Here is a 40,720-nt window from a genome sequence, read left to right as displayed (position 1 = left end):
GATGGACGAAGCCCATACCGGTCTGGAGAGCGGTTCTGAGGACTTCGCCCCAGATATTACCGTTGCCTCCCATGCCACCTCCCTGATGGCCCCGGACATTGTAACCGGAATCATCGTCGTTGGCGGTGGCTGCCATGTCGGCAGGCGAGGAATGTGAGGCACAGGCTGAAAGCAGAACGAAAACGGCCGCGGCGCAGGTTTTTTTCACGGGGACCGGTTCCTCCTGTTTCCCTGCCGGAAAGAATGCGTCCTGTCCTCGTGACTGTCATGTCAGGAACCGTAAGGAAGCGTAATCGTGCCGCCTGCGGGATAGCATGAAGACGGATCCGTTCGCTTGCGGTGCGCCGTGCCGTGCTGTAAGGGGCTCCCGGAGCAGATATCGGGGAGGCGCGTGGACATGAACTCTCTGGGGCTGTTTGCTCTGCTGCTGGCTGTGGCGACCCTGCTCGGGATTATCAATTACCGGACCCTGAAACTGCCGCTGACCATCGGGGTCCTGCTGATCTCGATGCTGATTTCCCTGATTGTTATCATCCTGAATCCTCTGTTTCCGGACTATGACCTGCAACAGGTCCCGCAGTCCCTGCTGGGAACGATCAATCTGCCCCGGACGCTGCTTGATGGGGCTTTGTCTTTCCTGCTGTTTGCTGGAGCGATGCAGGTTGATCCGGGCCTGCTGCTGTCGCGCGGGAAGTCGGTTGCGGCGCTGGCCATTCTGGGGACGTCACTGGCGGTAGGACTGCTCGCGGTTCCGGCATGGCTCATCTTTCCCGTGTTCGGGCTGGCGGTTCCCTTCAGCTGGTGCGTGCTGCTGGGAGCGATGCTTGCGCCGACCGATCCGGTTTCGGTCGTGGGCATGTTGCGCAGGCTGGGGCTGCCACCGGCTTTGCAGGCGATATTCGCGGGCGAAAGCCTGTTCAATGATGGCGTGGGAGTGGTCATTTTCGGGATCATGATCGGGCTGGCGACCGGAGAGACGAGTTCCGTCTCGATCGGCGATTTCGTGTTGCGGTTTCTGGTCGAGGCCGTGGGCGGCGGTCTGCTGGGTGCCTTCGCGAGCTGGCTGACCCTGCGGCTGCTGCGGGGAGTGGAAGACACGCAGATCGATCTTCTGGGCTCCCTGGCGCTGGCGACGGGGACGTATAGCCTCGCGAACGGGCTGCACATGTCCGGGCCGATTGCGGTCGTGGTGGCAGGCATGAGTTTTGCGGGCAAGGCGGGTCATCGCGCCATTGCCCGGAAATCCCGCGAGGACATGGTGGTGTTCTGGAACCTGATCGATGAGATCCTGAACGCGCTGCTGTTCCTGCTGATCGGGTTCGAGCTTCTGGAAATCCGGCTTCACCTGGCGCCGCTCCTGACGATGCTGGTGGTCATCCCGCTTTCGGTTCTGGTGCGGGGTGCGAGCGTTTTCCTCTCCACCATGCCTGTTCATCTGCAACCCGGACAGCGGGGGCGTGCTCTGGGTGTTCTGACCTGGGGCGGGCTGAGGGGAGGTATTTCCGTCGCGCTGGCGCTGGGGCTTCCGTCCGGGGATCTGCGCGATACGCTGCTCCCGGTCTGCTATGGGGTCGTGGTGTTCACGATCATCGTGCAGGGTCTGACGATGGAGCGGGTGGTGCGCTGGCTTTATCCCGAGATGTCTCCGCCGTCCTGAAGGGTCATTTCCGCAAAAGGTGTTCGGCTGCCTCTGTGGGTTCCGTCGCCGGACTGTGATAGATTCGGAAAACAGACGGTTCTGTTGGAGTATTTTGCAGATGGTATGTTTGAAGCATTTCAGGGGTTTCACGATGATGGCGGTGGTGGGGGCAGGGCTGGTCGTGCCTCAGTTCGCATCCGCCACGCCATTTGCAGGTCAGAAGGCATGCTGGGATTCAAACGTGGGCGAGGACCCGCGTCCTGAAATCAGTTGTCAGAGCCTGTCCCCCGAATTCCTGCGCAAGCTGGAACATGCGACCCCGGCTCAGGTGAGCAAACTGTTTGCCGTTCCAGGAAAAGATGGAAAACCGACCTATTTCGAAGGCGTGGGCAAGATTCCAGGCTTTCACAACGGGTATGTCGACCTGATCTACAGCAAGGGCCATGTGACGAATGTGAGCGCGGTGACGACCGAGTTCCAGAACAACGGTATGGCAGGCCCGGAAATGGATTTCCGCTGGGATGCCGTGAAAGGTGAATGTTCGGATTTCCCCGGCTCGACCCGGCGCTGCAATGCGGTGGAATAAGGCCGGACCACTTTAAGGCACGCGGCCATCACGGGACGGATCGGATGTCCGCGCTGATCCGTCGTCCGGGATCTGGCGGCATTGCCTGCTCCGGCCGTCACCAGAAGAAGGCGTCTTTCTTCAAGAATGGTGCCTACACCCATCGTCAGGGCATGTGATGGAACCCGTCCCGAAACGACACGGTCGCGCAGTACGATCCTGCCTTCAAGCTGCATCCTCATCGCTCCTGATCCAGCGGCAGGAGGCCGGTCTGACCATAACGTCGTGCATAGATCAGAATGGCAAGATAGGATGGCAGAACAAGCAGTGCGAACATCGTCTGAAGCCCGATCACGGGTTTCAGCGCGACATAAATCTGCGGAATGACGGCTCCGCCGCTATACGCCATGACAAGCAGTGCGGATGCCAGCGGCGTCCATGAACCTGCGCCACGGATCGCAATCGGGAAGATTGTGGGCATCAGCATGGCGTTGGCAGCCCCGAGAAGGGCCACGCAGAGTACGGAAACATAGCCATGCGTCAGGAAGGCTATGACTGTGAGCATCCCTCCCAGAATACAGGCCAGTTCCATGAGCCGTTCCTGTGTCAGGACGCGTGGAACAATCACAAAGCCGGCCACGTATCCCCCCAGCATTGCGGTGAGGGTCAGGGAGGTGAAGAAGCGGGTCTGGCTGAGCGGCAAACCGAAGCCCTGCCCATAAGTGCCGATGGCGTCTCCTGCCATGACTTCAACGCCGACATAGAGGAACATGGCAGCAATTCCGAAGACCAGATGGGGCCGGAAAATATGTCCGGTACTGTCTCGCAGGCCTGGCAGGGCCGGCGCCTGAAGATCGGGCAGGGGACAGATCGCCACACCGATTGCTGTTACAAGCAGAATGGCGGCCATCGTCATGTAAGGGCCATAAATGGCGTGAACAAAACCTGTAAGGATCGCGTTGCGCGCCATGGGGTCGGTTGCGTCCTGGACACGTTGGGAAATGCTGCCGATATCCCCCATAACCAGCGTCGCCAGAACAATCGGCGCAAGGATTCCGGCGCATTTGTTGCATACGCCCATGATGGCGATGCGCTGTGCGGCCCGCTCCGGCGGCCCGAGCAGGCTGACGAGAGGATTGATGACCACCTGCATCAGCGAGAGGCCGGCCCCCATGACCAGAAGGCCGCTCAGTGCTCCTCCATAAAGGCGTATCGCAATGAACTGTCCAAACAGCGCCACGCCAGCGGCACAGAGCAGAAGTGATGTCGAAAGCCCTCCGCGCAAACCCAGTTTCCGGGCCAGAAAAGACGCAGGCAGGGAAAACAGGAAATATGAGAAATAGAACACCATCGGGACAAGAAAGGCGGTTGTATCACTGAGATCGAACACCACACGCACAAACGAAATCAGTGGCCCGTTCATCCAGGTCACGAAACCCATGATGAAGAAGATTGCCGCAGCAACAGCCAGAGGCACCAGTCCGTAACGGCCGGTAAGGCCCCTGTCAGTTGGTGTGCTCCCGATCACGATGTCAGCCCTGCGACATGGAGTGTCCGGGAGGTCCGGTCGATCCAGTCGTCATCCGGGTCCCAGCCTGCCAGACGTGCGGCATTGAGCAGCCCCCCTCCGACCGGAGGAAGACGGGGCTCGACGGGCGCGCCATGCCGGGCCGTGATGACGTCGCGGAGGAACTGGCTCTGGAAGGTTCCGCCAGCATAACTCCACGGGAGCGGAGTCCCGGAAAACTGGCGCTGTGCGGCATCGATATGGGCACCCAGATGATCCGCGGCGTCACGCATCAGCCGTCTGGCCGGTTCAAGTCCCTGCTCGGCCAGATCCGATACATGCCGGGCAAGGGCCGCGACACAGGCCCGTGGGTGTTCGAGTGCTCCATACCATGCCAGCAGTGCCGTCCCACAGGCCTCTCTCTCGATTGGCAGCCCCATGGCGCCTGCAAAGGGTTCGAGAAAGGCCTGATCCTCCTGATTGCGACCGTCCAGGAGCATGGTCAGAAGAGACAGCGCCTGACGACCGATCCAGAAAGCACTTCCTTCGTCACCGAACAGGCCGCCCCAGCCGCCGACCCTGATCTGGTTGCCTCTGCCATCTGTCGCCCATGCAACGGAGCCCGTGCCGGACAGGAGAAGAACACCTGCGCGTCCACCGAAAGCGCCTGTACACGCCATTTCCACATCACCGGTAAAACTGAAAGGTCGCGCAAAAGCGTTCCTGACGACTTCCTCCTGTTTGCGGCCCAGAACGCGGGGTTCACCATATCCCGCAATCCCCAGCGAGAGGGCCTCCGTTGTGGCCGGGATCCGTGCGATCAGGGACTGTAGAACGGTTTGCCAGTCGCTTTGGTCGAAAGGATTGGAACCCGCTTCCCGCATCACCGGTCCCAGTGTTCCGTCCCTGCCAAGCACCACCAGAAGTGTCTTGGTCCCCCCGCCATCTATCGCCGCGATGCTGGACGCAGGGGGGAACGCGGATAACTGCGAAACCGGGGGGGTGGATTGCATGATCGTGTGGGTGGCTGTCATATCGGGGTGTTTCGTTTGGAGCGGCGGGAGCGGACAGGGAAGTCAATACGGAACAGACGCTATGATTCACACTGCATGGAAATTGGCTTGGACAGTAGCTGTCCGGCAAAGCACCGGGGCTCTCATCCATCATCCGGTCTCTGGCCAGCATTTTGCCTATAACTTCCACGGAACTCAGTCAATTATGGGGGCAATTATGGGGCGGCCACAACTCTGGAGGCACATTGGAAGATGGGAAAATCTGTCTGAAAGTCTGTCATCGGGGCGGTCGCGAGAGGGCGCAGGTAACGCGCTCTCCCATGCCCATCCTTCACGAACCCGGACAGCGCTGGAGCCTGGATTTTGTATCCGAGGCCCTTGTCATTCCTTCAATCCCAGAAACATAAAAACCGGTGATATTGTCCACTGAGTGGAAAGAAGCCTTATGGGACAGGTATCTCATGGCGGTGTCACGGCCACGCAGGCCGCGCGGGCAGCAGGCAATACAGCGATCGCAGGCTTCGTTCGTGGCGCTGGGCAAGGAGAAGTTCGGGATCAACCCGAAAAGCGTTGCAAAGTGGCGGAAGTCCAGACTGCTAAAGGGAACTGTACCTCTTCGTTGCCATAGCTGTTCAGGACGGCTGAGGCGCGGACGGATCGTTGATGAGCGGCGGCACGAGCGCCGCCGTATTCAGCGTTCCATCAAATCCCTGACGCAGAACCCGTGACCAGCCGATCATCCATCGGTCCAGTGCATCAATGAACTGGGCGGCGTCGGGGTTCTTGTGAACCGAGGCCTTGTTCCAGTATTGCGGCGGAGCGAGCAACTGGCGCGATCCATGTTCGATCGGGGCGACGAGCGTCTCGACCGTTTCGATATGAGCGGTGCCCTTACCTGCTGCTGCTGCATAATACCAGCCGACATTGATCATCAGGCTCGGGATTGGAAAGCCCAGTGTGCGCATCCGTGAAAAAGCTGCCGTGATGAACGGGTCCGTGCTGACGCTCTGGTTCTCAAGCACGGCATTGCTGGTATAGCTGCATTCCTGCGAGATGCCGGGCCTGTCTGAAATATGCGCGGCGTAATCGCGGTCGTCATGACATGGCGTTTCGAGCTGCTCCGCCAGATCGGCCGGGACAGGCTGCTGCGTGGCGCGTACGACGATGACGCCCGAGACGACACCGCGATCGGTCCGGGCCAGAACCTGCTGGGAGAGTTCGCCATGCGCGCCACTCCGGGCCGTCAGGATCGGATGCCAGTCACCGGCCGGAAGCGGGAGCGTGCGTCCGGCGATGGTGATGCTGCCATGCTGGGCAATGCCGGGATCGGGCACGCCGATCTGGTCTCCAAGACCCGGAGCGCCGCCGGGCTGGGTGCTCTGCTGTCCATCCGGCTGTGATGTTCCGGCCCCGGCATTATACGGTGTCGCCCCGGGCGGGTGCCCCGGAAGCCACGGCATGGCCTTCTTGAGCGCCGGGGTGGGATAGAAAGCGGCCATGCCGAGCGCGCCTACCGTTACGATCACGCTCGTGCGCCAGAGGGGAGCGCGTCGCCAGAGCCGTCCGAATGCCGTCATGGATCAGTGGCTCACCCGGCCGAGCTGGGTTTCGGTATCGCTGGCGATCTCGGTGATAACCGTGCCGTTCTCCTGCGTGACGAGACGGACGCGCTTGGCGCCCTGCTGACGGGCGACGATGAGGCTTTCGCTGACCATGTCCTCGATGGAGCGGACAAGATCGCGCGCGCTCGCGCCGGTGCCGAGATTCTTCTGCTTGACCATGACCTGGAACAGGACCCCGGCATCGATGCCCCCGGTTTCCACATGCAGGCCATAGCCTTCGATCATGGCCTCGATTTCGAGTGCGGCGACGCGGGCCAGATCCAGTCCGCGAAGAGGGCGGAAAATGAAAATGCGGTCCAGACGGTTCAGCACCTCGGGGGCGAAACCGGATTTGCGCAATGCCTCGACCGACTCGGCGCGCATCTTCTCAGGCTCGTTTGCAAGGCGATCGGCGATTTCGGTCAGGGCCTCGGTCGCCACGTTGGAGGTCAGCATGAAGATCGCACGGGTGGTCGAAACCTGTTCGCCCGTGGAGGCTTCCGTGACATGGCCGTCATTCCAGGCGGTGAGGAACTTCTTGAAGACGTCCGGATGGGCTTTTTCAATCTCGTCGAGCAGGACCACGGCATCCGGATGGTCCTTGAGGCCCCCGGTCAGCTTGCCGAACGTGTCCGAGCCGACATAGCCCTTGGGCGAGCCGAAGAGCTGTGTTGCGGCATGGGCGCTGGACATCTGCGTCATGTCGAAATGCAGCAGGGGGCGTTCCATCTGCCTGGCCATCTGTTTGGCGAGATAGGTTTTTCCGGTGCCCGGAGGGCCTGCGAGCAGGAAAATACCCACGGGCTTGCCGCGGACCTGAAGGGCCAGACGGCGGCGCATCTGCTGGGCGATATCCTCACAGACCTGATCCTGTCCGATGACGCGGGCGCGGAGAGACGCGGCCAGTTCGTCGGCGTCGAGAACGGTTTCGCGCTGTTCGCGTGCCATGAGTTCTTCAAGGGCTCCGCGGTTCGTCAGACGACTGAGAACATCCATGATGAGACCTTTCCTGCGGCGCAGTCCGCGACGCGCCAGTTTTTCGGCTGACGTTTCATACGCCAGCCCGATGACTGCCAACAGAGCACTGACACCTGCCAGCGGAAGATAGAAACGACGTCCCCATTCGATGGCGGCCCACAGCCCGTTCAGCGACAGGTGTAGCATGACCGCGACCTGAATCACCGCCAGAATGAGAAAGGCGGCCATCATCAGCGGCATGGCCCGGTTGAGCATGGGCACGAGAGACTTGAACACCGGGCGGTTCCTTACTGGACGATCACATTGAGTAGGACGCGCTGGTCGAGCGTTGTCAGGGCAGGCAGAGCTTCGGGGCCAAGGGCTGTGAGGGCGCCAACGATCAGGGCGGGCGCATGCGGGATGCTGACCGGCGCAATGAGAATCTGTCCGGCTTCGACGATCGGAATGACGAGATGCTGGAATCTGCCGGTCAGGACGACGCGCTGTGTGAGACCCGAAACGGTTACGTCAATGGTCTGGCCGACGGCGCCCGAAGCATCCAGAACCGGCATTTCCACGAGCCGCATCTTGCCGTCCTTTACCGCCGCGAGGATGCGGGCGCGGTCGGCCGGACTGAAGCCGCTCTTTGCAAGGGCAGCCGGAGCCCTCCCCGGGGGAAGCATGGAAAGCTGGACCGCGGCGGTCTGGGCGGCAGGCACGACCGGGACGTTCTGGGATGGGGGCGCCACCGCGGGGGCGGGGGATGTGGCCGTGTTGTGGGTATAGAAAAAAGCGCCTGCCCCGACTGTCAGGGCCGCGATGAGAGCGCCACCACCCCACAGAACCCGGCTCCGGGCGGCGGGATCGGCAGACAAAGGCTGCGGGCGCGGTTCCGGGCGCAGTTCCGGACGGGGCTCGGGTGGGAGAGTCATGTCAGAACCATCTCACTCCCGACAGCGTCCGAAGACAAGAGCTTTCGAGCCATCGGAATGTAAACAAATCTTTCGACTCGCCCAATGAATTAAGCGGTTCAGAAACCACGGGATTTGCGTTCCCCTTGCGTCCTGAGGGGAGGTGACTTACATAAGGCACATTCCATTCATCTTCCGCTCATTGGGGGGTGGCCCTGACGGGCCGCCTTTTTTGTCTTGTCTCAGCAGAACGCTTCTTCCGACATCGAACTGCCTCACCTTACGGGGCTGGAAGCCCGTATCGCGGAACGGATCGCGCCGACCCTGGCCGATCTGGGCTACGAACTCGTGCGTCTTTCGGTGCTGGGGCGTGATACGCCCACGATTCAGATCATGGCGGACCGGGCGAACGGTTCCCTGATTTCGGTGGAAGACTGCGAACAGATCAGTCACGCCGCGGGAGCGATCCTTGATGTTGATGACCCGATTCCCGGTGCGTGGATGCTGGAAGTGTCGTCCGCCGGGATTGACCGTCCTCTGACCCGCGCCAAGGACTGGGAGCGATTCGCCGGTCATCTCGCCAAGGCTGAACTGGACGTTCCTCTCAATGGCCGCCGGCGTTTTTCCGGCACCGTCATGGGCGCACGGGACGGCAGTGCCATCATCCGTCTGGATGACGGAACCGAGGCGGTCCTGCCATTGGCGGACATCCGCAAGGCGCGTCTGGTCCTGACGGATGCGCTGATCGAAGCGAGCGCCGCTCTTGCGGGGCTGAACTCCGAAGGGGAAGATGGCGAAGAAGCGCGCCAGGCGCCCAAACTGAATCCGAAGAAGCCGGGAAAGAAGTGATGACCCGTCTCATGCTGGCTGGAGGTCCGATCTGATGGACACGTCTGTTACACGTCCCGAACTGCTGCTGGTTGCCGATGCAGTCTCCCGCGAGAAGAATATCGACCGCGAGGAAGTGCTCGAAGCCATGGAGCAGGCCATCCAGAAGGCTGGCCGCGCGAAGTACGGGCATGAAAAGGACATCCGTGCGACAATCGACCGCAAGACGGGCGAAGTCCGCCTGAGCCGCTGGACCGAGGCGGTCGAGCATGTGGAGAACGAGGACACCCAGATCCCGCTGCACATCGCCCGCAAGTTCCAGCCGGAAATCCAGGTCGGCGAGCATCTGGTCGATCCGCTGCCTCCGATCGATTTCGGCCGCATCGCCGCGCAGACGGCCAAGCAGGTCATCGTGCAGCGGGTGCGCGAATACGAACGCAAGCGCCAGTACAACGAGTTCAAGGACCGCGTGGGCGAGATCGTCAACGGCACCGTCAAGCGCACCGAGTACGGCAACCTCATGGTCGAGATCGGCCATACAGAAGCCCTGCTGCGTCGCGACGAGCTGATTCCGCGCGAATCCTTCCGCAATTCCGACCGCGTCCGTGCCTACATCTATGATGTGCGTGACGAGCCGCGTGGCCCGCAGATCTTCCTGTCCCGCACGCATCCGGCCTTCCTGGCCAAGCTGTTCGCGCAGGAAGTGCCCGAAATCTACGACGGCATCATCGAAATCAAGGCCGTATCCCGCGACCCGGGATCGCGCGCCAAGATGGCCGTGATCTCCCGCGACGCGGCAATCGACCCGGTCGGTGCCTGCGTCGGTATGCGCGGCTCCCGCGTTCAGGCCGTCGTGGCCGAATTGCAGGGCGAAAAGATCGATATCATCCCCTGGAGCCCGCAGGCTGCGACCTTCGTCGTCAATGCGCTGGCCCCGGCTGAAGTCAGTAAGGTGGTGATGGATGAGGAAGCCGGCCGCGTCGAGGTCGTGGTGCCGGACGAGCAGCTTTCGCTCGCCATCGGTCGCCGTGGACAGAACGTGCGTCTGGCCAGCCAGCTGACGCGGTGGGACATCGACATCCTGACGGAGGCCGAGGAATCGGAGCGTCGTCAGGAAGAGTTCCGCAAGCGCTCCTCGCAGTTCGTCGAGGCACTGGACGTCGATGACGTGATCGCGGGCCTGCTGGTGACGGAAGGCTTCCACACGATCGAGGAACTGGCCTACACCGATCCGGGCGAGCTGAATGATATCGAAGGCTTTGACGAGAGCGTGGCTGAAGAGCTCATGCATCGCGCCAACGATTATCTGGCCAGCAAGGAACAGGCCCTGGACGACCAGCGCAAGGCGCTGGGTGTCACGGATGACGTGGCAGGACTGGGAACATTTACGAACCAGATGCTGGTGACGCTGGGTGAGAAGGGTGTGAAGACGCTCGACGATCTGGCGGATCTGGCCGGTGACGAACTGGTGGAGATCCTCGGTGAGGAGGCCATCGACGAAGATGCCGCCAATGAAATCATCATGGCGGCCCGTGCGCACTGGTTCGATGGTGAAGATACCGACTCGGCGAAGGCAGAAAACGGTGACGGGGAGTCGACCGACGTCTGAAATTTCTGATACTGATAATGGTCCTGTTCGTGGTGCTTTAGGAGGTGCTCTGGGGCGTCGCGGCTCGGAGCGGCGATGCATCGTAACGCGAGAGCAGAAGCCGCCTGAAGGCATGATCCGTTTCGTGGTCAGTCCGGATAACCGGGTTGTTCCCGATCTCGCCGGAAAACTTCCGGGACGGGGAATGTGGTTGAGTGCCAGCCGGGATGTGTTAGATAGCGCCCGCACACGACAGGCTTTCGCCAGAGCAGCGAAAGGCCAGGTGACTGTACCGGAAGGTCTGGCTGATCTGGTCGAAGCCGCGCTGGTGCAGCGGATGCTGGACGCAGTCAGTCTGGCCCGCAGAGCCGGTCAGACGGTCTGCGGATTTCAGAAATGCCGGGAGTGGCTTACTTCAGGCAGGGTAGGGGTGGTGATCCGTTCGGAAAGTGCAAGTCCGGACGAATTTTCCAGACTGGTGTCGGGCCGGCGTTCTCTGCCGGTTGTGACAGTTCCCGATCGGGTCCTGGAATCGGCGTTCAGCCGGGACCGGGCGGTCTATGCGGTGGTGGCGCCAGGAGCGCTGGCACAGCGCCTGATCGCCGAACATGAGAGATTTTCGGGAGTGGCAGGACGTCCGCTCCCAGACCCCGCAGGGGTCAGTAAGGAACAGGCGGAACTATGAGCGACGGCAACGAGCGCAACCAGGACGGAAACAACACCCCATCACAGGGCGGCGAACAGACCAGAAGCAGCCGCCTGTCGCTTCGCCCTGCTGGACGCCAGGAGGTCGGGCGTACTGTGGATGCCGGCTCCGTGCGTCAGAGCTTCAGCCATGGCCGCTCCAAGGTCGTGCAGGTTGAGGTCCGCAAACCCAAGCGCAACGCCACTGGCCCGGGCGCCGGGGCATCCGCCCGTGGTGGCCGCGCGGGTGGTCGTGCCCTGACGGCAGCCGAACTGGCGGCCCGCCAGCGTGCCCTTGAGGGACAGCGCAAGGCTGCTGCTGACGAGGCCGCACGGCGCGAGGAAGAAAAGATTCAGATCATGTCTGCCGCCGAGGCCGCGCGTCGCGCTGCCGAGGAAGAACGCCTGATCGCCGAGCAGAAAGCCGCGGAAATCGCGGCTCTGAAGGAAAGCGAACAGCAGGCGGCCCGCGAACAGGCGGCGGCTGAAGCCGCGTCGCGGGCCGCCGAACAGGCTGCGGCCGAGGCGGCAGCCCGCGAAGCCGAGGAAGCCGAGCGCTCCGCTCCGCTCGATCCGCGCAGCCATTCCACCGGCGGCGTGCAGCTTGCCGCTCCGGTCCAGCGTCTGCGTCCGCTCGCCGAGCGTGCCATCATGCCACCGCGTCCGGTCCAGCCGTCCCGTCCGGCAGCCGCCGCGCCGGCCCGTAACAACGAAACGCTGCATCTGCGTTCCGGCGCGGCCGCCGGTGGCGATGACGAGCGTCGTCCCGCCCCGCGCCGCAGTGGTCCTGGCGCTCCGCTGGCCCCACCGCGCCGTCCGTCCGCTCCGTCCCGCAAGGGGGGTGGCAGCGATCGCCGTTCGGGTCGCATCGACGTCCGCGCTGCGATCGAAGGTGATGACGACAAGACGCGTTCGCTGGCTTCGGTCCGCCGGCAGCGTGACCGAGAGCGTCGTCAGGCCGAACTGGAGCGTCTGCGCTCCGATCAGGTCCGCGTTGTCCGTGATGTCGTTGTGCCGGAGACCATTACGGTCGCCGAACTGGCCAACCGTATGGCGGCCCGTCAGGGCGAAGTTATCAAGGCGCTCATGAAGATGGGCGTCATGGCGACGGCCGCGCAGAGCATCGATGGCGATACTGCCGAACTCGTGGTCGAGGAATTCGGCCACCGCATCAAGCGTGTTTCCGAAAGCGATGTTGAAATCGGTATCGAGGGTGTTGAAGACAACGCTGACGATCTGAAGCCCCGTGCTCCGGTCGTCACGGTCATGGGTCATGTCGATCACGGCAAGACCTCCCTGCTCGATGCGCTGCGCACCACGGATGTGGCGGCGAGCGAAGCCGGTGGCATCACGCAGCATATCGGCGCGTATCAGATCACGGCACCGTCGGGGAAGAAGATCACCTTCATCGACACGCCGGGTCATGAGGCATTCACCTCCATGCGTGCGCGTGGCGCGTCGGTCACCGATATTGTGGTTCTGGTCGTGGCAGCCGATGACGGAGTAATGCCGCAGACGATCGAAGCCATCAAGCACGCCAAGGCGGCCAATGCTCCGATCATCGTGGCGATCAACAAGATCGACAAGCCGGGTGCCAATCCGAACCGCGTGCGTCAGGAACTGCTGAACCACGAGATCGTGGTCGAGGAAATGGGTGGTGACACTCAGGACGTCGAGGTTTCGGCTCTGAAGCGGACCGGTCTGGACAAGCTTGAAGAATGCATTCTGCTCCAGTCCGAAATGCTGGATCTGAAGGCTAACCCGGATCGCGTGGCCGAAGGTGTGGTGATCGAAAGTCGTCTGGACCGTGGACGTGGCCCGGTTGCAGCCGTTCTCGTCCAGAAGGGCACGCTGCGTCGTGGTGACATCGTGGTGGCTGGTTCCGAATGGGGCCGTGTCCGTGCGGTACTCGATGATCGTGGTCGTCAGGTCAAGGAAGCCGGCCCGTCCATGCCGGTCGAGGTGCTCGGCCTGACGGGTGTGCCGGGTGCGGGTGAGCCGTTCGTTGTCGTTGAAAACGATGCGCGGGCCCGTGAGATCAGCGAGTTCCGTCAGCGGAAGATCAAGGAGAAGGAAGCGGCGTCGCAGGTTGCGGCCCGAGGAACGCTCGATCAGATGCTGGCCCGGATCCAGGCCGGTGTGCAGAAGGAAGTTGCCCTTCTCATCAAGGCTGACGTGCAGGGTTCGGCGGAAGCCATTTCCACGACGGTGCAGAAGCTGGCCCATGAGGAAGTTGCGGTCCGCGTTCTGAACGCCAGTGTCGGTCAGATCACGGAAAGCGATATCCAGCTTGCCAAGGCGTCGGATGCCATCATCGTGGCGTTCAATGTCCGTGCAACCACGCAGGCCCGTGAACTGGCCCAGCGCGAGGGTGTGGACATCCGCTACTACTCGATCATCTACCAGGTGGCGGATGATGTGGAGCAGCTGGTCAAAGGCAAGGTCGCGCCGAAGCATCGCGAGAAGTTCCTCGGCTACGCAGAGGTCCGTCAGGTGTTCAACATCACCAAGACCGGCAAGGTCGCGGGCTGCTATGTCACCGAAGGTCTCGTCAAGCGTGGCTGTGGCGTGCGTCTGCTGCGTGACAACGTGGTTATCCATGAAGGCGAACTGAGCCAGCTCAAGCGCTTTAAGGATGACGTCAAGGAAGTGGCACGCGGCTATGAGTGTGGTCTATCGTTTGCGGGTTATAACGACCTGCACGAAGGCGACATGGTCGAGTGCTATGAAATGGAAGTGATCCCGGCTTGAGTTCGCGTTCGAGACATGACCTGAAAGGCCCCGCGGGCGTTACCGCCCAGGGACCCAGCACACGCCAGCTTCGCGTGGCCGAAGAGGTCCGCCGGGTTCTGGCGGAGCTGTTCGCCCGGACCGAATTTCGCGATCCGGAACTGCTGGATGTGCGGATTACGGTCACGGAAGTCCGCATTTCTCCGGATTTCAGACATGCCACGGCTTTCGTGACACGTCTGGGACGGAGCGACGTGGAAGTTCTCCTGCCTGCCCTGAAGCGGGTGGCGCCGTTCCTGAGAACGGGGCTTTCCAAGGCTCTCAATCTCCGGACGGTGCCGGAGATCCATTTTCAGCCCGATACGGCGCTGGATAATGCCATGGAACTTGACGAGATCATGCGATCCCCGGAAGTCCAGCGGGATCTGAACTCCAAGCCCGAGTGACTTTTTCAAAAAACGCCTCTCACCTCCGGTGAGGGGCGTTTTTGCATTCCGTACCTCTGCTGGTCTATCAGCGGCCTTCACAAGCAAGGACGGGATGTATGGGCAGGAAACGTGGACGCGATATCGACGGGTGGCTGATTCTCGACAAGCCGCTGGGGCCGACCTCCACGGATATGGTCAACAGGCTGCGATGGGCTTTTGACGCGAAAAAGGCCGGTCATGGCGGAACGCTCGATCCGCTGGCTTCCGGTGTGCTGCCGATCGCGTTCGGCAAGGCGACGCGAACCATTCCCTACATCATGGACGCGACAAAGCGTTACCGCTTCACCCTGACTTTCGGCGAAAGCCGGACGACGGATGATCTTGAAGGCGAGGTTCTGGCGACATCGCCGAACCGCCCGACCGATGACCAGATCCGTGCCGTTCTGCCCGCGCTTACCGGAGACGTCATGCAGGTGCCCCCGGTTTTTTCGGCGCTTAGGGTCGGGGGAGAGCGGGCCTATGACATGGCGCGGGCCGGCCGCCCACCAGAACTTCCGCCGCGTCCGGCGCGGATCGATTCGATAACGCTGGTGGAACGTCCGGATGCGGATACGGCCGTCTTCGACGTGCAGTCGGGCAAGGGCGTCTATATGCGTTCGCTCGCGCGTGATATCGCGCTGGCCTGCGGAACGGTCGGGCATATTTCGGTGCTGCGACGGACGAAGTGCGGGCCGTTCGATCTGAGCCACGCACTGACGATCGATCAGATATCACTGGACAAATCGACTCAAACTGTGGACAAGGCCGATGCTCTTCCGGCTCCTCTGCTGGATGCGGCGACCGCGCTGGTCGACATCCCGGCGCTGGCCGTCACCGATGCGGAGGGAAGGATGCTTGTCTGGGGGCAGTCGATAGACCCCGCGGACCTCGTGCATCCTCTGCCGGTATCGTCGCAGGGGGAAGACCATCTGTGGCGCGCGATGATCGGAGAGCACGTGCTGGGTCTGTGTCATGTTCGTCATGGGCGGCTCAGGGCAGCACGGATGCTGGAAAACCACGAGTTTTTTGGAGAACACGATGTCGATTACCGCAGAACGCCGCACGGCACTGATTTCTGAGTACAAGCAGAGCGAGACGGATACGGGTTCGCCGGAAGTGCAGGTTGCCATCCTGTCCGAGCGTATCGTCAACCTGACCGAGCACCTGAAGACCCATAAGAAGGACTTCCACTCCCGTCGTGGTCTTCTGATGATGGTCGGTCAGCGTCGTAGCCTGCTGGACTATCTGAAGCGCAAGGACCAGGCCCGCTATCAGAGCCTGATCGAGCGTCTCGGCCTGCGTCGCTGAGCTGGATCTGTCCGGGAGCATGCTCCCGGGCACCCCCGCCATCGCCTGTCCGGCGGTGCGGGTGCGCGACCGGCGTTTCAGGCCACATGGTGTCATGTCGGGGGCTTCCCGTCATCACCGCCATGCCGTCCGAAACGCTGCTCCGCCACCTGCCGGACGCCCGGAGATGGTTTCACCCTTAATTTGGGAAAACATGCATGTTTGATTATTTCCGTAAGGAAATCGAATGGGCCGGACGCCCCCTGATCCTGGAGACCGGCAAGGTCGCACGCCAGGCGGACGGCGCCGTCATGATCACGTATGGAGACACGGTCGTGCTCTGCACCGCCGTTGGCGCCAAGACCGTCAAGCCGGGACAGGACTTCTTCCCGCTGACGGTCAACTACCAGGAAAAGGCTTACGCCGCCGGCAAGATCCCGGGTGGGTTCTTCAAGCGTGAAGGCCGTCCGTCCGAAGCCGAAGTCCTGAACGCCCGTCTGATCGATCGTCCGATCCGTCCGCTGTTCCCGGAGAACTTCCGCAACGAAGTCCAGATCACCGCAACGGTTCTGAGCTACGACAACGAGAACGATCCGGCCCTGGTGTCGCTGATCGGTTGCTCGGCCGCGCTGACGCTCTCGGGCATTCCGTTCTTCGGCCCGGTCGCCTGCGCGCGCATCGGCCGCATCGATGGCAAGCTGGTCGTGAACCCGACGCATGACGAGATCAAGGACAGCACGCTCGACCTGATGGTCGCCGGTACGGCCGAAGGCGTGCTGATGGTCGAATCCGAAGCCAGCGAGCTTTCGGAAGAGACGATGCTTGAAGCCGTCACGCTGGGGCACACGTCCTTCCAGCCGGTTATCGACGCCATCATCGCGCTGGCCGAGCACGCTGCGAAGGCGCCGTGGGATCTGCCGTCGCTGACGAAGGAAGAAATCGCCCTTCGCAAGCGCGTCGAGAAGGTCGGCAACAAGCTGATGGCGGACGCTTACAAGGAGCGTCAGAAGCAGGCCCGTTACAAGAAGGTCGCCGAAGCCAAGGACCGGATCAACGAGATCCTGGCCGAGGAAGGTCTGGACGTCGAACTGGCCAAGCCGATGCTCAAGGAGCTTGAGGCGCAGGTCGTTCGTGGGTCCATCCTCAAGACGGGCATCCGCATCGATGGACGTGATCTGAAGACGGTCCGTCCGATCTTGGCCGAAGTCGGCATTCTGCCGCGCGCCCATGGTTCGTCCCTGTTCACGCGTGGCGAGACGCAGGCCCTCGTGGTCGCGACGCTCGGCACGGGTCAGGACGAGCAGATCATCGACGCGCTGGAAGGCGAATACCGTTCCAACTTCATGCTGCACTACAACTTCCCGCCGTATTCGGTCGGTGAGTGTGGCCGCATGGGCTCCCCGGGCCGTCGTGAGATCGGTCACGGCAAGCTGGCATGGCGCGCGATTCATCCGCTGCTGCCGACCAAAGAAGCCTTCCCGTACACGATGCGTGTGGTTTCCGAGATCACGGAAAGCAACGGTTCGTCCTCGATGGCGACTGTCTGCGGCTCCTCGCTCGCGCTGATGGATGCCGGCGTTCCGCTGCCGCGTCCGGTGGCCGGCATTGCCATGGGCCTGATCAAGGAAGATCGTGGTTACGCCGTGCTGTCCGACATCCTGGGTGACGAAGATCATCTCGGCGACATGGACTTCAAGGTGGCCGGTACGGCTGACGGCGTGACCGCGCTGCAGATGGACATCAAGATCACATCCATCACGCCGGAAATCATGAAGATCGCTCTGGAGCAGGCCCGTGAAGGCCGGATCCACATCCTCGGCGAAATGTCCAAGGCTCTGACGGAAGGCCGTTCGGACGTTTCGGGCAATGCTCCGAAGATCACCACGATCTCCGTTCCGAAGGAAAAGATCCGCGACGTGATCGGTTCCGGCGGCAAGGTGATCCGCGAGATCGTCGAATATTCGGGTGCGAAGGTCGATATCGGTGACGATGGCACCGTGACGATCGCCGCTGCGAACGACGAGCAGGCCCAGAAGGCCATCTCCCGGATCGAAGGCATTGTCGCTGAACCGGAAATCGGCCGCATCTATGACGGTAAGGTCGTCAAGACCGCAGATTTCGGCGCGTTTGTGAACTTCCTTGGCCCGCGTGATGGCCTGGTTCACATTTCCGAACTGGCTGAAGGCCGCGTTGCGAAGACGACCGATGTCGTCAAGCAGGGCGATGCTGTGAAGGTCAAGGTCATCGGATTCGATGATCGCGGCAAGGTCAAGCTCTCCATGAGGGTTGTCGATCAGGCCACGGGTGCCGATATCACGGAGAGTGTGGGGGCCAGACCCGGCCGTCCGCCCCGTCGCGACGCCGAGTGAGTGTTCGGGCGGGGCTCGCAAGGCCCCGCCTTTTTTTTCTGAGTTTCGGAGACAGCCAGTCCCCATGAAATCAATTGATACCCTCCGTTTTGGTGGTCAGGATGTGCTGCCTCTGATCGAAGGGGGCAAAGGTGTTTCCGTCTCCACGGGCGTTTCGGCCGGACACTGGGCTGCCGCCGGTGGGATCGGAACCATCTCGGCCGTCAATGCGGACAGCTACGATCAGGACGGCAATCCCGTTCCGCAGATCTATCACGGTCGCACGCGCCGCGAGCGCCAGCAGGAGCTGATCCGCTACGCGATCGACGGCGGCATCGCCCAGGCGAAAATTGCCCACGACATCTCGGGCGGCAAGGGCCGGATCAACGTCAATATCCTGTGGGAAATGGGCGGGGCCGAGGACGTCATCATCGGGATCCTCGAAGGGGCTCCCGGACTGGTCCATGGCGTGACCTGTGGTGCGGGCATGCCGTATCGCCTGTCTGACATCGCGGTGCGCTTCGGTATTCCGTATTACCCGATCGTCTCCTCGGGACGTGCGTTCAACGCCCTGTGGCGCCGCGCCTACAGCAAGGCGCCGGAACTTCTGGGCGGCGTGGTTTACGAGGATCCGTGGCGTGCGGGCGGCCATAATGGCCTGTCCAACACGGAAAATCCGCTATCTCCGGAAGATCCCTATCCGCGCGTTCTCGAACTGCGCCGCGTCATGCGCAATTATGGCCTGGGCGAAACGCCGATCATCATGGCCGGTGGCGTCTGGCATCTGGAGGAATGGCAGGACTGGATCGGCAATCCGGAGCTGGGGCCGATCGCGTTCCAGTTTGGAACCCGTCCGCTCCTGACACAGGAAAGCCCGATCCCCAATGCCTGGAAGCGCCGTCTCCTGACGCTGAAGAAGGGGGATGTGTATCTCAACCGCTTCTCCCCGACCGGCTTCTATTCCTCAGCCGTCAAGAACAGCTTCCTGAACGATCTGCGCGATCGCTCCGGGCGTCAGGTGCCGTACAGTCAGGAATCCGGTGACGGATATGAGGCGTCTTACGGCGTCGGTGCCCGCAAGCGCGAGGTCTTCGTGCCGGCGGCCGATCGTCCGCGGATTGCCGAATGGGAAGCCGCGGGCTTCACCGAGGCCTTGCGCACACCGGATGACACGCTGGTTTTCGTGACGCCGGAAAGCGCGCGCGAGATCCTGGCGGACCAGACGGCCTGCATGGGCTGCCTGTCGCAGTGTCGGTTCTCCAACTGGATGCAGAAAGAGCCGTACACGACGGGCCAGAAGGCTGACCCGCGCTCTTTCTGCATCCAGAAGACGCTCCAGACCGTGTCCCATATTCCGCCCGGCGCGGATGAGGATGCGATCATGGACCACAATCTCATGTTCGGTGGCACGAATGCGTGGCGCTTCGGCACGGACCCGTTCTACGCGAACGGCTTTGTCCCGACGGTCGGCCAGCTCGTGGAGCGTATCCTGACCGGTCGCTGAGACATGGTCCGTGACCCTCTCTCCTCTGGTCCGTCGTCGCGGCCTGCCCTGAAACGGGGCAGGCCGTTCGACTTTCTGACGCAGTTTCTGGCGCGGCACTCGGTCCCCGTCAGTCCGGAGCAGATTGCTCCGGCCGAGGGGAGCCGGGCCGCTGTCGCCACGGTCGTGGCCCTTCTTCCCGCAATTTATGAACATCAGGCCGTGCTGGCCTGGGCTGCGTTCGCGGCGTTCTGGAGCTGCCTGATCGAGCCGGGTGGCACGGCTCGCGAACAGCTCCGCATTCTCGGACTGTTTACGGTAGCGGGCGCGATCCTCGGCGGCGTGACGTCTCTCATCGCCGTGTATCCGCTCCGGGGCGTGCTGCCCTGGCTGGTCCTGACGGGGCTGCTGGTGGGGATGGCCCGCGCGCTGACGCCGTCCATGGCGCTGCTCTGCGCGCTTCTCGGCTGCGTCATGCTCGCGGGGACGGGGTTCCCGGCCCATGGGCTTCAGGATGCTCTCGTCATCGCGGGGGCATTCGGGGGCGGTGGCCTGTGGGCCACGCTGCTGTGTCTCGTCATCTGGCCGCTTCATCCCTATGCGCCTGCGCGGCGGGCCGTGGGAGGCTGTTACCGGCTGCTGTCGGTCATGGCGGGCGAGATCGCGGCAGGGCGGCTTCAGGAAACCGTGCACCGGCAGAACGTACGCACGGCAATCGAGCGCGCGCGCGGGATGGCGCTTCAGATTGATGCCGGGCATGCGAGTTATGGCATGCGCGGGCGTCTGATTGCCTCCCTGGCCGGGGCGGAGCGTTTGTTCACTGCGATGCTGGCCGTTGAACATCTTGTCGAGACACGCGGTCTGGACTTCGAGGCGCGGGGGACGCTCGCCGCGTTTTCCGCTCTCTGCCAGCATGCCAGTGATGCCGCACTCGATCCCGCGCCGGACCTTGGCCATCTGGCCTCCGAGGGGCTGGCGCTCGCGGGAAACATTCCCGCGACGGCGGGTCCGATCGGGGAACTGGTCGCGACCAGTGCGCGGACACTGGGGACGCTGGCCGAAGGGCTCGCGCAGAAGGAGCGCCTGCCATTCGATGCCGAACTGCCCCGGCATGTCGCCCGGCTGACGCCTGCGATCTGGCAGCATACGCTGCGCCTGGTGGTCGGCCTGCTGGCGACCTACATGACCAGTTGGTGGCTGGGGCTTGACTATGGGTTCTGGGCGCTGGTGGCGGTGCTGCTGGTGATCCAGCCCTCCGGACAGACGACGCTGGTGCGGGCGCTGGAACGTGTGCTCGGGACGGTGGGGGGTGGCGTGCTGGCGCTGCTTCTGACGCCGTTCCTGCCGGGTTCGGCCCAGATGCTGACGGCAGTGGCGGTTTTCGTAATCGGTGCCATCGCCATGCGGGCGGTGAATTACACCATGCTCGTCGTGTTCATCAGCGCGCAGTTCATCGTCGTGACGGAAATGATCATGCCGTCGCAGGGTGTGGCCTGGATGCGGATGCTCGACAACACGCTTGGCAGCGTGATCGGGCTGTTCTGCGCCTTCATGGTCTGTCCGCAGCGCCGGGGGCAGGACATGGACGGTCTGTTGCAGACGGCTGTCGTGGGCAATCTGCGTTATCTGGCGGCCGTTCTGAAACGGGAAGATCCGGTCATGACGGACCGCATCCAGCGTCAGGCCGGCATCGATACGACGCGCGCGGAGTTCGCCAGGGGCTCGCTGCCCGTTCTGGGAGGCGTGTCCGCCGTGGGCGAACGCGCGACGCAGGCCCATGCCCTGCTGCGGGCGTTGCGGCGGCTGAGCGGCGAGGCGACCCTGCTGCGTTTCGATATCTCTGCCGGGCTGTGTGAAGGGGATGCGCAGGCCGGTGAGCGCTGGAGCGCTACGGCGGCGGCTCTTGAAGCGGGTGGCCCGCTGGCGGATGTCGCCCTGAAGATTCAGAACGGGGAAATCATGGCCGAGATCGCGGCTCTGGAACGGGCCGGACGCGGGGATCGCGCCGCTTCCTGAAAACAGGATGGGGGAGACGGAACTCCGTCTCCCCCGTTTGTGCCTCATGCTCCGAAAGAAGCGCGGGTGTCAGTGATGGCCGCCGCCCCCACCGTGGCCACCTCCGCCGCCGGGACCGCCACCATGGCCACCCCCGCCACCCGGACCGCCGCCTCTGCCGGGACGACCCGCCGCCACCCGGACCGCCCCCGCCGGGACCATGGCCGCCTGGTCCGCGTCCACCGCCAGGGCCATGGCCGCGATAGGGCCCGACGCCATAACCCGGGCCCCAGCCGCCACCCCAGCCACCGCCCCAGCCGGTATCGTAGCCGCCATAATAGCCACCGCCGCCATAGCCGCCGTAACCGTCATAGCCATATCCATCATAGCCGACGCAGCCTGACAGCATGCCGAGCAGGCAGAGCGTACCGCCAATGCGGGCAAAGGTCTTTGTTGTCCGACGGATCATTTCGCGTCTCCTGCCAGGCCGGTGTCATGCAGTTCCATGACACCGAAGACGGCACCCGCCGGATCGGCAAGGACGGCGATCATGCTGTTCTGGTGATCGAGATGCGGCTCGACCAGAACGCGACCGCCAAGCTGCACGGCTTTTTCAGCCGTACTGCCCACATTGTCCACCTGTACGAAGCTGAGCCATCGGGCCCGCGCGTTCGGCGGCAGACGTGGCGGGAGTGGATTGACCGTCGCACGGGCCACGGACTGCGATTCAAGGATGTAACGCTGGTTGGTGTCAGGTGCCGGAGCGGCCTCGACCTGATAGCCGAAGAGCTTCTGATAGAACCCCGCGCTGGCCGAGGGCGTGGAGGTCAGGAGCGCATTCCAGATCCAGTCGCCCTGTACCGTAGGATCCGTATCGTTCGGATCGCCATGTGGAGCATGCAGGCTCGCAAAGAGGGCACCCTGCGGATCGGCGATGATGGCCTGTTCGCCGCGGCCCTGGATCATGGTCGGGCGGAACAGCACCTTGGCGCCCCACTGACGCGACGACTTCGCCAGTGCCGACACGTCCGGCGCTGAAATGAAAGGCAGCCAGAGCGGATGGGGCGGGTTGTCGGTGTTGGGCAGGGGACGCTCAACCAGACCAGCCACGACATGCCCGTTGACGAGGGCTTCGGCGTAATGCCCGCGGGAGACGGCACGGTCCTGAAAGGTCCAGCCCAGAAGGCCGCCGTAAAATGCCTTGGCCTTGGCGAGATCGGGAGTGGTGAGCTGGGCATAGACGATTTTACCAGGCAGGACCTTGGCTTCGCTGGCGGGACCCGGGGCTGTCGTCTGCGCATGGGCGCCGGAAAGCGGGGCTGTCAGGCCGAGACCGATGGAAAGAGCCGCTGACAGCGTGACGGCAGCCGTACCTGCTCGGGAAGGACGGGGAAAGGGCGGCAAGGCGGCACTCCTTCTGTTCTGGCCCGCACGCAGCGCCTGCTGGCACCCGTTGGGGCGGAGAGGGGACATCCTGTGGTTCCCCGGAATAGGGGCATGACGTTTCATGTCCCATTCCGTTCCCGGAATGCAGCAAAAATGAGGCAGGTCCCTGTCGGAGAAGCTCAGATCAGGGCCAGCTCGGCCAGCTCGCGCCGTAGCTGGGGCGGAAGATCGGCAATTCCGTTCTGCGCCAGGCTGTCGCCGAGATCCGGCGGGGCGTCTTTGGGTTCCAGATAGCGCCACCCCTGAAAGGGGCGCATGGGGCGTGGCTGGACCGGGATGATGTCATCGGACACGACAATCAGCGTGCCTGTGCTGCCATCCGCGCGCTGGCAGGATTCCAGCCCGATGATCGGCTGACGACACAGGATCATGCCGTCCATCACGCGGTACAGGGAGCCACCGTCCAGCACGTCTTCGGCCCGTTTGGGCATGGTGCGGGTCTGGACGGTGGCGTGGCCGTTGATGCGGTAGTGGTTCAGCCGTTCGCGCAGGACTTCGAGGCTCGGGCAGCCGACGGCCAGCTTGATGATGTTCAGCATGTGTGTCGGGTGCTCTCCTTGGGTTAGTGCGTGCCCAGGGCGTTCTGGGACTGTGAGACGAAATCGTTGATGAAGCGCGTTCTGTCGATGGACTGCACGATTTTCACCTTCTTCAGACCCATGTTCTTCGGAGCCGTGGAATCCGGCCAGATATGGGCGTGGCCGTAATCCATGCCATGTTCGATGTTGATGTCCATGACGGCCGTGACGGATTTCGTCACCAGTGTGGGATCAACGGCGATGGCGGAGGTCAGTTCGTCCCACAGGGGCAGAGGGGCCTGATACTTTTTCAGGTAATCCGTGACGGCGTTGTGCTTTTCGTCGATGCGGCTGGCGAGTTCGGGCGTCATCATGATGTCGTTCGAGACGTTGCCGACGCAGGTGATGGCGGGCCAGGGCGCGGTCAGGGTGATGCGGGCGGCTTCGGGGTCCATGATCATGTTGAAGTCGGATGCGAAGTCGGCATTGCCGGTGACGGACATCATGCTGGCATCGAGCAGACCGCCCATGAAGACAAGCTGCTTCGCGGTCGCAGCGAAAGTCGGGTCGATGCGGATGGCGAGGGCGAGGTTTGTCAGTGGCCCTGCGGCAATGACCGTGACCTGATGCGGATGGGCGTGGACCTCGCGGATCAGGAACATGGCAGCCGGGAGCGGATCGGCGGCGATATGCGGTGTGCCTTCCGGCAGCTTGGCGACGGGAGGCTGCGTGGCCGGTACGTGCTCGATGGAGCCGAGACCGCCCCACGCGCCCTTCCACGGAATAATGCCGAACTGCTGTTCGCGCAGTTTCGTCTCGGCCACCGTGTTGACCAGCGGCGTGGTGGCACCGTCAGCCACGGGGATCTGCGTCTGGCGGGCGATTTCCAGAAAGCGGAGGGCATGCGCCGTGCCCGCGTTTTCCCAGTCATCGCCGATGACGGAGGTCAGGCCCAGCAGCGTCACGCCGGGGCGGTTGAGCAGCGGGATGATGGACTGGATGTTGGAGCCACCCGGGCCGAGTAAGTCGTTGTCGAGCACGACATAATTCGGAGCGGGAGCAGCGTTCGCAGCGGCAAACGGGGCCAGCACGGTGCAGGCGGCCAGAAGGGCAGAGAGAATGGGTCGGCGCATGGTCTCTTCCAGATGGATTAAGACGGGATCATGCCTTCAAGTGACCAGTCGCGCCAGTATTGCTTCAAGCCGGAGCCGTCCTTCGCCCGTCGCGCGCAGGATGCCGTTGTCCCGTTCGAGGTAGTTTTCCTCGATGCAGGCGTCGAGCATGGCCGGGTCCACACAGTCCATGAGCGTGCGGCCGGTACGGGCTGCGAAACTGGCTTCGTCGATCCCTTCGGACAGGCGCAGGCCCATCAGCAGGGCTTCGCGACCTTTTTCTTCCGGCGTGAGGCGTGTCTCTTCGGTGCTGCCGGAGCCTGTTTTTTCGACGAGCTCGGCCCAGGGCTCGGGCGCGCGATGGCGGCGGGTGGCATAGAGGTCGCCGTCCAGCGTGAGCCGGCCATGAGCGCCGGGGCCGATGCCGATATAGTCCGCATAGCGCCAGTAGGTCAGGTTGTGCCGGCTTTCCGCGCCGGGGCGGGCGTAGTTCGAGACTTCGTAAGGCAGCAGACCGTGACGGGCCGCGATTTCGCCGGTCAGGTCATAGAGGCGCGCGGCAGTGTCTTCGTCTGGCAGGGTGAGTTCGCCGCGCCTATGCATAGCCTCGAACTTCGTGCCGGGCTCAATGGTGAGCTGATACAGCGACAGATGGTCGGCCACGAGGTCGAGCGCTGTGGTGAGTTCGTCCGTCCAGTCAGCATCGCTCTGGCCGGGCCGGGCGTAGATCAGGTCGAAGGAAATGCGCGGGAACAGGGTTCGGGCGGTTTCGAGAGCGCGGATGGCCTGCGTGGCGGAGTGTTCGCGCCCGAGCTTGTGCAGCGCATCGTCCCTCAGGCTTTGAACGCCGAGCGAGACGCGGTTGACCCCGGCCTGACGGAATGCCGCGAATTTTCCGGCCTCAACGCTGGTCGGATTGGCTTCGAGCGTGATTTCCAGATCATCTTCCGCGTCAAACAGGCGATGTGCGTCTTCGATCAGGGCCGCGACGGTTTCGGGTGCCATGAGCGAGGGCGTACCCCCGCCGAAGAAGATCGAGCGCAGAGGGCGTTTGACGCTGTCGCGGGTCAGGCGGGCGGCGTCATGGGCCAGTTCGCGGCGCAGGGCCTCGGCGAAGCGCTGTTGCGGGATCACTTCCCGGACATGGGAATTGAAATCGCAGTAGGGGCACTTCGCCAGACAGAACGGCCAGTGGATGTAGAGGGAGAGTGGCCCGGGTTGTGATGTGGTTGTCAAATGGCGATCCGGACGCCGAACTCCACCACGCGGTCAGGCGGGATGCGCAGGAACTCTGTCGTGGAGGCGGCATTGCGCAGGAGGAGAAGGAAGATCCACATCCGCCAGAGCTGCATTTTCGGCACACGGGAGCGCACGACCAGTTCATGGGAGGTGAAGTACGACGCCTGAATGGCATCGAACGCCACGCCGAGCGCGTTCAGTTCCAGCAGGGCGCGGGGGAGGTTGGGCATTTCCATGAAGCCGTAGCGGACGATGACGCGGTGGATGTTCGGCGCCAGTTCCTGAACGATGGCGCGATGTCCGCGCTCGGCTTCCGGCTGGTCAAGGTTTTCGACCGTCACGAACAGGATGTGATCGTGCAGGACCTTGTTGTGCTTGAGGTTATGCAGCAGCGAATTCGGCACGATGTCCGGATTGGCAGTGAGGAAAACGGCCAGGCCGGGAACGCGGATCGTGCGGGACTGCGGCAGGCGGGCGAGGAAGGAGCCCATCGGCATGGAATCCGCCTGCTGACGGGCCGCGATGAGGCTGCGTCCGCGTTTCCAGGTGGTCATGATGACGGTGCTGATGATGCCGATCGCCAGCGGGACCCAGCCGCCATCGGGGATCTTGAGCACATTCGCCGAGAAGAAAATGCTGTCCACGATGAAGAAGAAGCCGAAGACGATCCCGACTGTGACCGATTTCCAGCCGAAGACGCGGCGGAACACCACCATCGCCAGCACGCAGGTGCACAGGAACGTGCCCGTCACGGCAATACCGTAAGCCGCGGCGAGGGCCGAGGACGTGCGGAACGCCAGAACCAGAACCAGTGCACCGAAGGCCAGGATCCAGTTGAGGGACGGCAGGTAGATCTGCGCTTCCTCGGAGGCATTGGTGTGCATGATGCGGGTGCGCGGCAGATAGCCGAGCTGGATGAGCTGGCGGCACAGGGAGAAGCTGCCCGAGATGCCGGCCTGCGAGGCGATCACGGTCGCGAAGGTTGCGAGAATCAGCATCGGGATCTGCGCCCAGTGCGGCACCAGAAGATAGAACGGGTTGGACAGCGCACGCGGGTTATGGATCAGCAGGGCGGCCTGTCCGAAATAGTTCAGCGTCAGCGATGGCAGGACGAAGAACAGCCATGCCTTGCGGATCGGCGCACGGCCGAAATGTCCCATATCGGCATAGAGTGCTTCCGCACCCGTGACGGAAAGGACGACCGAACCCAGAGCGATGAACGACAGGTAGCCGTGCATGATGATGAATTCGAGCGCGAAAGTCGGCGACAGGGCAAGCAGGATATGCGGGTAGAGGAAGATCCCTTTGACGCCAAGGATCGCCAGCACCGCGAACCAGCAGACCATGATCGGCCCGAAAGCCTTGCCGATCTTCCCTGTGCCCAGCACCTGGACCGAGAACAGCGCGACGAGAACGACCATGGCCAGTGGGATGATGATGTGGCTGGCAGAGGGAACGGAGGTCTCGATGCCTTCGACGGCGGAGAGCACCGAAATGGCCGGCGTAATGATGCTGTCGCCAAAGAACAGACAGGTGCCTGCAATGCCCACGAGGCCAAAGAGCCATCGGAAATGCTGGGACTTGCAGACGCGCTGCGCCAGAGACATGAGCGCGATGATCCCGCCCTCGCCATCATGGTCGGCCCGCATGATGAGAATGACGTACTTGATCGTGACGATGAGCATCAGCGCCCAGAACGTCAGGCTGGCCAGGCCCATGACTTCCCATGGCTGGGCCGGGGATTTGGGGGAGCTGACGATACTGACCGACGATTGCAGCGCGTAGAGTGGGCTTGTGCCGATATCGCCATAGACAACGCCCAGAACAGCGAGCAGGGCGTCCATTCCTGCGGGACGATGGTGGCTGGAGCTGTCGTCTTCGCCCCCGCCGATCTCATGGGTATGCCCCTCCGAACGGGCCTGCTCGATCGTTTGTACGATCTCGCCGGAGTCGTTGGGAATCCCTACGCCATGAGGAAGGTTGGAGGCGTGGTCACCGTCATGTTCAGGCATCGCTGGTTCCATTTACGGGCGTCAACAGAGTGCCGCTGTCTACTGTCGCAGCACCTTTCAGGCGCGGCTCCACATTACGGCAACTTCCCCTCATGACAAGATTTCGGCGGTGGTGGCAAGCCGCGTGTCAGGATTGTGGCAATGAATGGGGGCGGATGGATTAGGGGCGGCTTCCGAAAATGGCGGTCCCGACCCGGACCAGTGTCGCATTTTCGGCAATGGCCTTCTCAAAATCCGCCGACATGCCCATCGACAGTACCGGCAGCCCGTGACGCTGGCCCATCTGGCGCAGGAAACGGAAATGCGGGGTGGGGTCTTCACCTTCGGGGGGGATGCACATCAGGCCACGGATTTTCGGACCGAATCTTTTGAGCGAGGCTTCTGTGAAAGCATCGGCCTCCTCGCGCGGAACGCCGGATTTCTGCGGTTCGTCGCCGGTATTGACCTGTACGAGAAGCTCGGGAAGGCGTCCGGCTTTCTGCGCGCCCTTCTCAATGGAGTCGGACAAAGACGGGCGGTCGAGGCTCTCGATCATGTCGGCGATCTGGCAGGCTTCGGCTGCCTTGTTGGTCTGAAGTCCGCCGATGATATGCAACCGCAGGTCCGGGAAGGTCTTGCGGAGTTCCGGAAACTTGGAGGCGGCTTCCTGCACGCGGTTTTCGCCGAACAGGCGCTGGCCCGCGTTCAGGGCTGCTTCCACGCTCTCGATCGGATGGAACTTGCTGACGGCCACGAGGGAGACATCTTCCGCGGCGCGTCCGGCCCGTTCGCAGGCCCGGGTGATGCGGTTGCGGATAGCGGCAAGGTTCGCGCTGATAAGGTTCTGGGCAGTAAGATCGGACATGTCCGAAAGAAGACGCCATTGCGTCCGTGGCCGCAAGATGCGATTTCGGCAGGATGCGAGAGACCGATAGCCTGTCATGACCCAGAAGCCTTCAAGCAAGTCCCCCCGTCATTCCGCTTCCGCGAACCGCGGATCACGCCGTTCGTCTGGCAGGGCGCAGGAGCGCAAACCGGCTCCGGATCCCACGCGCGACCTCGCCTTCGATATCGTCTGCGGCGTGGTCGAATATCGCCGGATGCTGGAGACGACGCTGGACCGTGCGGGCGCGATGGACGCACGCGACCGTGCGTCCGCGCACCGGCTGGCGGCGACGACCCTGCGTCATCTCGGCAGCATGACCGAACTGCTCCAGCCGCTGCTGCGCCGGGAGCCGCCCGAGCCGGTGCGCTGTGCGTTGCTCATGGGCGTGGCGCAGTTGCTGCATCTGGAGACGCCGCCTCACGCGGCCGTGGGCACGATCGTGGACCTGCTTCGCCGTCGCGGTCTGGCCCCCTTCGCGGGGCTGGCCAACGCCGTCCTGCGGCGTGTCGCGCGGGAGGGGCAGGAGCTTCTGGACGGTCTGGACGAAGACCGGCTGGATGTGCCGCCCTGGCTGTGGAGCGCCTGGGGCAAGAGGGCCCGGGCGATTTCGCGCGGTCTGCACCGTGAGGCACCGCTGGATCTGACGCTGCGTCCGGGCGCAGTTGCACCGGAAGGGGGCGAGGTGCTGCCGACAGGCTCCGTCCGCTATCCGGCCGGGACGCGGATCACGGCGCTGGAAGGCTTCGAGGACGGCGCGTTCTGGGCGCAGGATGTGGCGGCGACGATGCCGGTGAAACTCATGGGAGACGTGGCGGGCAAGACCGTCGTGGATCTCTGTGCGGCACCCGGAGGCAAGACGGCGCAGCTTGCGACGGCAGGCGCGCATGTCGTGGCGGTCGAGCGTGAGGAAGCGCGGGCGAAGCGGCTTGAGGAGAACATCGCGCGTCTGAAGCTGTCGGCGAAGACAGTCGTGGCGGATGCCGCGATATGGCGTCCGGACGCACCGGTGGACATGGTTCTGCTGGATGCGCCGTGTTCCGCGACGGGCACGCTGCGTCGTCATCCGGACGTTCTGTGGATCAAGCGCCCACGCGATGTGACGGCGCTGGCGGAAGGTCAGGATGCGCTGATCGACGCGGCGCATGAAATGCTCAAACCGGGGGGCGTGCTGCTTTACGCCGTGTGTTCGCTTCAGGACGAGGAAGGTCCGGAACGGATCAAGGCCGCCATGGCCCGTGGCGGCTGGAAGTTCGATCCGTTTTCGGAAGAAGCACTGGCCAACATGGCCGTCGCGCGGACATGGGACGGGATGTTCCGCACTCATCCGGGCCTTTGGAGCGAACTTGGCGGCATGGACGGCTTCTTTGCCGCGCGTCTGATCAAGGTCTGATGGCTACCCGGCTCAGGGGCGCATAAGCCCCGATGCCGGATGCCTTGCCCTCAGGGTGCCGGGTTGGAGTGGAGCTGATGGATGGCGTTGATCTTCTCTTCCAGTTCGGGCGTGATGACGACATCCGTCGCGCCGAGAATGGTGCGGAGCTGATCGACGCTGGTGGCGCCAATGATATTGGACGTCACGAAGGGCCGTGAGGTCACGAAGGCGATGGCGAGCTGGACGGGGTCGATCCCTTCCTCGCGGGCCAGAGCGTGATAGGCCGTGATGGCGTCGTCAACGCCGGGCTTCTGGTAGCGCTGGCCACGGTTGAACAGCGTGGTGCGGGCCCCTGCGGGGCGGGCACCGTTCAGATATTTCCCGGTGAGGTAGCCCTGTGCGAGCGGGGAATACGCCAGCAGCCCGACCTTCTCGTGAAGCGCCATTTCCGCCAGCCCGATCTCGAACGTCCGGTTGATCAGATTGTAAGCGTTCTGGATGGACGCCACGCGCGGCAGGCCGGTGCGGGAGGCTTCCAGAAACTTCGAGACACCCCAGGCGGTCTCGTTGGAGAGGCCGACATGGCGGATCTTGCCTTCGTTCACGAGATCGCCGAGTACGCCGAGCGTTTCTTCGATGGGGATGGATGTTTCTTCCGGCAGATCGCGGAAGGTCGTGCCGCCTGCGCCGAACAGGCCGATTTTCCGGTCCGGCCAGTGGAGCTGGTAGAGATCGATGTAGTCCGTGCCAAGACGCCGCAGGGAGCCTTCCAGCGCATAGCGGATCTGACGCGGGGTCAGGCGCGCTTCCTCGCCATCGGGCCGGAACCACGGCATGGCGGTGCGTCCGACGACCTTGCTGGCGATGACGAGGCGGTCCCGGCCGCCACGTGCTTTCAGCCAGTTTCCGATAATGGTTTCGGTTGAGCCCTGCGTCTCGGCGCGGGGCGGGATGGCATAGAGTTCGGCGGTGTCGATGAAGTTGATGCCGTGGTCCAGCGCCATGTCGAGCTGGGCATGGCCCTCGGCTTCGGTGTTCTGCTGACCGAAGGTCATGGTGCCGAGGCAGATTTCGCTGACGGCAATGCCGGTGCGGCCAAGTTCACGCTGTTTCATGGGAAAGACCTGATTAGAAAATGGGGGAAGCCCCCAGCATGGAAGGCCCGGCACCATTGATCAAGGTGCGGGCCTGTCCGGACCGGGATTACGGAGCCAGCGTGACGATGACGCGCAACCCGCCGCTCGGCCGGTTCTCAAGCCGGACATTCCCGCCCTGACCGTGCAGGATGGTCCGCGCGATCGAGAGTCCCAGACCGCTGCCACCTGTTTCGCGGTTCCGGCTGCTCTCGATACGGACGAAAGGCTCGAACACGCGCTCCAGCTCGTTTTCCGGCAGGCCGGGGCCATCATCCTCGATCAGGATCCTGACCACATTGTCCTTCTCGCCCGGATTGGTGGCGGGAATGAGCGTGACATGCGCGCTTCCCCCGTATTTCAGGGCGTTGAGGATCAGGTTGTTCAGCGCGCGCTTCAGCGCCACGGAGCGGGCCTTGATCCGGACGGGAACATTGGGCGGTTCATAGAACAGGTCGTCCGCCTTGTCCGGCACGCTTTCGGCCGCTTCGTCCATGATGGTCTGGAGCAGGGCGCGCAGGTCGAGCGAGACGATGGGTTCGGCGGAAGCGCTGTCCCGCCCGAAGGCCAGTGTGGCGGAGACCATGGCTTCCATCTCGTCCAGATCGGCCAGAACCTTGTTGCGCAGTTCCTCGTCGTCAATGAATTCGGCGCGCAGTTTCAGTCGTGTGATGGGCGTGCGCAGATCATGGCCGATGGCCGTCAGCATGAGTGTGCGATCCGTCACGAAACGGCGGATGCGCATGGCCATTGTGTTGAAGGCGATGGCAGCGCGGCGGATTTCAGACGGTCCGTTCTCGGGCAGCGCCGCCGTGTGGACGTCCCGGCCCAGTGCTTCAGCCGCATTGGCCAGCGTCCTCACGGGTGCGATCAGGCGCTGTGTGGCCCAGACGATCATCGCACTTCCTGCAATCGACATGACAAGGAAGGCGATCATGAAGGTCGGGGAGCCGAACGGATCGGGCAGGGGGGTAACAAAGCGCACCACGACCCAGCAATCCCGGTCTGGAAGGAGCATCGAGGTCGAATGCGTGCGCATTTTCTGCCCGATCAGGACCTTGCGTGGATAGAGCGAGGACGGCAGGAGCGCCCAGCGCATGAAAGGCGGCATGTCGCGGCGGTGTATGGTGCCGGAAAAGCGGGGAGGGGGATTCAGGTGGTCGGCGTCCGGATGGCCACTGTCGGGATGTTCCGGAGGAAAATGGAACTCCGGTCCGCCAGGAGCGCCGCCCATCGGGGCAGGGCCAAAACCGGGAGGGGGAAAGGGCGCTCCCCCCATGTCGGGGCCGGGATGTGGACCGTCCGGATCCATCGGGGCGGGAAGCAGAAAACCGTCATGACTCCGCCCGTCGTCATGCAGGCGGTGCAGGAAGGACGGCGATGTCATCGCCGGGAAGGGGACTTCATGCCCCTCGATCAGCGGGTCCGGCTCCTTGAGAAGCAGGACCGTGACGTAGGACGGGATATGCAGGTCGTCGATCGCGTCGTGACGGTCGGCGGGTCTGGCTTCCGCCACCGTGCGATAGATCGAAAAGACCTGGACCTGCTCCTCATGGACCTGGCTGCGTTCCTCCAGGTCAAAGCGGTCCAGCGCGTGGATTCCGAGCCCCGCCGCTTCCACGACCGCAAGGCCCACGATCAGCAGAAGGCTGGTCCGGGCGACAAGAGACCGTGGCAGGATGTGCATCGGGTTCAGAGACGCTCCACTTCCGCTGCGAGCACATAGCCGCCGCCACGGACCGTCTTGATGACCTGTGCGTTGCGCCCGTCATCCTCAAGCTTCCGGCGCAGGCGGCTGATGGCCACGTCGATCGCGCGGTCGAACGGCCCGGCCTGACGGCCCCGCAGCAGTTCAAGCAGCATGTCGCGCGTCAGGACGCGGTTGGCGCGTTCGAGCAGCGCCATCAGCAGATCGTACTCGCCGCCCGTGAGGGAGACTTCCGCTCCGTCCGGGTTCAGAAGACGGCGGCGCACGGGGTCGAGGCACCATCCGGCGAAATGGATCTTGCGGGTATCGGCGGCCTGACGCTTGTCTTCCACATCCACTGTCCGGCGCAGCACGGCGCGGATACGGGCGAGCAGTTCGCGCGGGTTGAACGGCTTGGCGACATAGTCGTCCGCACCGAATTCGAGGCCGATGATGCGGTCGGTCTCGTCGCTCATGGCGGTGAGCATGATGATGGGGACGTTGTCCTGCGAGCGCAGCCAGCGCGCGACTTCAAGGCCGCTCTCGCCGGGCAGCATCAGGTCCAGCACCACGAGCTGGTAATGTCCGTTGGCCCACGCCTTGCGGGCTTCCCGTGCATCGCGGGCCGCCGTGACGCGGAAATGGTTGCGTTCAAGGAACTGGCTCAGCAGTTCGCGGATTTCGCGGTCATCATCCACGACCAGAAGATGGGGCAGGGTTTCCGTGCTCATGACCAGTGGCCTTTCAGGAATGCTGTGACCGCGTTCAGACTGCGCATGCCGCCCGACCGGAAAACGGCATTTCCGGCCGGGACAGACAGGGAAGCGATGTTAGGCCAGCCAGGGTGGAACAGGCAGGTTTTTCGCACGCAGGAACTCCGGATTGAACAGCTTGGACTGATATCGGGCACCACCATCGCACAGAATTGTAACAATCGTATGTCCGGGACCAAGTCTGCGCGCCGTCCGTATTGCCGCGGCAACATTGATTCCGGACGAGCCCCCCACCGACAGACCTTCTTCAGAAGTCAGGGAAAAGATCTGCTCCAGCGCTTCGGCATCGGGGATGCGTTCGGCGTCATCGGGATGAGAGCCTTCGAGATTGGCCGTCACACGGCCCTGCCCGATGCCTTCGGTGATGGAACCGCCCGTGATGGTGAGGTCGTTGGATTTGACCCAGCCATAAAGCGCGGAGCCTTCCGGATCGGCCAGGACGATACGCGGCGCCGTCTTCCCGGCAGCCTGGGCCTGATCGCGCAGCCCGAGTGCGATGCCCGCCAGCGTCCCGCCGGTGCCGCAGGCGCAGGTGAAGGCATCGATCTTTCCGCCCGTCTGCTCCCAGATCTCGCGCGCCGTGGTGGCGCGATGGCCTTCGCGGTTGGCGGTGTTGTCGAACTGGTTGGCCCAGAACCCGCCGATCTCTTCGGCCAGGCGGCGCGAGACGTGAACATAGTTGCCCGGGTCGCGATATGGTTTGGCCGGAACGAGGCGGAGATCGGCGCCGATCATGCGCAGGACGTCCAGCTTCTCGCGGCTCTGTGTTTCCGGCACGACGATCACGGCCTTGCAGCCGACGGCATGGGCGACCAGTGTGAGGCCGATTCCCGTATTGCCGGCCGTCCCTTCCACGACCGTCCCGCCGGGTTTCAGGACGCCACGTTTCAGCGCATCCTCGATGATCGCCAGGGCCGCACGATCCTTGACGGAGCCGCCGGGGTTCATGAACTCGGCCTTGCCGTAGATGTCGCACCCCGTCTCCTCCGAAGCGCGTTTGAGGCGGATGAGAGGGGTGCCCCCGATCGCGGCGGTCATGCCCGGAGAGACAGTCTGCCACCCCTTCGTGGGGAACTGGGGGATGGTTTGGCGGTTCGGGGAGATGTCAGTCATAGTTCACTCCTGTGCTGGGTGAATTATAGAACGCGTTTTGGAAGGATGAGGAAGAGCATGAAGGTCCTGACGGCAAGACAGGCATGGGAAATGCTTGAAAAAGACCCTGAAAACGCCGCCGCCAATACCGATGAAGGCGCGCCACGTCCCATTCTGGTGGATGTCCGGACACCGCCGGAATGGATGCATGTGGGCCTGCCGGACGCCGACGCGATGACCGCGCCGCTCCTGTGCATCACCTGGCAGCCGGACCGCCAGCAGGAATTCGTGGAAGCGCTGCTCGAAACCGTCCCCGACCAGAAGACGCCGCTGCTGTTCCTCTGCCGGTCGGGGGTGCGTTCGCATCATGCCGCACTTCTGGCGGAAAACGCCGGTTATGCGGATGTCAGTAATATCGTGGACGGATTCGAGGACCAGCACGGCCCCGGCAAGGGCTGGCGCTCCAGCGGCCTGCCATCCTCTTACATGCCGCTGTCGGGTTCCTGATCCGCGTCGTAATGGACTTCCAGCACGGCGCACCACGGATAGCGGCTGTCATAGCTGTGTCCTGAGCCATCGGCGATCATGCCGTTTGCGTCCGTGGGAACATGGGTGAGGGCCACGGCATCATCCACGTTACCGCCGACGATGCTCAGCTCATGCCCGAAGGGCTGGGCGTTCTGGTTCGTCGCGGACACGATGCCGCAATGCGCCGGAAAGCCGTAGCTCGTGGGCAGCATGGAGAAGGTCACGGTCTTGCTGCGCCCGCGCCCGACGCAGATCAGGTCGCCGATCTTCGGGGCATAGGTGCCCGGATCATGCGCCGTAACACCGCTGGACTGCCCGCTGGCGGCGGCGTTGATATAGGTCGAATGATTGGGCGAATACGGGAAGCGCTCATTAGCTCCGGCGACCCGCATCACATAGGAAATGAAAGCTGCGGACCAGGCATAATGGCCGTCATGCTCGATTTCGAAGCGCGTGCCCTGTGAGTCCGTCTTGCCCGTCCAGCCGACTTCCGTTTCATACGGGTCCTGCCCGATCCACCAGTATTCGCCGATCCGCTGCCACAGCCCGGGCAGGCGCTCGGGCTTCAGAGCGGCATCGGTTGGCTCGGGGCGGTCTTCGGGATCGTCATCCGAAACCGGCGAGCCGAACATCCGCCATTCGCGCAGGGCGATGGCCGCGACGTCCTGCCGGTTGAACGGTTCGAAATTGCGGGTGGCAAAATCGGGGACATGGGTGTCATAGCCAACCGGGCCAGTGGTTCCGTTCGCATACTGGGCGTTCGGCGTGCGGGCCGGGTACGGGCGGACACTCTGCTGGCTGGAACATGCAGCCAGTGCGAGCAGGGCGGCCGTAGCAGCTGCTCGCCTGAAAATATGCGAATCTGGCACTGTTATCCTCGTTGGGGGATCTGTTTCCCAGGCTGAATGAAGGGCCAAGACGGCCGGGGCGTCAAGAAGCGTCCTGCTCCGGAAAGAGACCCGCAAGACCCGCCTCGCTCGCATCGCAGCGGCCCCGCTCGGTGATGAGACCCGTCACGAGGCGGGCGGGCGTGACGTCAAAAGCCGGGTTGGCGGCGGGGCTGCCCTGCGGCGCGATCCGGACGCGGCCGGCTTCCCCGTTGCTGTCGAGCCCCGTCATGAACAGGACTTCGTCGGCGCTGCGTTCCTCGATCGGGATTTCCTTCACGCCGTCGCGCACACGCCAGTCGATCGTCGAGGATGGCAGCGCCACCCAGAACGGCACGTTATTATCATGGGCGGCCAGCGCCTTGAGATAGGTGCCGATCTTGTTGGCGACATCGCCCTGTGCGGTTACGCGGTCGGTACCGACGATGACCATGTCCACGCGCCCGGCCTGCATGTAATGCCCGCCGGCATTGTCGGCAATCACGGTATGCGGCACGCCATGGCTGCCAAGTTCCCATGCGGTCAGGAGGCTGCCCTGGTCGCGGGGGCGGGTCTCGTCCACCCAGACATGAACGGGGATGCCCTCGTCATGGGCCATATAGATCGGGGCGAGAGCCGTGCCCCAGTCCACGGTGGCGATCCATCCGGCATTGCAGTGCGTCAGCAGGTTCACCTGTCCCTGACGACCCTTGCGCTCCCAGATCCCGCGGATCAGTTCCAGGCCGTGACGTCCGATGGCCTCATTGACCCGCACGTCCTCTTCGCAGATCGCATCGGCCTCCGCATAGCCTGCGGTCACACGGTTCTGCGCGGGGATGGCCTTCAGACGGGCGACCATCCGCTCGATGGCCCAGCGCAGGTTGATGGCTGTCGGGCGCGTAGCCACCAGAAAAGCCGCGGCTTTCTCCAGGGCTTCGTCCGACGCATCGTCCTGAAGCGCGAAGACCAGCCCATAGGCCGCAACCGCCCCGATCAGCGGAGCCCCCCGGACCTGCATGCTGGTGATGGCCTCGGCGACGGCACCCATGTCCCGAAGTTCCAGGACATCCACGGCCCAGGGAAAGCGGGTCTGATCGAAAATCCGGATGCTGCGGTCATCATCGGAAGGGCGCCAGAGACTGCGATAGGAAATGCCGTTGATTTTCAAGGGAACGCTCCTTGCGGACGGAAAAGGAGGAGGGTCACGAACAGGCACCCCGCGACATGCCGGACGAGAGATCCCAGCATGTGCGTGATCCGCGGCCCTGACTCAAGACCCCGCGCGTGAAACTTTCACGAGCGGGAAGGTCAGAGAACCCTGTCGAGAATGGCCCTGGCGCTGTCTTCCCAGGGAACAGGCCGGAATTCGGCCCGGACCTTCGCGGTCCACGTCGCCAGCCCCTCGGGATCCTCGATCGTCTCGCGGATCACCGTATAGGCATCGTCAAGGCTGTAGGGGCTGAAATATCGCCCGAGCGGCCCGCCGGCCTCGGGAATGGAGGTCGTGTTCGACACCACGCACGGGCGCCCCATGGAGAGGCTCTCCGTCACGGGCAGGCCCCAGCCTTCAAAGAAGGATGGGAAAACGGTGAAGCTGCAATCGGCGTAAAGGCGGCGCAGGTCTTCGTCCGTCGGATTCCGGATGAACCGGATCTTGCCGTTCAGCCAGTCCGCGTTTTCAAGCTGCTGCATGAAATCGGAAACCAGCCAGCCTTCCCGTCCTGCAAAAACAAGGGTCGGCACCTGCTCGGCCGGCATCTCTTCCAGCATTCGCCGCCAGACCCGGAAGAGAAGAGCATGGTTCTTGCGGGCTTCAATGGTTGAAACGAACAGAACATAAGGCTCGCGCACCAGCGGTTCGGCAGTCATGCTCCCATCGGAAAGACCAAACCCGGTCCCCAGGGCAATGGGATGGACAGGAATGTCTGTCCCGATGTTCTGTTCCGCGAGATAGGCCCGCACATCTTTTGCCGTGGCATGGCTGATGGCGAAAAGCGTATCGGCAAGAGGCAGGATGTCCTGATGCCAGGCGCGGAAAGTCGTTATGATGCCGCGGTTGCACCATTCCGGACAGCGGATGGGGACCAGATCGTACATGAGCAGTGCGTAGGACAGCCGCAGGTCGTCGCGCAGCCATCTGACGGTCTGGCTGTAACTGGCGTGGTGCCAGGGGGAGCCGAGGGTCAGGAAGACATCACCGGGGCGGGCGACATCTGCAAGCTGTGTCCCTTCTGAAAAGGCCGACAGTTCCGGTCGCGCGCGACGCGAGTCGAGGTGTGACTGGACGGACTTCAGGCCCAGCCGGGCGAATGTGCGCGAGAGAGGGGCGAGATCTTTCAGGATCTGGCTTTCCGTCCGCAGGAACGCGGAGAGCGTGTCCTCCGGTGCGACCTGTTCGAGCGCCTGGACTGTCATGGGCGGAGCATTGACCGAGGGCGAGCCGGGTTGGGCGCTGCTGTTTGTGGCCTCGCGAAACACGGTTTCGACCATGGTCCAGTCAACGGTCCTGAAATCGCGGGCATCGGGCGCGTCAGGGCCACGGCGTACGAACTGGACGTTATGGCCCGCGAGGTTCCGCAGGGCCGAACCGATTTCGAACACGACACGCTGGATGCCGCTCGGCCGACTGTGATGCAGCATGTGTTGCAGCAGATCGTCGATGTCGATCCACAGGGTCATGATGTCTGTCCGTTCATACGGCCCGTCAGATGGACGGAATGGCAGGCGTCGAGGATCGCATCCGCGCTGCGTTCCCAGGGGACGGGCTGGAACTGCTCGCGGACCTCGTCCTGCCATTTTTTCAGGCCGGGTCTGTCCTCGATTGTTTTCCGGACGACACGATAGGCTTCGTCGAGGTCTTCGGGGTTGAAGTATCGCGTCAGTGGGCCGCCCGCTTCGGGGATGGAGGTCGTGTTCGACGCGATGCAGGGGCGTCCGTTGACGAGGCTCTCGGTCACGGGCAGACCCCAGCCTTCATAAAGAGATGGGAAAATCGTGAACATGCAGCCATCGTACAGATGGGCCAGTTCCTCATCCGACGGGTCACGGAGAAGACGGATTTTCCCCCGCAGCCACTCGGTATTTTCAAGCTGCTGCATGAGATCGGAGACGAGCCAGCCGACCCGGCCCGCGAAGACGAGGGTCGGGACCTGATCCCGCGGTAGGTCCGTTACGAGACGGCGCCAGATGCGGAATGCCAGCAGGTGGTTTTTGCGCGCCTCAAGGGTGGACACGAACAGCACATAGCTGCCCTTCGCGGGAAGGCCCCTGGGACGTTCATTCCCGATCCTGCGGGGCGGCCCGAAGCCGCTGCCGATCGGGATGGTCTGCACGGGCGCCAGCAGTTTCAGGCGCTGTTTGCGGGCGTAATCCTCTACCGTCTCGGCTGTGGCGTGGCTGATGGCCAGAAGGCGGCCGCACTGGGGAAGGGTGGTGTCGAGCCAGTGCCGGAAATCCCGGATCAGGGAAATCGCGCACCATTCCGGCCTGACAGCGGGAATGAGATCATAGAGTAGCAGGACGGGCTGGATGCCGTAGGTTCTGCGCATCCGCGCCAGGCGTTCGCCGAAATCGGGTTCAGACCATGCGGCACCGAGGACCAGAAAGATGTCACCGGGTTTTGGAACGTCGCCCGAGATGGCTGAAGACGTGGTTGGGGACAGGGGAGCCTGCGCTGTGTGGCGCGACGGGGTGGGGCGCTGGAACTTCGTGCGGGCGTAACGGCGTAAGAGCTGGAGGGCTCTGAGCTGATTGACGGCGAGGTTCAGGAGCGGACGCGCCAGTTCCGGCGGCAGGCGCTCGATGCGCCGGATCACGGCATGACGCAGACGGCGTATCAGGGAGTGGGACGGCGTATGGGCAGCGACGCGCTCTTCTGTGTGAGCGGGGGGGGCTTCGTCGGTATGAACGGCAAAAAGCGTGTTCAGCGCATCAAAGGAAACGGGAGAAAGGAGAGGGCCTGTCTCGGAGATGGCGCTTGTGTTCCGACGGGTGAGCACAATACGGCCGATATCCGGTTTCGCGGCAGCCTGCTGGCGGATGACACTGAGTATTTCGAACACAAGACGCTGGATGCCGCTGGGGCGGGTGTTTTTTTCGAAATACCGGAAGATATCTTCGACATCGATCCAGATGGTGTACTCTTTGGTCATGTGTCCGAACTGGCTTCGCTATTGCCGACGAAATCGCCGGTCTTTCAAATATCGTTAACGTGGCGTTGTAGAATAATTATCGCCTTGTGGGCAAGGGGGGCGCATAACGTGGCAGATAAGAGAGTATTTTCCCTGAATATTTCGGATGATACATTTCATTAAACTTGGGACATGTTTCCGACATATTTTATTTTTTCGGAAATACATTTGGGTGGCTTGTCTGTTTCCTGAAGTATTCGGCTGCACAGTCTCTGTAAGGCAAGGGGGAGGGATCGAAGAACTGTTTGTTGATGCGCTTGTCTGATGATTTTAGTTTTTTGGCG

General features: G+C 63.0%; 35 protein-coding genes and 2 pseudogenes. 16 read left to right on the top strand and 21 right to left on the bottom strand.

All coding sequences use genetic code 11. The features are described from left to right. On the bottom strand, window positions 1-208 hold a 208-nt coding region (locus GFJ39_RS10340; RefSeq protein ID WP_153431256.1), incomplete at its 3' end, for a hypothetical protein. 189 nt (window positions 209-397) lie between these two features. Between GFJ39_RS10340 and GFJ39_RS10335 the strand changes: the two genes are divergently transcribed. Continuing rightward, window positions 398-1,657: a cation:proton antiporter gene (locus GFJ39_RS10335; RefSeq protein WP_153431263.1), complete on the top strand. Its 1,260-nt coding sequence runs from the start codon at window positions 398-400 to the stop codon at window positions 1,655-1,657. A gap of 100 nt (window positions 1,658-1,757) precedes the next feature. Beyond that, window positions 1,758-2,225, top strand: a complete 468-nt coding sequence (locus GFJ39_RS10330; RefSeq protein ID WP_153431255.1) for a hypothetical protein — start codon at window positions 1,758-1,760, stop codon at window positions 2,223-2,225. Between the two features lie 217 nt (window positions 2,226-2,442). Here GFJ39_RS10330 and gluP read toward each other — a convergent pair whose 3' ends face one another. Then, window positions 2,443-3,732 (bottom strand): glucose/galactose MFS transporter, encoded by a 1,290-nt coding sequence (gene gluP / locus GFJ39_RS10325; RefSeq protein WP_325062913.1) that lies wholly within the window; start codon window positions 3,730-3,732, stop codon window positions 2,443-2,445. Then, on the bottom strand, window positions 3,729-4,745 hold the full coding sequence (locus tag GFJ39_RS10320; RefSeq protein ID WP_194285352.1) for an N-acetylglucosamine kinase: 1,017 nt from the start codon (window positions 4,743-4,745) through the stop codon (window positions 3,729-3,731). The genes gluP and GFJ39_RS10320 overlap by 4 nt, the downstream gene beginning before the upstream one ends. Before the next feature lie 245 nt (window positions 4,746-4,990). Here GFJ39_RS10320 and GFJ39_RS14535 point away from each other — a divergent pair. Further along, a pseudogene (locus tag GFJ39_RS14535) lies at window positions 4,991-5,104 on the top strand (IS3 family transposase); the annotation flags it as partial. A gap of 65 nt (window positions 5,105-5,169) precedes the next feature. Then, window positions 5,170-5,311, top strand: a pseudogene (locus GFJ39_RS14260) (IS481 family transposase); the annotation flags it as partial. Between the two features lie 45 nt (window positions 5,312-5,356). On the opposite strand, the gene GFJ39_RS10315 reads toward GFJ39_RS14260, so the two are convergent. The 3 genes from GFJ39_RS10315 to GFJ39_RS10305 are packed head-to-tail and all read right to left on the bottom strand — an operon-like array spanning window position 5,357 to window position 8,214. Further along, window positions 5,357-6,301, bottom strand: a complete 945-nt coding sequence (locus GFJ39_RS10315; protein ID WP_153431254.1) for a hypothetical protein — start codon at window positions 6,299-6,301, stop codon at window positions 5,357-5,359. 3 nt (window positions 6,302-6,304) lie between these two features. Then, window positions 6,305-7,558, bottom strand: a complete 1,254-nt coding sequence (locus tag GFJ39_RS10310) for an AAA family ATPase (RefSeq protein ID WP_153431260.1) — start codon at window positions 7,556-7,558, stop codon at window positions 6,305-6,307. Window positions 7,559-7,590: 32 nt separating this feature from the next. Further along, entirely contained in the window at window positions 7,591-8,214 is a 624-nt protein-coding gene (locus GFJ39_RS10305; RefSeq protein WP_153431253.1) for a hypothetical protein, read from the bottom strand. A gap of 216 nt (window positions 8,215-8,430) precedes the next feature. On the opposite strand from GFJ39_RS10305, the gene rimP reads away from it, so the two are divergent. From rimP to GFJ39_RS10255, 10 genes are all read left to right on the top strand, one after another. Then, the gene (rimP, locus tag GFJ39_RS10300; RefSeq protein ID WP_153431252.1) at window positions 8,431-9,042 is read left to right on the top strand and encodes a ribosome maturation factor RimP; all 612 of its coding nucleotides are present in this window, start codon (window positions 8,431-8,433) and stop codon (window positions 9,040-9,042) included. Between the two features lie 34 nt (window positions 9,043-9,076). After that, window positions 9,077-10,630: a transcription termination factor NusA gene (nusA, locus tag GFJ39_RS10295; RefSeq protein WP_153431251.1), complete on the top strand. Its 1,554-nt coding sequence runs from the start codon at window positions 9,077-9,079 to the stop codon at window positions 10,628-10,630. Between the two features lies 1 nt (window position 10,631). After that, complete coding sequence (locus GFJ39_RS10290) at window positions 10,632-11,294, top strand: RNA-binding protein (RefSeq protein ID WP_407645887.1); 663 nt, start codon at window positions 10,632-10,634, stop codon at window positions 11,292-11,294. Beyond that, the gene (infB, locus tag GFJ39_RS10285) at window positions 11,291-14,044 is read left to right on the top strand and encodes a translation initiation factor IF-2 (protein ID WP_153431250.1); all 2,754 of its coding nucleotides are present in this window, start codon (window positions 11,291-11,293) and stop codon (window positions 14,042-14,044) included. Before GFJ39_RS10290 ends, infB begins: the two co-directional genes overlap by 4 nt. Further along, window positions 14,041-14,469 carry a 30S ribosome-binding factor RbfA gene (gene rbfA / locus GFJ39_RS10280; protein ID WP_194285351.1) on the top strand — a complete coding sequence of 143 codons (429 nt, stop codon included), beginning with the start codon at window positions 14,041-14,043 and terminating at the stop codon, window positions 14,467-14,469. Before infB ends, rbfA begins: the two co-directional genes overlap by 4 nt. A gap of 98 nt (window positions 14,470-14,567) precedes the next feature. Next, complete coding sequence (gene truB / locus GFJ39_RS10275) at window positions 14,568-15,569, top strand: tRNA pseudouridine(55) synthase TruB (protein WP_153431249.1); 1,002 nt, start codon at window positions 14,568-14,570, stop codon at window positions 15,567-15,569. Then, the gene (gene rpsO, locus GFJ39_RS10270; protein ID WP_011253110.1) at window positions 15,529-15,798 is read left to right on the top strand and encodes a 30S ribosomal protein S15; all 270 of its coding nucleotides are present in this window, start codon (window positions 15,529-15,531) and stop codon (window positions 15,796-15,798) included. The genes truB and rpsO overlap by 41 nt, the downstream gene beginning before the upstream one ends. Before the next feature lie 197 nt (window positions 15,799-15,995). Then, entirely contained in the window at window positions 15,996-18,146 is a 2,151-nt protein-coding gene (pnp, locus tag GFJ39_RS10265) for a polyribonucleotide nucleotidyltransferase (RefSeq protein ID WP_153431248.1), read from the top strand. 64 nt (window positions 18,147-18,210) lie between these two features. Continuing rightward, window positions 18,211-19,629, top strand: a complete 1,419-nt coding sequence (locus GFJ39_RS10260; protein WP_153431247.1) for an NAD(P)H-dependent flavin oxidoreductase — start codon at window positions 18,211-18,213, stop codon at window positions 19,627-19,629. Window positions 19,630-19,632: 3 nt separating this feature from the next. Next, window positions 19,633-21,624, top strand: a complete 1,992-nt coding sequence (locus GFJ39_RS10255; protein ID WP_153431246.1) for an FUSC family protein — start codon at window positions 19,633-19,635, stop codon at window positions 21,622-21,624. Here GFJ39_RS10255 and GFJ39_RS10250 read toward each other — a convergent pair. The 7 genes from GFJ39_RS10250 to GFJ39_RS10220 form a co-directional block, all read right to left on the bottom strand. Continuing rightward, window positions 21,566-22,072: a hypothetical protein gene (locus GFJ39_RS10250; RefSeq protein WP_194285350.1), complete on the bottom strand. Its 507-nt coding sequence runs from the start codon at window positions 22,070-22,072 to the stop codon at window positions 21,566-21,568. The genes GFJ39_RS10255 and GFJ39_RS10250 overlap by 59 nt on opposite strands. Continuing rightward, window positions 22,069-23,076, bottom strand: a complete 1,008-nt coding sequence (locus GFJ39_RS10245) for a VOC family protein (RefSeq protein WP_153431245.1) — start codon at window positions 23,074-23,076, stop codon at window positions 22,069-22,071. The genes GFJ39_RS10250 and GFJ39_RS10245 overlap by 4 nt, the downstream gene beginning before the upstream one ends. A 92-nt stretch (window positions 23,077-23,168) precedes the next feature. After that, window positions 23,169-23,588 (bottom strand): DUF1489 family protein, encoded by a 420-nt coding sequence (locus GFJ39_RS10240; RefSeq protein ID WP_153431244.1) that lies wholly within the window; start codon window positions 23,586-23,588, stop codon window positions 23,169-23,171. Window positions 23,589-23,611: 23 nt separating this feature from the next. Then, complete coding sequence (locus GFJ39_RS10235) at window positions 23,612-24,700, bottom strand: nucleoside hydrolase (RefSeq protein ID WP_153431243.1); 1,089 nt, start codon at window positions 24,698-24,700, stop codon at window positions 23,612-23,614. A 36-nt stretch (window positions 24,701-24,736) separates the two neighbouring features. Next, window positions 24,737-25,915 carry a radical SAM family heme chaperone HemW gene (hemW, locus tag GFJ39_RS10230; RefSeq protein ID WP_153431242.1) on the bottom strand — a complete coding sequence of 393 codons (1,179 nt, stop codon included), beginning with the start codon at window positions 25,913-25,915 and terminating at the stop codon, window positions 24,737-24,739. Then, window positions 25,912-27,942, bottom strand: coding sequence for a potassium transporter Kup (locus GFJ39_RS10225; protein WP_153431241.1), 2,031 nt, complete (start codon window positions 27,940-27,942; stop codon window positions 25,912-25,914). Before GFJ39_RS10225 ends, hemW begins: the two co-directional genes overlap by 4 nt. Before the next feature lie 148 nt (window positions 27,943-28,090). Beyond that, window positions 28,091-28,774: a YggS family pyridoxal phosphate-dependent enzyme gene (locus GFJ39_RS10220; RefSeq protein ID WP_153431240.1), complete on the bottom strand. Its 684-nt coding sequence runs from the start codon at window positions 28,772-28,774 to the stop codon at window positions 28,091-28,093. 76 nt (window positions 28,775-28,850) lie between these two features. On the opposite strand from GFJ39_RS10220, the gene GFJ39_RS10215 reads away from it, so the two are divergent. Beyond that, window positions 28,851-30,185, top strand: coding sequence for an RsmB/NOP family class I SAM-dependent RNA methyltransferase (locus GFJ39_RS10215; RefSeq protein WP_153431239.1), 1,335 nt, complete (start codon window positions 28,851-28,853; stop codon window positions 30,183-30,185). A 50-nt stretch (window positions 30,186-30,235) separates the two neighbouring features. Here GFJ39_RS10215 and GFJ39_RS10210 read toward each other — a convergent pair whose 3' ends face one another. From GFJ39_RS10210 to GFJ39_RS10195, 4 genes are all read right to left on the bottom strand, one after another. Further along, a complete protein-coding gene (locus tag GFJ39_RS10210) occupies window positions 30,236-31,282 on the bottom strand; it encodes an aldo/keto reductase (protein WP_153431238.1) in 1,047 nt (348 codons plus the stop codon). An 88-nt stretch (window positions 31,283-31,370) separates the two neighbouring features. Then, window positions 31,371-32,987, bottom strand: coding sequence for an ATP-binding protein (locus GFJ39_RS10205; protein ID WP_153431237.1), 1,617 nt, complete (start codon window positions 32,985-32,987; stop codon window positions 31,371-31,373). A 5-nt stretch (window positions 32,988-32,992) separates the two neighbouring features. Continuing rightward, entirely contained in the window at window positions 32,993-33,718 is a 726-nt protein-coding gene (locus GFJ39_RS10200; RefSeq protein ID WP_041111923.1) for a response regulator, read from the bottom strand. Between the two features lie 99 nt (window positions 33,719-33,817). Then, complete coding sequence (locus GFJ39_RS10195) at window positions 33,818-34,873, bottom strand: cysteine synthase A (RefSeq protein ID WP_153431236.1); 1,056 nt, start codon at window positions 34,871-34,873, stop codon at window positions 33,818-33,820. Between the two features lie 57 nt (window positions 34,874-34,930). Here GFJ39_RS10195 and GFJ39_RS10190 point away from each other — a divergent pair, with 57 nt between their 5' ends. Further along, window positions 34,931-35,359, top strand: a complete 429-nt coding sequence (locus tag GFJ39_RS10190; protein WP_153431235.1) for a rhodanese-like domain-containing protein — start codon at window positions 34,931-34,933, stop codon at window positions 35,357-35,359. Here the strand turns inward: GFJ39_RS10190 and GFJ39_RS10185 are convergent. The 4 genes from GFJ39_RS10185 to GFJ39_RS10170 all read right to left on the bottom strand — a co-directional run bounded on the left by GFJ39_RS10185 (window position 35,335) and on the right by GFJ39_RS10170 (window position 40,397). Next, window positions 35,335-36,255 (bottom strand): DUF2272 domain-containing protein, encoded by a 921-nt coding sequence (locus tag GFJ39_RS10185; RefSeq protein ID WP_325062914.1) that lies wholly within the window; start codon window positions 36,253-36,255, stop codon window positions 35,335-35,337. The two genes, GFJ39_RS10190 and GFJ39_RS10185, sit on opposite strands and share 25 nt — an antisense overlap. Window positions 36,256-36,310: 55 nt before the next feature. Further along, window positions 36,311-37,414 carry an S-methyl-5-thioribose-1-phosphate isomerase gene (mtnA, locus tag GFJ39_RS10180; RefSeq protein ID WP_153431234.1) on the bottom strand — a complete coding sequence of 368 codons (1,104 nt, stop codon included), beginning with the start codon at window positions 37,412-37,414 and terminating at the stop codon, window positions 36,311-36,313. Window positions 37,415-37,554: 140 nt separating this feature from the next. Then, window positions 37,555-38,925: a glycosyltransferase family 4 protein gene (locus tag GFJ39_RS10175; RefSeq protein WP_153431233.1), complete on the bottom strand. Its 1,371-nt coding sequence runs from the start codon at window positions 38,923-38,925 to the stop codon at window positions 37,555-37,557. Continuing rightward, the gene (locus tag GFJ39_RS10170; RefSeq protein WP_153431232.1) at window positions 38,922-40,397 is read right to left on the bottom strand and encodes a glycosyltransferase family 4 protein; all 1,476 of its coding nucleotides are present in this window, start codon (window positions 40,395-40,397) and stop codon (window positions 38,922-38,924) included. The genes GFJ39_RS10175 and GFJ39_RS10170 overlap by 4 nt, the downstream gene beginning before the upstream one ends. Window positions 40,398-40,720 lie beyond the last annotated feature (323 nt).

The sequence above is a fragment of the Gluconobacter aidae genome (genome assembly GCF_009547075.1).
In the GTDB taxonomy this organism is placed as follows: Bacteria; Pseudomonadota; Alphaproteobacteria; order Acetobacterales; family Acetobacteraceae; genus Gluconobacter; species Gluconobacter aidae.
Note: the sequence above shows the minus strand (reverse complement) of the source record. Positions and strands in the feature narration are given on the sequence as shown.

Bases quoted from the DNA above. Each gene is read 5' to 3' on its own strand.
- GFJ39_RS10210 (WP_153431238.1), bottom strand. From the start codon at position 31,282: ATGAAACAGCGTGAACTTGGCCGCACCGGCATTGCCGTCAGCGAAATC.
- GFJ39_RS10260 (WP_153431247.1), top strand. From the start codon at position 18,211: ATGAAATCAATTGATACCCTCCGTTTTGGTGGTCAGGATGTGCTGCCT.
- GFJ39_RS10315 (WP_153431254.1), bottom strand. From the start codon at position 6,301: ATGACGGCATTCGGACGGCTCTGGCGACGCGCTCCCCTCTGGCGCACG.
- truB (WP_153431249.1), top strand. From the start codon at position 14,568: ATGGGCAGGAAACGTGGACGCGATATCGACGGGTGGCTGATTCTCGAC.
- GFJ39_RS10320 (WP_194285352.1), bottom strand. From the start codon at position 4,745: ATGACAGCCACCCACACGATCATGCAATCCACCCCCCCGGTTTCGCAG.
- GFJ39_RS10195 (WP_153431236.1), bottom strand. From the start codon at position 34,873: ATGACTGACATCTCCCCGAACCGCCAAACCATCCCCCAGTTCCCCACG.
- GFJ39_RS10235 (WP_153431243.1), bottom strand. From the start codon at position 24,700: ATGCGCCGACCCATTCTCTCTGCCCTTCTGGCCGCCTGCACCGTGCTG.
- GFJ39_RS10220 (WP_153431240.1), bottom strand. From the start codon at position 28,774: ATGTCCGATCTTACTGCCCAGAACCTTATCAGCGCGAACCTTGCCGCT.
- GFJ39_RS10245 (WP_153431245.1), bottom strand. From the start codon at position 23,076: ATGTCCCCTCTCCGCCCCAACGGGTGCCAGCAGGCGCTGCGTGCGGGC.
- GFJ39_RS10170 (WP_153431232.1), bottom strand. From the start codon at position 40,397: ATGACCAAAGAGTACACCATCTGGATCGATGTCGAAGATATCTTCCGG.
- GFJ39_RS10305 (WP_153431253.1), bottom strand. From the start codon at position 8,214: ATGACTCTCCCACCCGAGCCCCGTCCGGAACTGCGCCCGGAACCGCGC.
- pnp (WP_153431248.1), top strand. From the start codon at position 15,996: ATGTTTGATTATTTCCGTAAGGAAATCGAATGGGCCGGACGCCCCCTG.
- GFJ39_RS10335 (WP_153431263.1), top strand. From the start codon at position 398: ATGAACTCTCTGGGGCTGTTTGCTCTGCTGCTGGCTGTGGCGACCCTG.
- nusA (WP_153431251.1), top strand. From the start codon at position 9,077: ATGGACACGTCTGTTACACGTCCCGAACTGCTGCTGGTTGCCGATGCA.
- rpsO (WP_011253110.1), top strand. From the start codon at position 15,529: ATGTCGATTACCGCAGAACGCCGCACGGCACTGATTTCTGAGTACAAG.
- GFJ39_RS10240 (WP_153431244.1), bottom strand. From the start codon at position 23,588: ATGCTGAACATCATCAAGCTGGCCGTCGGCTGCCCGAGCCTCGAAGTC.
- GFJ39_RS10255 (WP_153431246.1), top strand. From the start codon at position 19,633: ATGGTCCGTGACCCTCTCTCCTCTGGTCCGTCGTCGCGGCCTGCCCTG.
- infB (WP_153431250.1), top strand. From the start codon at position 11,291: ATGAGCGACGGCAACGAGCGCAACCAGGACGGAAACAACACCCCATCA.
- GFJ39_RS10225 (WP_153431241.1), bottom strand. From the start codon at position 27,942: ATGGAACCAGCGATGCCTGAACATGACGGTGACCACGCCTCCAACCTT.
- GFJ39_RS10200 (WP_041111923.1), bottom strand. From the start codon at position 33,718: ATGAGCACGGAAACCCTGCCCCATCTTCTGGTCGTGGATGATGACCGC.
- GFJ39_RS10310 (WP_153431260.1), bottom strand. From the start codon at position 7,558: ATGCTCAACCGGGCCATGCCGCTGATGATGGCCGCCTTTCTCATTCTG.
- GFJ39_RS10330 (WP_153431255.1), top strand. From the start codon at position 1,758: ATGGTATGTTTGAAGCATTTCAGGGGTTTCACGATGATGGCGGTGGTG.
- GFJ39_RS10215 (WP_153431239.1), top strand. From the start codon at position 28,851: ATGACCCAGAAGCCTTCAAGCAAGTCCCCCCGTCATTCCGCTTCCGCG.
- GFJ39_RS10250 (WP_194285350.1), bottom strand. From the start codon at position 22,072: ATGATCCGTCGGACAACAAAGACCTTTGCCCGCATTGGCGGTACGCTC.
- GFJ39_RS10190 (WP_153431235.1), top strand. From the start codon at position 34,931: ATGAAGGTCCTGACGGCAAGACAGGCATGGGAAATGCTTGAAAAAGAC.
- GFJ39_RS10175 (WP_153431233.1), bottom strand. From the start codon at position 38,925: ATGACCCTGTGGATCGACATCGACGATCTGCTGCAACACATGCTGCAT.
- GFJ39_RS10205 (WP_153431237.1), bottom strand. From the start codon at position 32,987: ATGCACATCCTGCCACGGTCTCTTGTCGCCCGGACCAGCCTTCTGCTG.